Annotated in this window: 45 protein-coding genes and 1 riboswitch (1 of these 46 only partly in view); of the genes, 21 read left to right on the top strand and 24 right to left on the bottom strand. The window is 63.0% G+C overall.

Annotated features, from left to right (window positions below; translation table 11 throughout):
• Positions 1 to 171: 171 nt before the first annotated feature.
• Together PFU01S_RS12315 and putP are read right to left on the bottom strand one after the other, a co-directional pair.
• Positions 172 to 1008 carry a 23S rRNA (adenine(2030)-N(6))-methyltransferase RlmJ gene (locus tag PFU01S_RS12315; protein ID WP_027913993.1) on the bottom strand — a complete coding sequence of 279 codons (837 nt, stop codon included), beginning with the start codon at positions 1006 to 1008 and terminating at the stop codon, positions 172 to 174.
• 170 nt (positions 1009 to 1178) lie between these two features.
• Complete coding sequence (gene putP, locus PFU01S_RS12310; RefSeq protein WP_027913994.1) at positions 1179 to 2657, bottom strand: sodium/proline symporter PutP; 1479 nt, start codon at positions 2655 to 2657, stop codon at positions 1179 to 1181.
• Between the two features lie 359 nt (positions 2658 to 3016).
• On the opposite strand from putP, the gene putA reads away from it, so the two are divergent.
• Together putA and PFU01S_RS12300 are read left to right on the top strand one after the other, a co-directional pair.
• Positions 3017 to 6970 carry a trifunctional transcriptional regulator/proline dehydrogenase/L-glutamate gamma-semialdehyde dehydrogenase gene (gene putA, locus PFU01S_RS12305; protein ID WP_028687234.1) on the top strand — a complete coding sequence of 1318 codons (3954 nt, stop codon included), beginning with the start codon at positions 3017 to 3019 and terminating at the stop codon, positions 6968 to 6970.
• Positions 6971 to 7216: 246 nt separating this feature from the next.
• Positions 7217 to 9019, top strand: coding sequence for an acyl-CoA dehydrogenase (locus PFU01S_RS12300; RefSeq protein ID WP_028687235.1), 1803 nt, complete (start codon positions 7217 to 7219; stop codon positions 9017 to 9019).
• Between the two features lie 18 nt (positions 9020 to 9037).
• On the opposite strand, the gene PFU01S_RS12295 is transcribed toward PFU01S_RS12300, so the two are convergent.
• From PFU01S_RS12295 to PFU01S_RS12285, 3 genes are read right to left on the bottom strand one after another with little or no spacing between them, the layout of a single operon-like run.
• On the bottom strand, positions 9038 to 9961 hold the full coding sequence (locus PFU01S_RS12295; protein ID WP_028687236.1) for a DMT family transporter: 924 nt from the start codon (positions 9959 to 9961) through the stop codon (positions 9038 to 9040).
• 2 nt (positions 9962 to 9963) lie between these two features.
• Entirely contained in the window at positions 9964 to 10923 is a 960-nt protein-coding gene (locus PFU01S_RS12290; protein WP_027913998.1) for a hypothetical protein, read from the bottom strand.
• 24 nt (positions 10924 to 10947) lie between these two features.
• Positions 10948 to 11928 carry a hypothetical protein gene (locus tag PFU01S_RS12285; RefSeq protein ID WP_028687237.1) on the bottom strand — a complete coding sequence of 327 codons (981 nt, stop codon included), beginning with the start codon at positions 11926 to 11928 and terminating at the stop codon, positions 10948 to 10950.
• Positions 11929 to 12052: 124 nt separating this feature from the next.
• Here PFU01S_RS12285 and PFU01S_RS12280 point away from each other — a divergent pair, with 124 nt between their 5' ends.
• The 7 genes from PFU01S_RS12280 to yccS all read left to right on the top strand — a co-directional run bounded on the left by PFU01S_RS12280 (position 12053) and on the right by yccS (position 22452).
• Positions 12053 to 12907, top strand: a complete 855-nt coding sequence (locus PFU01S_RS12280) for a LysR family transcriptional regulator (RefSeq protein WP_028687238.1) — start codon at positions 12053 to 12055, stop codon at positions 12905 to 12907.
• Between the two features lie 154 nt (positions 12908 to 13061).
• Positions 13062 to 14504 carry a TldD/PmbA family protein gene (locus tag PFU01S_RS12275; protein WP_028687239.1) on the top strand — a complete coding sequence of 481 codons (1443 nt, stop codon included), beginning with the start codon at positions 13062 to 13064 and terminating at the stop codon, positions 14502 to 14504.
• Entirely contained in the window at positions 14504 to 15823 is a 1320-nt protein-coding gene (locus tag PFU01S_RS12270; RefSeq protein WP_028687240.1) for a TldD/PmbA family protein, read from the top strand. Before PFU01S_RS12275 ends, PFU01S_RS12270 begins: the two co-directional genes overlap by 1 nt.
• A gap of 100 nt (positions 15824 to 15923) precedes the next feature.
• Positions 15924 to 17351 carry a multidrug transporter subunit MdtD gene (gene mdtD / locus PFU01S_RS12265; protein ID WP_023533030.1) on the top strand — a complete coding sequence of 476 codons (1428 nt, stop codon included), beginning with the start codon at positions 15924 to 15926 and terminating at the stop codon, positions 17349 to 17351.
• A gap of 112 nt (positions 17352 to 17463) precedes the next feature.
• On the top strand, positions 17464 to 18801 hold the full coding sequence (gene dbpA / locus PFU01S_RS12260; RefSeq protein ID WP_248694599.1) for an ATP-dependent RNA helicase DbpA: 1338 nt from the start codon (positions 17464 to 17466) through the stop codon (positions 18799 to 18801).
• A 147-nt stretch (positions 18802 to 18948) separates the two neighbouring features.
• The gene (locus tag PFU01S_RS12255) at positions 18949 to 20130 is read left to right on the top strand and encodes a BaiN/RdsA family NAD(P)/FAD-dependent oxidoreductase (protein ID WP_027914004.1); all 1182 of its coding nucleotides are present in this window, start codon (positions 18949 to 18951) and stop codon (positions 20128 to 20130) included.
• Positions 20131 to 20253: 123 nt separating this feature from the next.
• On the top strand, positions 20254 to 22452 hold the full coding sequence (gene yccS / locus PFU01S_RS12250; protein ID WP_028687242.1) for a YccS family putative transporter: 2199 nt from the start codon (positions 20254 to 20256) through the stop codon (positions 22450 to 22452).
• Between the two features lie 139 nt (positions 22453 to 22591).
• Here yccS and PFU01S_RS12245 read toward each other — a convergent pair whose 3' ends face one another.
• The 10 genes from PFU01S_RS12245 to tkt all read right to left on the bottom strand — a co-directional run bounded on the left by PFU01S_RS12245 (position 22592) and on the right by tkt (position 32919).
• Positions 22592 to 23329: a substrate-binding periplasmic protein gene (locus PFU01S_RS12245; protein WP_027914006.1), complete on the bottom strand. Its 738-nt coding sequence runs from the start codon at positions 23327 to 23329 to the stop codon at positions 22592 to 22594.
• Positions 23330 to 23474: 145 nt separating this feature from the next.
• Positions 23475 to 23771 (bottom strand): winged helix-turn-helix domain-containing protein, encoded by a 297-nt coding sequence (locus PFU01S_RS12240; RefSeq protein WP_027914007.1) that lies wholly within the window; start codon positions 23769 to 23771, stop codon positions 23475 to 23477.
• Positions 23772 to 23783: 12 nt separating this feature from the next.
• Positions 23784 to 24284 carry a M48 family metallopeptidase gene (locus PFU01S_RS12235; protein WP_023532914.1) on the bottom strand — a complete coding sequence of 167 codons (501 nt, stop codon included), beginning with the start codon at positions 24282 to 24284 and terminating at the stop codon, positions 23784 to 23786.
• A 31-nt stretch (positions 24285 to 24315) separates the two neighbouring features.
• Positions 24316 to 26451, bottom strand: coding sequence for a putative bifunctional diguanylate cyclase/phosphodiesterase (locus PFU01S_RS12230; RefSeq protein ID WP_027914008.1), 2136 nt, complete (start codon positions 26449 to 26451; stop codon positions 24316 to 24318).
• Between the two features lie 232 nt (positions 26452 to 26683).
• A complete protein-coding gene (gene fba, locus PFU01S_RS12225; RefSeq protein WP_028687243.1) occupies positions 26684 to 27748 on the bottom strand; it encodes a class II fructose-bisphosphate aldolase in 1065 nt (354 codons plus the stop codon).
• 98 nt (positions 27749 to 27846) lie between these two features.
• Positions 27847 to 28176, bottom strand: coding sequence for an MliC family protein (locus PFU01S_RS12220; protein WP_027914010.1), 330 nt, complete (start codon positions 28174 to 28176; stop codon positions 27847 to 27849).
• Between the two features lie 74 nt (positions 28177 to 28250).
• The gene (locus tag PFU01S_RS12215; RefSeq protein WP_027914011.1) at positions 28251 to 28502 is read right to left on the bottom strand and encodes a hypothetical protein; all 252 of its coding nucleotides are present in this window, start codon (positions 28500 to 28502) and stop codon (positions 28251 to 28253) included.
• Entirely contained in the window at positions 28502 to 29665 is a 1164-nt protein-coding gene (locus PFU01S_RS12210; protein ID WP_028687244.1) for a phosphoglycerate kinase, read from the bottom strand. The genes PFU01S_RS12215 and PFU01S_RS12210 overlap by 1 nt, the downstream gene beginning before the upstream one ends.
• Positions 29666 to 29677: 12 nt before the next feature.
• Positions 29678 to 30739: an erythrose-4-phosphate dehydrogenase gene (gene epd / locus PFU01S_RS12205; protein WP_027914013.1), complete on the bottom strand. Its 1062-nt coding sequence runs from the start codon at positions 30737 to 30739 to the stop codon at positions 29678 to 29680.
• Positions 30740 to 30921: 182 nt separating this feature from the next.
• On the bottom strand, positions 30922 to 32919 hold the full coding sequence (tkt, locus tag PFU01S_RS12200; RefSeq protein ID WP_028687245.1) for a transketolase: 1998 nt from the start codon (positions 32917 to 32919) through the stop codon (positions 30922 to 30924).
• A gap of 228 nt (positions 32920 to 33147) precedes the next feature.
• Between tkt and PFU01S_RS12195 the strand changes: the two genes are divergently transcribed.
• The 4 genes from PFU01S_RS12195 to PFU01S_RS12180 all read left to right on the top strand — a co-directional run bounded on the left by PFU01S_RS12195 (position 33148) and on the right by PFU01S_RS12180 (position 37721).
• On the top strand, positions 33148 to 34140 hold the full coding sequence (locus PFU01S_RS12195) for an ArsR/SmtB family transcription factor (protein ID WP_027914015.1): 993 nt from the start codon (positions 33148 to 33150) through the stop codon (positions 34138 to 34140).
• Positions 34141 to 34158: 18 nt separating this feature from the next.
• A complete protein-coding gene (gene metK, locus PFU01S_RS12190) occupies positions 34159 to 35349 on the top strand; it encodes a methionine adenosyltransferase (RefSeq protein WP_023532964.1) in 1191 nt (396 codons plus the stop codon).
• A gap of 143 nt (positions 35350 to 35492) precedes the next feature.
• Complete coding sequence (gene ligB / locus PFU01S_RS12185; RefSeq protein WP_028687246.1) at positions 35493 to 37190, top strand: NAD-dependent DNA ligase LigB; 1698 nt, start codon at positions 35493 to 35495, stop codon at positions 37188 to 37190.
• A 138-nt stretch (positions 37191 to 37328) separates the two neighbouring features.
• Positions 37329 to 37721, top strand: coding sequence for a DUF1090 domain-containing protein (locus tag PFU01S_RS12180; protein ID WP_027914017.1), 393 nt, complete (start codon positions 37329 to 37331; stop codon positions 37719 to 37721).
• A 49-nt stretch (positions 37722 to 37770) separates the two neighbouring features.
• On the opposite strand, the gene PFU01S_RS12175 is transcribed toward PFU01S_RS12180, so the two are convergent.
• Positions 37771 to 38229, bottom strand: a complete 459-nt coding sequence (locus tag PFU01S_RS12175) for a c-type cytochrome (protein WP_027914018.1) — start codon at positions 38227 to 38229, stop codon at positions 37771 to 37773.
• A 118-nt stretch (positions 38230 to 38347) separates the two neighbouring features.
• Here PFU01S_RS12175 and mltA point away from each other — a divergent pair, with 118 nt between their 5' ends.
• Positions 38348 to 39499: a murein transglycosylase A gene (gene mltA / locus PFU01S_RS12170; protein WP_027914019.1), complete on the top strand. Its 1152-nt coding sequence runs from the start codon at positions 38348 to 38350 to the stop codon at positions 39497 to 39499.
• A 27-nt stretch (positions 39500 to 39526) separates the two neighbouring features.
• Here the strand turns inward: mltA and PFU01S_RS12165 are convergent, their stop codons facing one another.
• Positions 39527 to 39913, bottom strand: a complete 387-nt coding sequence (locus PFU01S_RS12165) for an MAPEG family protein (protein WP_023533046.1) — start codon at positions 39911 to 39913, stop codon at positions 39527 to 39529.
• A 27-nt stretch (positions 39914 to 39940) separates the two neighbouring features.
• Positions 39941 to 40774 carry an EamA family transporter gene (locus tag PFU01S_RS12160; protein WP_028687247.1) on the bottom strand — a complete coding sequence of 278 codons (834 nt, stop codon included), beginning with the start codon at positions 40772 to 40774 and terminating at the stop codon, positions 39941 to 39943.
• 242 nt (positions 40775 to 41016) lie between these two features.
• Between PFU01S_RS12160 and PFU01S_RS12155 the strand changes: the two genes are divergently transcribed.
• On the top strand, positions 41017 to 42252 hold the full coding sequence (locus PFU01S_RS12155; RefSeq protein ID WP_027914021.1) for a cation:proton antiporter: 1236 nt from the start codon (positions 41017 to 41019) through the stop codon (positions 42250 to 42252).
• A 35-nt stretch (positions 42253 to 42287) separates the two neighbouring features.
• Here the strand turns inward: PFU01S_RS12155 and PFU01S_RS12150 are convergent, their stop codons facing one another.
• Positions 42288 to 42689: an acyl-CoA thioesterase gene (locus PFU01S_RS12150; protein WP_023533000.1), complete on the bottom strand. Its 402-nt coding sequence runs from the start codon at positions 42687 to 42689 to the stop codon at positions 42288 to 42290.
• Between the two features lie 178 nt (positions 42690 to 42867).
• Positions 42868 to 42964: riboswitch (S-adenosyl-L-homocysteine riboswitch) on the top strand.
• A 20-nt stretch (positions 42965 to 42984) separates the two neighbouring features.
• Here PFU01S_RS12150 and ahcY point away from each other — a divergent pair.
• From ahcY to rhlE2, 4 genes are all read left to right on the top strand, one after another.
• Positions 42985 to 44394 carry an adenosylhomocysteinase gene (gene ahcY, locus PFU01S_RS12145; protein ID WP_027914022.1) on the top strand — a complete coding sequence of 470 codons (1410 nt, stop codon included), beginning with the start codon at positions 42985 to 42987 and terminating at the stop codon, positions 44392 to 44394.
• A gap of 159 nt (positions 44395 to 44553) precedes the next feature.
• Positions 44554 to 45399, top strand: a complete 846-nt coding sequence (gene metF / locus PFU01S_RS12140; RefSeq protein ID WP_027914023.1) for a methylenetetrahydrofolate reductase [NAD(P)H] — start codon at positions 44554 to 44556, stop codon at positions 45397 to 45399.
• Between the two features lie 133 nt (positions 45400 to 45532).
• Entirely contained in the window at positions 45533 to 46321 is a 789-nt protein-coding gene (locus PFU01S_RS12135; protein WP_027914024.1) for a substrate-binding periplasmic protein, read from the top strand.
• Positions 46322 to 46539: 218 nt separating this feature from the next.
• Positions 46540 to 48420 carry an RNA helicase RhlE2 gene (rhlE2, locus tag PFU01S_RS12130; protein WP_027914025.1) on the top strand — a complete coding sequence of 627 codons (1881 nt, stop codon included), beginning with the start codon at positions 46540 to 46542 and terminating at the stop codon, positions 48418 to 48420.
• Between the two features lie 49 nt (positions 48421 to 48469).
• Here rhlE2 and PFU01S_RS12125 read toward each other — a convergent pair whose 3' ends face one another.
• The 3 genes from PFU01S_RS12125 to PFU01S_RS12115 form a co-directional block, all read right to left on the bottom strand.
• On the bottom strand, positions 48470 to 49048 hold the full coding sequence (locus tag PFU01S_RS12125) for a YceI family protein (RefSeq protein WP_028687248.1): 579 nt from the start codon (positions 49046 to 49048) through the stop codon (positions 48470 to 48472).
• A gap of 34 nt (positions 49049 to 49082) precedes the next feature.
• On the bottom strand, positions 49083 to 49634 hold the full coding sequence (locus PFU01S_RS12120; protein WP_027914027.1) for a cytochrome b: 552 nt from the start codon (positions 49632 to 49634) through the stop codon (positions 49083 to 49085).
• A gap of 245 nt (positions 49635 to 49879) precedes the next feature.
• Positions 49880 to 51781, bottom strand: coding sequence for a flavin monoamine oxidase family protein (locus tag PFU01S_RS12115; RefSeq protein WP_028687249.1), 1902 nt, complete (start codon positions 51779 to 51781; stop codon positions 49880 to 49882).
• Positions 51782 to 51986: 205 nt separating this feature from the next.
• On the opposite strand from PFU01S_RS12115, the gene PFU01S_RS12110 reads away from it, so the two are divergent.
• Entirely contained in the window at positions 51987 to 53393 is a 1407-nt protein-coding gene (locus tag PFU01S_RS12110; protein WP_028687250.1) for an adenosylmethionine--8-amino-7-oxononanoate transaminase, read from the top strand.
• A 104-nt stretch (positions 53394 to 53497) separates the two neighbouring features.
• Positions 53498 to 54217, top strand: coding sequence for a 16S rRNA (uracil(1498)-N(3))-methyltransferase (locus tag PFU01S_RS12105; RefSeq protein ID WP_027914030.1), 720 nt, complete (start codon positions 53498 to 53500; stop codon positions 54215 to 54217).
• Between the two features lie 41 nt (positions 54218 to 54258).
• Here the strand turns inward: PFU01S_RS12105 and trhA are convergent, their stop codons facing one another.
• Positions 54259 to 54876, bottom strand: coding sequence for a PAQR family membrane homeostasis protein TrhA (trhA, locus tag PFU01S_RS12100; RefSeq protein WP_027914031.1), 618 nt, complete (start codon positions 54874 to 54876; stop codon positions 54259 to 54261).
• Between the two features lie 68 nt (positions 54877 to 54944).
• Positions 54945 to 55408: the 3' portion of a chemotaxis protein CheW gene (locus tag PFU01S_RS12095; protein WP_028687251.1), read on the bottom strand. It continues 19 nt past the right edge of the window; only the last 464 of its 483 coding nucleotides appear in the window; the start codon falls outside the window, past its right edge; it ends in the stop codon at positions 54945 to 54947.

The following is a 55408-nucleotide window of genomic DNA, read 5'->3' as shown; positions in this document are numbered from 1 at the left end:
AAGCGGCCTAGCGCCGCGATGGGCCGCAAAGCGGCCCCTGCACTACGCGCTGCGAAGCTGAAACCCTGGGGCCACTTTGCGGCCCATCGCTGACTAGGCCGCTCCACGCTCTGTGGGGCTACTCACTCAGGCGTCACGCGGCCTGTGTGGAGCAGCCTCGCCGGGGCGGCCTTATTCGGCGATCAGCCAGTCCATGCGATAGCTGCCTTCGGTCTGCGCCAACTCCCGGGCGAGCCAGGGCAGCAGCTCCTTGAGTTCATCTTCCAGCCCCCAAGGCGGGTTGGCGATGGCAAGCCCAGATCCATTGAGGCCTTGCGGGCTGTCCTGGTGATGCACATACAGCTCGACGCGCAGCAGCTTGGGCGCCCCAGTGCTGGTAAGGTCCTGGTAGAAACGGGTCAGCGAGCGCTGGTCCTTGATGGGGTACCAGATGGCCGCCACCGTCTGGCGCATCCGACCAATGGCTTCCTTCATCGCGGCTGTGCAACGCTTGAGTTCATCGGCCTGCTCGAACGGCGGATCGATGAGCATGACCGCGCGTTTTTCCTGCACGGGCAACAAGGCGCGCGGCACGTGCCAGCCCTCGCCCAGGTGCACGAACACGCGCGGATCCTTCTTCATGTTTTCCTTGAGCAGCGGCCCGTCCTCCGGGTGCTTCTCGTTGAGCAAGGCGCGGTCCTGCTGACGCATCAGGCGACGCGCCAATTCAGGTGAACCTGGGTAGTAGCGCAGCTCGCCGTCTGCGTTCAGACGCTTGATGACGCGCAGGTAATCGGCGGTCATGGCCGGCAGGTCGTCACGGTTCCACAGCCGCGCGACCCCCTCGAGGTACTCACCGGTCCGGCTCGCCTGGTCACCCTTGAGGTCGTACAGCCCCAGCCCGGCATGGGTGTCGAGGTAGGCGAACGGTTGCTCCTTGCGCGACATCAGGGCGATGAGGCGGGTCAGCACGATATGTTTGAGAACGTCGGCATGGTTGCCGGCATGGAAGGCGTGACGATAGTTCATGGCAACTCCTGCGCAGAGCGCAAGTTTACCCTGCCTGGCAAACGACGTCAGGCCTGACGGTCGTCAGAAAACAACGAACCCGCTACCGCAGTGCAGCACGAACCCTTGAAGGCCGTGCGGACACTGCAGGAGCGGGCCCGTCTTTCAGCTAGCAGCGCGCCTTGGCGCTGTCACTTGTCAGCGTGATACGCCGCATCAGCCGTCTCGAAGCGGCTCACCATCGCCTGCGAAGGACGGCCCAGCTTGCTCACCAGGACGATGGCGATGCTGGCGAACAGGAAGCCAGGGATGATTTCGTACAGCCCCATGGTGTCGAAGCTTTTCCACAGGATCACGGTCAGTGCACCCACCACGATACCGGCCAGCGCGCCATTGCGCGTCATGCCCTTCCACAGCACCGAGATCAGCACGACAGGGCCGAACGCAGCACCGAAGCCCGCCCAGGCGTAGGCCACCAGGCCCAGCACGCGGTTTTCAGGGTTGGCAGCCATGGCGATGGCGATCAGGGCCACGGCCAGTACCATCAGACGACCGACCCACACCAATTCTCGCTGGGAGGCATTCTTGCGCAGGAAGGCCTTGTAGAAGTCTTCGGTCAGCGCACTCGAGCACACCAGCAGCTGGCAGCTCAGGGTACTCATCACCGCCGCCAGGATGGCCGACAGCAGGACACCGGCGACCCAAGGGTTGAACAGGATCTTCGCCAGCTCGATGAACACGCGCTCGTGGTTTTCGTTCACCGGCCCGGCCACCTCAGGGTGGGCCGAGAAATAGGCGATGCCGAAGAACCCAACGGCGCAGGTACCGGCCAGGCACAGGATCATCCAGGTCATGGAAATACGGCGCGCCTTGGCGATGGACTTCACCGAATCGGCCGCCATGAAGCGCGCCAGGATATGTGGCTGACCGAAGTAGCCCAGCCCCCAGCCCATCAGCGAAATGATCCCGATGAAGCTGGCGCCCTTGAGCATGTCGAAGTGGGCCGGGTTGACGGCCTCGATCGCGGCGAAGGTCTGGTCTAAGCCGCCGGTGGAGATCAGCACGATCACCGGGGTCAGGATCAGCGCGAAGATCATCAGCGACGCCTGGACCGTGTCGGTCCAGCTCACGGCCAGGAAGCCTCCGACGAAGGTGTAGATGATGGTGGCGGCTGCCCCTGCCCACAGCGCTGTCTCATAAGACATGCCGAAGGTGCTCTCGAACAGGCGAGCACCGGCCACGATGCCAGAGGCGCAATAAATGGTGAAGAACACCAGGATGACGATGGCCGAGATGATCCGCAGCAGGCCGCTCTTGTCCTCGAAACGGCTGGAGAAGTAGTCCGGCAGGGTGAGCGCATCGCCGTTGTGCTCGGTCTGCACGCGCAGGCGCCCGGCGACGAACAGCCAGTTCAGGTAGGCGCCGACGGTAAGGCCGATGGCAATCCAGACTTCTGACAGACCCGCGAAGTAGATGGCGCCGGGCAGGCCCATCAGCAGCCAGCCACTCATGTCGGATGCACCGGCCGACAATGCGGTGACCACGCTGCCGAGGCTGCGGCCGCCGAGAATATAGTCGGAAAGGTTCTTGGTGGCGCGGTAGGCAGCGAAGCCGATCAGCACCATTGCTGCGATGTAGACCACGAATGTGATCGTTAAGGGATTACCCATGTGTTGGCCCTGGCGTTTGTTGTTATCTCATGCGCACCCACATCGTTGGTGGTTGCACCCAGGCGGCAGATGCTATCCAACAACGTAAATCCGGTGCAACCATTTTTCACTGTGAAGTTGCACCCAAGTATGCATTTTCAGACAAAGCCTCGTTTTTGCTCCCTAATGGGGCAGATGAGGCTCTTTTTTAGAACAAATCCTTCCTCGCCTGACGCTTTGACCCTCACTGAAAACGACAGCCTGACGAGTTGCACCTTATTCACGACATTTTAGGGTTGCACCTGGTTGCACCCGCGTTTTCCTGAAGATAATCTTGTCGCCAGCTTAAGCCACACTCGTGGCAATAATGAGGATAAGAAATGGCGACGACCACCCTTGGGGTCAAACTCGACGACCCTACCCGTGAACGACTCAAGGCCGCTGCGCTGTCCGTGGACCGCACGCCGCACTGGTTGATCAAGCAAGCGATCTTCAGCTACCTGGAGAAGCTCGAGGGTGGCGCGACCCTGACCGAAATCAATGGCCAGACCCTCGGCCTGAACGATGAAGCCGGCGACGTGCAGCCCGAGCAGGGTCACCAGAGCTTCATGGAGTTCGCCGAAAGCATCCTGCCGCAGTCGGTGCTGCGCTCGGCCATTACCGCCGCCTACCGTCGGCCCGAGCAGGAGATGGTGCCGATGCTGCTGGAGCAGGCGCGCCTGAGCGCTCCGCTTGCCGACGCGGCCAACAAGATGGCTGCCGGCATCGCCGAGAAGCTGCGCAACCAGAAGAGCACCGGGGGCCGGGCCGGCATCGTTCAAGGCCTGCTGCAGGAATTCTCGTTGTCGTCGCAGGAAGGCGTGGCGCTGATGTGCCTGGCCGAAGCGCTGCTGCGCATTCCCGACAAAGGCACCCGCGACGCCCTGATCCGCGACAAGATCAGCACCGGCAACTGGCAGCCGCACCTGGGCAACAGCCCGTCGCTGTTCGTCAATGCCGCCACCTGGGGCCTGTTGCTAACGGGCAGGCTGGTAAGCACCCACAACGAATCGGGCCTGACCTCCTCGCTGACCCGCATCATCGGCAAGAGCGGCGAGCCGATGATCCGCAAGGGCGTGGACATGGCCATGCGCCTGATGGGCGAGCAGTTCGTCACGGGCGAAACCATTGCCGAAGCACTGGCCAACGCCACGCGTTTCGAGTCCAAGGGCTTCCGTTATTCCTATGACATGCTCGGTGAAGCGGCACTCACCGAGCACGATGCCCAGAAGTACCTGGCATCCTATGAGCAAGCCATCCACTCGATCGGCAAGGCATCCAACGGCCGCGGCATCTATGAAGGCCCGGGCATCTCGATCAAGCTCTCGGCCCTGCACCCACGCTACAGCCGTGCCCAGTACGAGCGGGTGATGGAAGAGCTGTACCCGCGCCTGCTGTCCCTGACCCTGCTGGCCAAGCAATACGACATCGGCCTGAACATCGATGCCGAGGAAGCCGACCGCCTTGAGCTGTCCCTCGACCTGCTCGAGCGCCTGTGCTTCGAGCCCGCACTGGCCGGCTGGAACGGTATCGGTTTCGTCATCCAGGCGTACCAGAAGCGCTGCCCGTATGTGATCGACTACGTGATCGACCTGGCCAAGCGCAGCCGCCACCGCCTGATGATCCGCCTGGTAAAAGGCGCCTACTGGGACAGCGAGATCAAGCGTGCCCAAGTCGAAGGCCTGGAGGGCTACCCGGTCTACACGCGCAAGGTCTACACCGACGTGTCCTACGTCGCCTGCGCCCGCAAGCTGCTGGCCGTACCCGAGGCCATCTACCCGCAGTTCGCCACGCACAACGCCCATACCCTGTCGGCCATCTATCAGATCGCCGGGCAGAACTACTACCCCGGTCAGTACGAGTTCCAGTGCCTGCACGGCATGGGTGAGCCGCTGTACGAACAGGTGGTCGGCAAGATCGCCGATGGCAAGCTGAACCGCCCTTGCCGCGTATATGCACCGGTCGGCACCCATGAAACCCTGCTGGCCTACCTGGTTCGTCGCCTGCTGGAAAACGGCGCGAACACCTCGTTCGTCAACCGCATCGCCGACCAATCCATTTCCATCCAGGAACTGGTCGCCGACCCGGTCACCAGCATCGAGCGCATGGGTACCCAGGAAGGCCGCATCGGCTTGCCACACCCCCGCATTCCACTGCCGCGTGACCTGTACGGCACCGAGCGGGCCAACTCCGCCGGCATCGACATGGCCAACGAGCACCGCCTGGCTTCGCTGTCCTGCGCCATGCTGGCCACCGCCAACAACGACTGGAAAGCCGGCCCGCTGCTGGCCTGCACCGCCAGTGACAGTGCGGCAACGCCGGTTCTGAACCCTGCCGATCACCGCGATGTGGTCGGCCACGTTCAGGAAGCGACCGTTGCAGACGTCGACAATGCCATCCAGTGCGCACTCAACGCAGCGCCCATCTGGCAGGCCACCCCGCCAGCCGAGCGCGCCGCCATCCTGGAACGCACGGCCGACCTGATGGAAGCCGAGATCCAGCCCCTGATGGGTCTGTTGATCCGCGAAGCCGGCAAGACCTTCGCCAACGCCATCGCCGAAGTGCGCGAAGCCGTCGACTTCCTGCGCTACTACGCCGTCCAGGCGCGCAACGACCTGAGCAACGATGCCCACCGCCCATTGGGCCCTGTGGTGTGCATCAGCCCTTGGAACTTCCCGCTGGCGATCTTCACCGGCCAGGTAGCCGCAGCCTTGGCCGCCGGCAACCCGGTACTGGCCAAGCCTGCCGAGCAAACCCCGCTGATCGCCGCCCAGGCGGTGCGCCTGCTGCTCGAAGCCGGCATTCCGGAAGGTGTCCTGCAACTGCTGCCGGGCCGCGGCGAAACCGTCGGTGCTGGGCTGGTGGGTGACGAGCGCGTCAAAGGCGTGATGTTCACAGGTTCCACCGAAGTGGCGCGCCTGTTGCAACGCAACGTGGCGGGTCGCCTGGATAACCAGGGTCGCCCAGTGCCACTGATCGCCGAAACCGGCGGCCAGAACGCGATGATCGTCGACTCCTCGGCCCTGACCGAGCAGGTGGTGATCGATGTCGTGTCCTCGGCCTTCGACAGTGCCGGCCAGCGTTGCTCCGCCCTGCGCGTACTGTGCCTGCAGGAAGACTCCGCCGACCGCGTGATCGAGATGCTCAAGGGCGCCATGGCCGAAAGCCGGCTCGGTTGCCCGGACCGGCTGGCCGTGGACATCGGCCCGGTGATCGACGCTGAAGCCAAGGCTGGCATCGAGAAGCACATCCAGGGCATGCGCGAGAAAGGCCGCTCGGTCTATCAGGTGGCGATTGCCGACAGTGCCGAGATCAAGCGTGGCACCTTCGTGATGCCAACCCTGATCGAACTGGACAGCCTCGACGAGCTCAAGCGCGAGATCTTCGGCCCCGTCCTGCACGTGGTGCGCTACAACCGCCGCAACCTGGACCAGTTGATCGAGCAGATCAACAATTCGGGGTACGGCCTGACCCTGGGTGTGCACACGCGTATCGACGAAACCATCGCCAAGGTGGTCGAGTCGGCCCATGCCGGCAACATGTACGTCAACCGCAACATCGTCGGCGCCGTCGTAGGTGTACAGCCGTTCGGTGGCGAAGGCCTGTCGGGCACTGGCCCGAAAGCCGGCGGTCCGCTGTACCTGTACCGCCTGCTGTCGACCCACCCGGCGGACGCCATCGGCAGCCACTTCCAGCACCAGGACGGCGAAGCCAAGCCAGACCGCGCACTGCACGAGCAGTTGGTCAAGCCGCTCCACGCGCTGAAGGCGTGGGCCGAGAGCAATCAGCTGTCCGACCTTGCCGTGCTGTGCAGCCAGTTCGCCAGCCAGTCGCAGAGCGGTATCGCCCGTCTGCTGCCAGGCCCGACCGGCGAGCGCAACACCTACACCATCCTGCCGCGCGAACACGTGCTGTGCCTGGCTGACAACGAAGCCGACCTGCTGGCGCAGTTCGCTGCGGTGCTCGCGGTAGGCAGCTCGGCGGTGTGGGCCGACGGCGAACCGGGCAAGGCCCTGCGCGCCCGACTGCCCCGTGACTTGCAGGCCAAGGTGAAGCTGGTACCCGACTGGAACAAGGACGAAGTGGCGTTCGATGCCGTGATCCATCACGGCGATTCGGACCAGCTGCGCAGCGTCTGCCAGCAGGTGGCCAAGCGTGCCGGTGCCATCGTCGGGGTACACGGCTTGTCCAGCGGCGATCATCAGATTGCACTGGAGCGCTTGGTCATCGAGCGTGCGGTGAGTGTGAACACTGCGGCGGCTGGGGGTAACGCCAGCTTGATGACCATCGGCTAACGCTGAAGGTCGAAGAAAAGGGAGAGCTCGGGCTCTCCCTTTTTTATGGTCGCCATCTTGCCGCAGTGACAACCTGGCTAAGCAGCGGCGCCCGTCCAATAGCGGTGGTGTGACCCGTGGTATCGCAAGTGGCTTGCGGCACCACGGGCTTTACTTTTCTCACGCCATATCACCCAGACCTATTAACCTGTCCTCGCCATCCAACCCGCTTCTACACTCGCAGCATTGTGCCCCAGGACCGCCGTCATGCCCGAGACCTTGCTTAGCACCCGAAACCTGGCATTCGAACTCTATGAAGTCCTCGACGCCGAAAGCCTCATACAGCGCCCTCGCTTTGCCGAGCACAGCCGTGAAACCTTCGACGCTGCGCTGACCACTGCGCGCACCATCGCCGAAAAATACTTCGCGCCCCACAACCGCAAAGCTGACGAAAACGAGCCGCGCTATGTAGACGGCCGCGCTGAGCTGATCCCAGAGGTCAAGCCTGCCGTCGATGCCTTTCTTGAAGCCGGGTTCCTCAACGCCAACCGCGACTTCGAGGTCGGAGGCATGCAGTTGCCCAGCCTGGTGTCACAAGCCTGCTTTGCGCATTTCCAGGCTGCGAACGCCGGCACCACCGCCTACCCGTTCCTGACCATGGGCGCGGCCAACCTGATCGAGAGCTTCGGAAGCGAAGAACAAAAGCGCCTGTACCTGCAGCCGATGATCGAGGGCCGCTACTTCGGCACCATGGCGCTGACCGAACCCCACGCAGGGTCTTCGCTGGCCGATATCCGCACCCGCGCAGAACCTGCCGGTGACGGCAGCTACCGGCTCAGGGGCAACAAGATTTTTATTTCCGGCGGTGACCATGAGCTGTCGGAAAACATCGTGCACATGGTCCTGGCCAAACTGCCGGACGCCCCACCGGGGGTCAAAGGCATCTCGCTGTTCATCGTGCCCAAGTACCTGGTCGGACCCGACGGTAGCCGGGGCTCGCGCAACGACGTAGCGCTTGCGGGGCTGTTTCACAAGATGGGCTGGCGCGGCACCACGTCCACTGCGCTGAACTTCGGCGACAACGGCCAGTGCGTGGGCTATCTGATCGGCCAGCCACACCAGGGCCTGGCCTGCATGTTCCAAATGATGAACGAAGCACGCATCGGCGTCGGCATGGGCGCGGTGATGCTCGGTTACGCCGGTTACCTGTACTCGCTGGACTATGCGCGTCAGCGCCCACAGGGCCGATCAGCCGACAACAAGGACCCGCAAAGCCCGGCCATCCCGATCATCGAGCACACCGATGTCAAAAGGATGCTGCTTGCACAAAAGGCCTATGTGGAAGGCGCTTTCGACCTGGGCTTGTATGCGGCGCGGCTGTTCGACGACACCCACACCGCACCCGATGAAAACACTCGCCAGCAGGCCCAAGCGTTGCTCGACCTGTTGACGCCCATCGTCAAATCCTGGCCCTCGGCGTATTGCCTGAAAGCGAACGAACTGGCCATCCAGATTCTCGGTGGGCACGGCTATACCCGGGAGTACCCGGTCGAGCAGTATTACCGTGACAACCGCCTGAACCCCATCCACGAAGGGACCGAGGGCATCCAATCGCTCGATCTGCTGGGCCGCAAGTTGGCCCAGAACGGGGGGGCCGGGCTCAAACACTTGATGCGCCTGATCGCTGTCACTGGCGAGCGGGCCAGCCATCATCCCAACCTCGACCCGCTGCGCCATCCCCTGGAGCAGCTGGTCAACCGCTTGCAAGGTGTCACCCTGGCCCTGCTCGGCGACCTGGCCCAAGGCAAGGTTGCCGGCGCCCTGGCCAACTCGACCCTGTACCTCAAGGTCTTCGGCCATTGCGTGATTGGCTGGCGCTGGCTGCAACAGGCGATTCATGCCGAACTCGGTCTGCTTGAGTGCGGCGCCACTGACCGCGACTTCTACCTTGGCAAGCTGCAGGCAGCCCGGTATTTCCTTACCTGCGAAATACCGGGCTGCCATGCAGACCTGGCTTTGCTCGAGGCGCGCGATGACACCAGCTTGAACATGCAACCAGGGTGGTTCTAGAAGGTGGCCCAAACTCGCTCATCGTTGCGGGCACTCCCCTGACGACCGCACACGTCGAGCGGTGCGGGTGATGGCAATGCCTGTGGCGACTATCGCGATACCCAGATAGGTCGTCCAGTGAATGGCATCGCCGAACATCAACGCCGCCCAAATGAGCGTTACAGGGGGTTCCAGGTAAACCAACGCGGATACCCGTGTGGCAGACAGTTTGGTCAAAAGTATCCACAGGCTCAGGTAGGCGATGAAGGTCGAAAACAACGTCAACCACGCCACCGCCACCCAGACCTGAGCGCTGCCGGGCAGCTCAATCAGGCGCAACGGCACTCCCGTGACGCTGAGCAGTACCAGCGTCGCGCTCGATTGCAGGAAGAGCGGCATCAACAAGCCTTCTTTACTGTGATCCGTGCCCATGACCGACTGTCGCCGTTGGTAGACGGTGGCAATCGATAACGTGATCGCGGCAATCAGCGGCAGCGCATACAGCCAGGGTTCGAGCCGGGTGGAAGACAGGCGGTACTCACCAAGAATCACCACACTGACACCGGCAAACCCAAGTACCAGCCCAAGCCACTCCTGCCTGCCGCTTCGCTCCTGCTGATCCGCGCTGCCCATCGCCGCCGTGATCAGGGGCTGCAGCGCGCAAATGATTGCGGCTATCCCCGCCGGCAAGCCACCGCGTATGGCAATGTAGACACTTATCAAGTACGCGAACTGGGCCAGGAATCCGATGACCGCGTTGTAGCGAACTTGCGCCCAGGACAGGTTGCGTAATCGATGCCATACAAACGGCAACAGACAGCAACTGACCAACAGGAAGCGCCAGAGCAGCAAGTTCACCGCGCCTGCATCCTGCGTGCCGAGCCGTGCGCCAATGAAACCGGAACTCCAGGACAGGACAAAGACAACTTGCAAGACCAGCATGTAGAGCGCACTCGAAGGCATGGTCACGCCCCTGTCTGACGTAATTCTTCGAAGGTGATGGGTTCGATACCCAGCCTGGCGTAGTGACGGGCTGCCGATCGATGGAGCGCCCATCGCAAGGCTAACCAATTGGGGAGTGTTCGAGGGATGCCGTCATCCGACGCCAAGTGCCAGAAGCGGTTGGAATCGTCGTTGAAGTAAGGGCAATGAAAGGACAACACGAGCGACATTCGTCGCCCACTGAGTACCGGTCGCACACCGTGGAACAACCGACTGCCGAAGATGAACAGCGCATCGCCCGATGCGTTCAGATGCGCCGTTTCGAAGGTCCGGTAGTCCAAGGCGTCGAACGTATCGACTGTGCCATTGTGATACAGGAATTCGCCGCCGGTATAACTGGCCGGTCCCGTTAACACGATGTTCAACACATAGTTCGTGCCGTCGGTGTGCCACATGCCCCTTTGCTGCTGTTGCTCGGGCGGTTTCGGGTAGTAATAGTTGACCTGCGAGCGGGCATTGAGCATCGGATAAGGCACCAGTGGCACGCCCGCGATGCGCGAGACAGCCAACAGAAATGCACGGCTGCTCATCATGTCGTTGATAAACGGCGAGCGTGCCGTCACCCCCCGCGTGCGCCGGGAAATGATCCAGTCACTGTCACCTGCCACGTGCTCAAGGCGTGCGCAGATGTCTTGCAAAATGGTGACGCACTCAGGTGTGAACAGCCGATGAACCGCCGCAACCCCTGTGATCGTATCAACGGCCAAGCTCGCATGTGGGCTCTGGCTGTATCCCAGTTCGCCCAGCGTACGGATGTCTGCAATAGCAGGCCCCACTGGCTGCAGCAGATCGTCCCGCCAGCAAGCGTGACCGTCAGAACAGGCCGTTGATGGCCGAGGCGCGCCCTTGAAGGTCGACTTGAGCGCCAGCTTGATTCGGCCCAGGCCGCGTTCGAACAAGGGCAAGGTATTCGAATGGCTCATGACGTCTATCTCCGTTTGATCACGCTATTGGAGGTATTCAGCGATCTGATAGCGCACCGAACCATCACCGCTGGCAAATTCATCGACCACCCTGCAGTTGCAATGCCGAGCCCGGGTGCGGCGAAACTGCTCCGGGGTGAATTTCAGACAGATGTTGGTCAACAGGAACCCCTCTGTTTGCCCGTGTAGGACAGGCTGCAAGGTGACTGCCACATAAACGGTTTCGTCGAGTATGCGCAGGGGCACCAGCAAGGCTTCATGCTCAGCCATGGGGCAGAAACCTTGTTGCAGGGCAACCAAACGGGAGAACTGAACCATATTGGCATTGGCGTAGAAACCGAGAATGGTTTGCTCCAGGCCAGGCTCGTATACCTGCATTTCAGAAAGAACGTAGGTCCCTTTGCCGGCCAATGTACGAATCAGTCTGCCCGTACTGACCGGCCATTCATTGCCTTCCTGGAAGCCCAGCAAGGTAATCAGTGTGATGTCCTCATCAGGATGCAACGCTTCGCGGGTCACGGTGCGATAGTCGGCAGCGATATAGTTGAAGCTGCCCTGGGCGCTCAGGATCGGACCCAGGGCATCCCTCATGGCCGGTTCGGAAGTCTGATTGATGTCGATGGCGGTGTAGCGAACGGCCGTACAGGTGTCAGCCATATGCTTGAGCAAACAAGCACTCTTGACCGGTTCCGGCCCTAGTTCAACGTAGTGAGCACTGCGGTCGCGGCCTAGAGCAGCCAGTCGTTGTGCTACATCACCAATAACGCTGCGCAGTGGTCCCCTGCCTTGCGCATCGGCGCACAAGCCAGGTTCATTCAAGCCCTGCTCGTTGAGGGCGCGCATGAGCAAAAATATCTCTTGGTTGAAGCGGTAGGTGTCTTGAGTGCCCTGTTCAGGCGGCGCGAGGGTTGAGTATTTCTCGTGGTTTTCGACGGACCATAACCGTGCCCGTTGATAGGAAGGGGTATGCACAAGAGCGTCTACAACAAAGTCGTTCAGGCTCATCCGTATCATTCCTTTGCATTTCGGCAGTGGCGCACGCTTTGACCTCACGTTAAGAGGGGCTATAAAGCCTGTACAGTTGATTAAATCGAAGTGCTGATTCGATCCAGCCAAATCAGGTGGTTTCATGGGCAAAGGTCTAGATATCAATGTGTTGAGAACTTTCCAGGCCGTGGCTCGACTCGGTCGTTTCAACGCAGCGGCAGACTATGTCCATCGCAGCCCTTCAGCGGTGACCACGCAGATACAAAAGCTCGAAGAGCAGGTTGGCCAACAGCTGTTTGCGCGTAGCAACCAGGCAGTGGCGCTCACGCCCGCAGGCCGGCATCTGCTGGGCGAGGCGACACGCTTTCTGATCGCCCACGACAAGCTGCTGGCGACGCTGTCTCCCCGGCAGCTGACCGGCAAAGTCCGTCTAGGAGTACCGGACGGCTATGCCGCCACGCTCATGAGTGAGTGTCTGCCGGTGTTCGTTGCCAGTAATCCGAAGATGGAGCTGGAAGCTGTGGCGTGCTCCAGCGCGCAGTTGCTGGACTTGTTTGCCAGGCAGCAGCTGGACCTGGCCGTGGCGGTCAGCAGCGAGCAGATCCAGCAGGGTGACTGGCTGCGCTCCACAGAGCTCCGTTGGGCTGCCGCGAAGGGCTTCATCCGCGATGACAGCCGCCCGCTACCCCTGGCATTGCAATTAAAGGACTGTCCATACCGGGAGGCAGCGCTCCAGGCATTGAAAGCCAAAGGCATCGCGTACCGTATCCTGCTGGAAAGTGCCAACTGGCATGCGGTACTGGCCTGCGTCAAAAGTGGCCTGGCAGTTGGCATCATCGAGGCGCTCGAAGCCGACGACGCGCTCGTCTTTTTGCAAGACCAGGATCTGCCGGCGCTTCCCCCGCACGGCATCTACCTGTTGACGGACACCGCGCACCCTGTGGCAGTGCACTTGCACGCACTGCTCAAGGCTGCCATACAAAAAGAAGCCGACTAAGGGTTCGCAGCAACGCAAACGACCGTTAATGCCTGACCAGCACATCAGCAGGCTGCCATAATGACCCGGCATTGCCCGAGCCCGTAGCGCGGCCCGCCTTGGCATTGCCCAGCGCGTGGTTCCAGGGGGCCACCGTGTATCCGGAGGCTTGTCCATGTTCGATTCCAGCACCCTGCTGCGCCAGCGCTTCGCCGCCCTGCGCAGCACGGCCGATCTGTTTTCCTTGCGCCATGTCAGACAGTCGCACCAGGCCTTGTCCGTGCGCCGTAACGTTGCCGAACCGCCTGCCTTGAGCCAGGACGAGGGCGCCATGCTGACCGTGCGCATCAACGGGGTGGAGGCCTACGCTGCCACGGCCGATCTGTCCCAAAGCGGCCTTCAGCGCGCATTGGAGCAGGCTGAAAACCTCGCTCGACAGATTGCCCGCTACAGCCTGCTGGACCTGCGCGATCAGCCTGTGCCCACCGGGCGTCACGATTACCTCTCGCCTCATTTCGACCAGCCCATGCCGGGCCTTGCCGACTGCCTTGGCCTGCTCGCCGAAGAATCGGCCAGCGTGCCGTCGGACTCACGCCTGGTGGACTGGCAGGCGAGCCTTGGCATGAGCCTGGTGGAGCAGACGTACCTGAACTCGGCCGGTGCCGAACTGCGCCAGGCCCAGCGCTTTCTGTTCCCTGGCCTGGCGGTGACGGCCAGCGATGGCCAGGACAGCCAGAGCCGCAGCCTGGGCAGGGAGAACTTCGGTCAGCAGGGTGGCTTCGAAATCATCGAGCGCTGCGGCCTGAGGGGCGCTGCCCGGCAGGTTGCCGACCAGGCCCTGCAATTGCTGCAGGCGCCGAACACGCCCAGCGGCGTGCGCGACCTGTTGTTGATGCCTGACCAGATGATGCTGCAGATCCACGAGTCCATCGGCCACCCCTTGGAGATGGATCGCATCCTGGGCGACGAGCGCAACTACGCCGGGACCAGCTTCGTCAAAGCCGCCGACTTTGGCCGGTTGCAATATGGTTCCTCCCTGCTGAACGTAACCTTCGACCCGACCTTGAGCGAAGAGCTGGCCAGCTACAGCCACGACGACGATGGCACGCCGGCCAGCAAGCAATTTCTCATTCAGAACGGCGTGCTGCTGCGCCCGCTGGGCGGTGCCCTTTCCCAGTTCCGCTCTGGTCTGGGCGGCGTGGCCAACAGCCGCGCCTGCGGCTGGAACCGGGCGCCGATCGACCGCATGGCCAACCTGAACATCGAGCCGGGTGATCAGTCCCTGGATCAACTGATCGCAGGAATCGAGCATGGCATCCTGATGCGCACCAACCGGTCCTGGTCCATCGACGATGCGCGCAACAAGTTCCAGTTCGGCTGCGAATGGGGCCAACTGATCGAACATGGCGAACTCAAGGGCATCGTGAAGAACCCCAACTACCGCGGCATCTCCGCACGGTTCTGGCGCAACCTGGCCGCCGTCGGCGACCGCAGCACCTTCCAGGTCCTGGGTACCCCAAATTGCGGCAAGGGCGAGCCCAACCAGGTGATCCGGGTCGGCCACGCCTCGCCGGCTTGCGTGTTCAGCGCCATCGACGTGTTTGGAGGAGATGCATGATGAAACAGGCCTTCCAATCCCTCATCGACACCCTGGGCTCTGCCCTTCAGGCAGGCGAACACTACACCCTGGGGTTGAGCGCCGAACAGTCGCAGTTCGTGCGCTTGAACCACGCCAGGGTCCGTCAGGCGGGCGAGGTAAGCCAGGCCAGTGCTCACCTGCGTCTGATCCACGCCGGTCGTCAGGCCGAGCAACAGCTGACCCTTAGCGGTGATAGGCACCTGGACCGTCAGCGCTTGCTCGACGCCCTGTCGCAACTGCGCCAGATCCTGCCACTGCTGGCAGCAGACCCGTACCTGAGCCTGGATGACAGTGCCTGGCGCAGTGACAGCCAACAGACGCAGGCCCTGCCCGACCTGAATGAGGTGCTGGCCCTGCTGGAACAGGAAGCCGGTGACCTAGACCTGGTCGGCATTTATGCCGCAGGCCCGATCTGGCGCGGTTTCGCCAGCTCATTCGGCGCCTTTGGCTGGCACCAGGCTAATAGCTTCAACATCGACTGGAGCCTGTTCCACGAGAGCGGCCAGGCGGTCAAGGCCAACTATGCCGGGCAGGTATGGCGCGCCGACGACTTTACCGCTCGCCTGCGCCAGGCTCGGGCGCAGTTGGGCCACTTGGGGCGTGCGCCGGTGGTACTCCAACCCGGCAGCTACCGCGCCTATCTGGCGCCTGCGGCCATGGACGAAATCGCCGGCATGCTGTGCTGGGGCGGTTTCTCGGCGCAGGCCCTGGCGACCGGCAGCAGTGCCTTGCAGCGTTTGTACAGCGGTGATGCCACACTCAGCCCACTGATCAGCTTCACCGAGCAGGTCAGCGGCTCATTGAGCCCGGCGTTCTCCGACGAAGGTTCACCGCGCCTGGACGTGGCGCTGATCGAGCAGGGCAAACCAGCACAACGCCTGGCCTGCGCGCGCAGCGCAGCCGAATTCGGGGTGTTGGCCAATGGTGCCGACAGCTACGAGTCGCCCTGCGCACTCAGCCTCGCACCCGGCCAATTACCCCGGGAACAGGTCCTGGCGCGGCTCGGCACCGGTCTTTACATCAGTAACCTCTGGTACTTGAACTACTCCGACCTGCCCGCAGCGCGCATGACCGGCCTGACCCGCTTCGCCACGTTCTGGGTGCAGGACGGGCAGATCCAGGGGCCGGTCAACACGATGCGCTTCGATGACAGCCTGTACAACCTGCTGGGCGACCAACTGGAGGCGCTGACGTGCGAGCGGGAGCTGATCCTCTCCACCAGTACCTATGGGCAACGCAGTACCGGATCGAGTCATTTGCCGGGCGCGCTGGTCAAAGCGCTGACGCTGACATTGTGATTGGAATTTGCCGGCCCCTTCATGGCGGTCGCCACGCCTGCCTTGCCCCGTAGGCGCGGCGTTCGCCGTGAAGAGGCCAGTACAGACAGACGAGGACGTCATGCCCGAACGCACCCCGCTCGACCCCATCACCGCCCGCTGGCTGCCATGGGTGGTGGCGATCGCCTTCTTCATGCAGTCGCTGGACGGCACCATTCTCAACACCGCCCTGCCCGCCATGGCCCGCTCCCTGGCCGAAGACCCCCTGCGCATGCAGGGTGTGATCATTTCGTACATGCTCACCGTGGCCTTGCTGATCCCCGCCTCGGGCTGGATCGCCGACCGCTTCGGCACCAAGCGCATCTTTTTCAGTGCCATCTTGCTGTTCAGTTTCGGTTCGTTGCTGTGCGCGGTGGCCAACAGCCTGGGCTTTTTGATCTTCGCGCGGATCGTGCAGGGGCTCGGCGGGGCGCTGATGCTGCCGGTCGGCCGGCTGGTGGTGCTGCGTGCCTACCCTCGCACCGAACTGGTGCGCATCATGAGTTTCATCACCATCCCCGGTCTGCTCGGGCCATTGCTGGGCCCGACGGTAGGTGGCTGGCTGGTGGAGATCCTGAGCTGGCACTGGATCTTCCTGCTCAACTTGCCGGTCGGCCTGCTGGGCTGCTACGCCGTCTGGAAGTTCATACCCGACCTGCGCGGCGCCGAGCGCACTACGTTCGACGGGCCGGGCTTTTTGCTGTTCGGCGCCGCGATGGTGCTGATCACTATCGCCATGGAAGGCCTGGGCGAGCTGCACCTGCCGCACTTGCGCGTCATGTTGCTGCTGTTCGCCGGCATGGCCTGCCTGGCGGCCTACTGGCTGCGGGCCGGGCGCGACCCGGAGCCGTTGTTCTCTCCCAGCCTGTTCCGGGTACGTACCTTCGCCATCGGTATCTTGGGCAACCTGTTCGCCCGCCTGGGCAGCGGGGCACTGCCGTTCCTGGTACCGCTGCTGCTGCAGGTAGCGCTTGGCTATTCACCGGCACAGGCGGGCATGAGCATGATCCCCTTGGCGGCGGCGGCCATGGTCGCCAAGTCCGTGGCCAGGCCGCTGATCGAACGCCTTGGTTATCGCATCATCCTGACCGGCAATACGGTGCTGCTGGGCGTACTGCTGGCCGGCCTGGGCCTGGTGGACGAGCAGACCCCGTACTGGCTGCTGCTGGTGCAACTTGGCCTGCTGGGCGCCGTGAATTCCCTGCAGTTCACTGCCATGAACACGGTGACGCTGATCGACCTGGACGATGCCAGCGCCAGTAGCGGCAACAGCTTGTTGTCGGTGGTCGCCCAGCTGTCGCTGAGCCTCGGGGTGGCCTGTGCCGGTGCGCTGCTGGGCGGTTTCACGGCAGCAGGCAGCGCCGAAGGCGTGGAAACCACCCTGGGTGCGTTCCAGCTGACGTTCTTCACCATTGGCATCATGGCCATGCTGGCGGCGGCCATCTTCCTGCAACTGGCGCCGACGGACGGAAGGCGTGCCCGTCGTCCGGAAGAGCACGTGGAGTCTTAGGGCGAATGGCGTCGGGGCTGGTAGACTGTGCAGCATTTTTCGCTTCGCACCGTAGGCCCGCCTCGTGACCACCGATTCCACCGCCTTTGCCACCTTACCGTTGTCCGCCGCCATGCTGGCCAACCTGGACGCCCTCGGCTACACCTCGATGACGCCGATCCAGGCCCAGAGCCTGCCGGTCATTCTCAAGGGCCAGGACCTGATCGCCCAGGCCAAGACCGGGAGCGGCAAGACCGCCGCCTTTGGTATCAGCTTGCTCAACCCGATCAACCCTCGGTACTTCGGCTGCCAGGCGCTGGTGCTGTGCCCCACGCGCGAGCTCGCCGACCAGGTGGCCAAGGAACTGCGTCGCCTGGCCCGTGCCGAAGACAACATCAAGATCCTGACGCTGTGTGGCGGCGTGTCGCTGGGCCCTCAGATCGCCTCCCTGGAGCACGGTGCGCACATCATCGTCGGCACCCCGGGCCGCATCCAGCAGCACCTGGACAAGGGCACGCTGGTTTTGGGCGGCCTGAACACGCTGATCCTCGACGAAGCCGACCGCATGCTCGACATGGGTTTCTTCGATGCCATCGCCAGCATCATCGCCAAGACCCCAGCGCGCCGCCAGACCTTGCTGTTCTCCGCCACCTACCCCTCCAGCATCAAGCAGCTGGCGGCCGATTTCATGCGCGACCCGCAGCAGGTCAGGGTCGAGAGCCTGCATACCGACAACCAGATCGAGCAGCGCTTCATCGAAATCGCCCCCGAGCAGCGCCTTGAGGCGGTGACCCGTGTGCTGGCCCATTATCGTCCCCAGTCCTGCGTGGCGTTCTGCTTCACCAAGCAGCAGTGCGAGGACGTGGTGGCCCACCTCACGGCCAAGGGCATCGTGGCCCAGGCGCTGCACGGTGACCTGGAGCAGCGTGACCGCGACCAGGTGCTGACCATGTTCGCCAACCGCAGCAGCTCGGTGCTGGTGGCCACCGATGTGGCCGCCCGTGGCCTGGACATCGACGGCCTGGACATGGTCATCAACGTGGAACTGGCGCGTGATGCCGAAATCCACGTGCACCGGGTGGGCCGCACGGGCCGCGCTGGCGAGAAGGGTATCGCAGTCAGCCTGGTTGCGCCTGCCGAAGGCCATCGCGCCCAGGCCATCGAAGCCTTGCAGAAGAGCCCGCTGCGCTGGGACCTGTTGGACAGCCTCAAGAACAAAGGCGGCGAGCCACTGCTGCCGGTCATGAGCACACTGTGCATCGCAGCCGGGCGCAAGGACAAGCTGCGCCCGGGCGATATCCTCGGTGCGCTGACCGGTGATGCCGGCATCCCCGGCAAGCAGGTGGGCAAGATCGCGATCTTTGATTTCCAGGCATTTGTGGCAGTTGAGCGGGCACTGGCCAAGCAGGCCATGCAGCGCTTGAATAGCGGCAAGATCAAGGGCCGCTCCCTGAAAGTCCGCATCGTCTGACATTTATTTCGGGCCGCGTTGCAGCCTGTCGCAAACAAGCCAGCCCCCACAGGGTCATCACAGGCCTCAAGCCGGTGCCGTCCCTGTGGGGGCTGGCTTGCCTGCGATGGGCTGCAACACGGCCGCGGCTATTGATGAGGTAACACCGTGCACTCCACCGACGTGATCATCTTGGGCGCAGGCGCTGCCGGCCTGATGTGTGCCCAGCTCAGCGCCCGCCGGGGCCGCCGGGTCCTGCTGCTCGACCACGCCAACAAGCCAGGCAAGAAGATCCTGATGTCCGGCGGCGGGCGCTGCAATTTCACCAACCTGTACACCGAGCCGAGCAATTTCCTCTCGCACAACGCGCACTTCTGCAAGTCGGCCCTGGCGCGTTACACCCAGTGGGACTTCATCGAGCTGGTGTGCAAGCATGGCGTGCCCTACCACGAGAAAAAGCTGGGCCAGCTGTTCTGCGACAACAAGGCCAGTGACATCCTTGACATGCTCCTGGCCGAGTGCGACGAAGCCGGCGCCGAAATCCGCATGCACACCAGCATCGAGCAGATCGACAAGACCGACAGCGGCTACCTGCTGCGCACCAGCGCTGGCCCATTCGCTTGCCAGTCGTTGGTGATCGCGACGGGCGGCCTGTCCATCCCGACGTTGGGTGCGACCGGTTTCGGCTACCAGGTGGCCCGACAGTTTGGCCATACCTTGCTGCCAACCCGCGCGGGCCTGGTGCCGTTCACCATCACCGAGCCCCAGCTCAAGGCCATGTGCACCGAACTGTCCGGCACCTCGCTGGACTGCACCGCCAGTTGCAACGGCACCAGCTTCCGTGAAAATCTGCTGTTCACCCACCGGGGCCTGAGCGGCCCGGCGATCTTGCAGGTTTCTTCATTCTGGGAAGCTGGCGATACGCTTGAGATCAACCTGTTGCCTGACCGCGATGCGCTGGACTGGTTGCACACCCAGCAAACCGAGCGCGGCAATGCTGAACTCAAGACCGTACTGGGCGAGGTGTTCACGCGCAAGCTGGCCACTTTGCTGGCCGAGCAGTGGTTCGAATCCAAGCCGATGAAGCAGTACACACCGGCCGAGCTGGCCCTGATCGCCGACAAGCTGGCACGCTGGCAACTGGTGCCTGCCGGCACCGAAGGCTACCGCACCGCCGAAGTGACCCTGGGCGGCGTGGACACCCGTGAGGTCTCGTCCAAGACGATGGAGTCGCTCAAGAGCCCGGGGCTTTACTTCATCGGTGAAGTGCTGGACGTGACGGGGCACCTTGGTGGCTTCAACTTCCAGTGGGCCTGGGCATCGGCCAACGCCGCGGCGCAGTTCGTCTAGGGTAGAATCCAACGCGCAGCACGGAACGCTTCTTGCTGGCACGTGCTCAATAGCGGGTGGCGGGGCATCTGGCTGCCCGCTCATCGCTACGGTATTTCTACGATCACTGCCCGGCAGGCCATCATGTCATCGAGCTCGTTACGTCATTCATTGCGTCGCCTGTGGGGCCAGGACAAGTTCAGCTACAGCATCCGGGTGACCATTGCCCTTACCGGCAGCCTTGCCCTGTGCTGGCACCAGAACGAAATGGCCCTGTTGATCCCGCTGTTTCTGGGCATCATCGCCAGTGCCCTGGCTGAAACCGATGACAGCTGGCAAGGCCGCCTCAGCGCCCTGGCGGTCACCCTGGTGTGTTTTGCCATCGCGGCGCTCGCGGTCGAACTGCTGTTCCCCTACCCCCTGATCTTCGTCTGCGCCTTGGCCCTGGCAGCGTTTGCCTTGACCATGCTGGGCGCTTTGGGCGAGCGCTACGGCGCCATCGCATCGGCAACGCTGATCACAGCGGTGTACACGATGATCGGTGTGGACCAGCGCGGCGGGCAGGTGACGGACTTCTGGCACGAACCCATGCTGCTGGTGGCGGGTGCGGCCTGGTATGGGCTGCTCTCGGTGCTGTGGCAGGCATTGTTTTCCAACCAGCCGGTGCAGCAAAGCCTGGCGAAACTGTTCTTCGAACTGGGCAGCTACCTCAAGCTCAAGGCCAGCCTGTTCGAGCCTGTCCGCACCCTGGACGTCGAGGCACGTCGGCTTGAACTGGCCCAGCAAAATGGCAAGGTGGTGGCGGCCCTCAATGCGGCGAAGGAAATCATCCTGCACCGGGTGGGCAACAGCCAACCCAACTCCAAGGTCAGCCGCTACCTGAAACTCTACTTCCTGGCCCAGGATATCCATGAGCGGGTCAGCGCCTCCCACTACCCCTACAATGCACTGGCCGAAGCCTTCTTCCACAGCGATGTGATGTTCCGGTGCCAGCGCCTGCTGCGCAAGCAAGGCGCCTCGTGCCAGGAGCTGGCACGCTCGATTCGGCTGCGACAACCTTTCGTGCTGGCCAGCGGCTTTACCGAGGCACTCGAAGACCTCAACGCTTCGCTCGAACACCTGCGCGGCCAGAACAACCCGGCCTGGCGCGGGCTGCTGCGCTCATTGCGTGCACTGGCGGCCAACCTGGCCACGCTCGATCGCCTGCTCGGTGCTGCAAGCAATCCCGACAGCCTGGCCGATGCCAGCGACAGCAGCCTGCTGGACCGCTCGCCGCGCTCGCTCAGGGACATGGGCAAGCGCCTGCGCACGCAATTGACGCCCACCTCGCTGCTGTTCCGCCATGCTCTGCGCCTGCCGCTGGCCCTGTCCATCGGTTACGGCATGGTGCACCTGATCCACCCAACCCAGGGCTACTGGATCATCCTCACCACCCTGTTCGTGTGCCAACCCAACTACGGGGCGACCCGGCGTAAACTGGTGCAGCGCATCATCGGCACCGCCGTAGGCCTGACCGTTGGCTGGGCGCTGTTCGACCTGTTCCCCAACCCGGTCATCCAGTCGCTGTTCGCGGTCGTGGCGGGGGTGGTGTTCTTCGTCAACCGGACCACGCGCTACACCCTGGCCACGGCCGCGATCACACTGATGGTGCTGTTCTGTTTCAACCAGATCGGCGATGGCTACGGGCTGTTCCTGCCAAGGCTGTTCGATACCCTGATCGGGAGCCTGATCGCCATCCTTGCCGTGTTCCTGTTCCTGCCCGACTGGCAAGGCCGCCGCTTGAACAAGGCGCTGGCCAACACACTGATCTGCGCCAGCGAATACCTGCGCCAGATCATGCAGCAATATGCCTACGGCAAGCGCGACGACCTGGCCTATCGCCTGGCGCGGCGCAATGCCCACAATGCCGATGCAGCGCTGTCGACGACCCTGGCCAACATGCTCATGGAGCCTGGCCACTTTCGCAAGGAGGCCGATGTGGGCTTCCGCTTCCTGGTGCTGTCGCACACCCTGCTCAGCTACCTGTCGGGACTGGGCGCCCACCGCGACACGGCCCTGCCGGCCGAGGCACGGGAGCACTTGATCGAGGGTGCGGGCAGCCGCCTGGCGAACAGCCTTGAGGAGATAGCCAATGGCCTGGCGGCGCGTTCACCGGTAGCGATTCACAGTGATGCCGAAGAAGCGCTCGCCACCGCTCTTGAACAGATGCCCGAGGAGGTGGATGAACATCAGCGCCTGGTACAGACGCAACTGGCATTGATCTGCCGCCAGTTGGCCCCTTTGCGCACGTTGGCGGCGCATTTGATCAAGAAGGATGCTTCGGCAGGTGACGCCTCGCGTTAGGTCTGGCGCGAGGGTATATAGCCTGTTTTGCCTACGAAGACGGGCAAATCTCCAGGCGCTGCGGACCGGCCATGATCAGCTGCGAAGCTCAAATCCGAAGCCACTGCCAAGCCGGCGCCTGGGAACGCCACCCGCTCGCCTAGAACCCATACTGATGCAGTAACCGGTCATAACTGCCATCGGCCTTCATGGCGGCGATGGCCGCATCGAAGCGCGCGACGATCGACTGGTGGTCCGGATGCTTCAGGCTGACCAGGATGTGCAGCGGGTTCTCGCCCAGTACAGGCTCCATCAGCTCTACCTTGTCACGCACATTGTCCGGCTCGCGCTGCAGGTGATAGCGGGCCACGTACTCGTCCTCCACGGCCAAGCTTACACGCCCCGCCGCCAGCATGCGCACGGCGGACGAAAAGGTACTGACCGCAACCTTGTGCAAGCGGGTATTGCCGTCGAACGCGCTCGAGTAGGCGTAATCACGCACCACGGCGATGCTGTAGGGGTACAGGTCCGAGAGGTGCTCGTAATGCAGGCCCGCGTCCTTGCGCTGCAGCAGGCGGATGCGGTTGCTCAGGTAGGCGCTGGAAAACTGCCCGATGCGTGCGCGCGCGTCGTTGTGCCAGGCGTTGATCAGTATGTCGTAACGGCCGTCACCGACGCCTGCCAGGGCCCGCGCCCAGGGTGCCTCCTCGAAGCTGCTGCTGTAGCCCGCCCGCGTCAGCGCCGTGGTCACGATGCTGATGGCCAAACCGCCGCCAGGCATGCTGGCGTCAGTGAAGGGCGGCCAATGGTCCGATACCAGCCGCAGCTTGGCGGCGGCTGCGGCCGGGGGCACCATGACAGTGGCCAGTAACCCGAGAACACAAAGCATCAGCCGCATGCCCAAGCCCTTGTGCGGTGAAGAAACGTACACTGCGAATGAGCTTACACAAAGGCTCTGGCCGGGGCAGCGGCCAATAGTGTCATCTAGCCTCTATTCTGGCCGAACCTGCGATTTTTATTGCAGCGGCCTTAGCGGGTACAGGTCAGGGATAACCCAGTACCTGGCGTACCTGATTCAGGTGAAGCTCGATCCACTGCCGGTCGATGGCCCCCCAGTCCTGTATACGGTAGTGACCTGCGTGATTGCGCGCGCCTTCCTGCTGCTCGAAGGTGCAGACGATGTCCAGATCGGCCAGCGCCGCAAGGGTGTCCTGGGCCGTGCGCCGGGGCATGCCCGTAGCCTGCATCAGCGCAGGCACGCTGGTAGCGGTCTGGCTGTCGATCAGCCAGGCGACGTAAAGACGGCGGTAGAAACTGCTTTTTGTCTTGCTCACTTCCATGCTGCGGGGTCCTCAAGCGTTGCCCGGCAATTCCCGATAGGTCAGGTAGACGCGCAGGTCGAATTCCAGTTGATGGTAGTCCGGCTCCATGTGCTGACAGAGCTGGTAGAACGCCTTGTTGTGGTCACGCTCGCGCAAATGCGCCAACTCGTGCACCACGATCATGCGTAGAAATTGCGGCGCGGCCTCCTTGAACAGCGAGGCGATGCGGATCTCCTTCTTGGCCTTGAGTTTGCCGCCCTGCACGCGAGAGACAGCAGTGTTCAGGCCCAGCGCCCGGTGGGTCAGGTCCAGGCGGTTGTCGAACAGCACCTTGTCCAGCGGCGGTGCACTGCGCAGAAAACGCTGGCGCAGTTCCTGGGCGTAGCCGTACAGGGCCTTGTCGCTTTGTACCTCGTGGCGCTCTGGATAGCGCTTGTGCAGGTACTCGCCAAGGCGGTCGCTGTCGATCATCTGCCGCACTTGCTGTTGCAGGTGCGGTGGGTAGGCTTGCAGGTAGCGTAGGACGGTCATGGCAGTACGGTCGGCGTAACGAGCGCCAATTCTAACCCGCCAGCGGATCAGGCCAGGGGAAAATTGCCGGGAAGTTGCCGGCATCGGCAGCTGTCATGGGGTGCGCTACCAGAAAGCCCTGAACGTATTCGCAGCCTGCGGCTTTAAGCCATTGAGCCTGAGCCTGGGTTTCAACGCCCTCGGCAATCACGGTGATCCCGTAATCGGCACACAGCCCGATGACGCTGCGTGCCAGCGCCGCATCGGTCGACGCGTCCGGCAAGCGCGCCACCAGGTGGCGATCGAGTTTCAGGGTGTCGATGGGCAAATCGCGCAGCATGCGCAGCGAACAGTCACCGGCGCCGAAATCGTCCAACGCCACCCGCACACCCAGCGCACGCAACCGGTCGACCTGCTTGACCGCCGCATCGATGTTGTACATGAGCGAGGTTTCGGCCACTTCCACTTCCAGGTGCGCCGGCTGCAGGCCATAGCGCTGGATGACCCGTTGCAGCTCCTCGACCAGGCTTGGCGAGACGAACTGGGCCCGGCTCAGGCTGATGCCCAACACGATGTCGGTCGCAAAGCGTTGATACCAGGCCTGGCGCTGGGCAGCACTCTGACCGTAGATCCAGCCGGCCAGGCGGTTGATCAGCCGCGCCTCCTCAAGCAGGGGGATGAACAGGCCTGGCGGCACATCGCCAACGCTGGGGTGCTGCCAACGCAGCAGGGCTTCGAAGCCGCGCAGGCGACCATCGGCGAAGGCCACTTGCGGCTGGTACACCAGGGTGAAATCCTGCTGCTCGATGGCTGTACGCACGCCGTCTTCGAGCATCAGGCGGGAGCGGGCGCGGCCATTGAGCTCCTGGTCGTAGAAGCGATACTGCTGGCGCCCTGCCTGCTTGGCAGCGTACATGGCCGCATCGGCTGCGCGCAGCAAGCCTTCTACGTTGCCACCGCAGTCAGGGTACGTGGCGATACCGATGCTCACGCCCAGGCACACGTCCAGCCCATCGATCTGATGGCTGATGGCAATGCGCTCGAGCAGCCGCTCGGCGTAGCGCCCGGCTTGCTCGGCATAGGGCAAGCCGTCGAACAGCGCGGTGAATTCGTCCCCGCCCATGCGTGCCAACAGCGCTTCACTGCCCAGGCAATCCTTGAGTTGCTCGGCCACCCAGCGCAGGACCCGGTCACCGGCATCATGACCAAGGGAGTCGTTGATACGCTTGAAGCCATCGAGGTCCATGTACATCAAGGCCTGCGCCCGGTCCGAACGCTCATTGCGCAGCAACGCCCCTTCGGCCGCCTGGTAGAACCCACGGCGATTGAGCAGACCGGTGAGCGGGTCGGTAATGGCTTGGTATTCGAGCTGTTGGTGCAGGTTGTGCACCGCCGACATGTCCAGCACGGTTACCACCATCGCCTGTTGCTCGGCAGGCAGGGGCGCACATGACAAGGCCACCGGCAGCAGCTCGCCGCTCGGGCGACGCAACTGGGCGTCATGCATGCGGTGGATGCGCCTGGCCAGATAGCTTTGGTGGAACGTCGAATCCTGCCACGTACTCGGCGTGCTCAGCTGCAACAGCCCCAGCAGATCGACGTTCTGCAACTGTTCGATAGGCGTTGCCAGCAGGGAGCAGATAGCCGGGTTGGCGAAGCGGATGATGCCCCCGGCATCCACCACCAGAATACCCTCGGCCGCATTGTCCAGAATCGATGCATTGAAGGCGCGGGCCTCGTCGAGTTCACGGGTCAGCGCCTGCAGGCGCCGCCGATTGCGCTGCTGGTCGAGCAGGGCCTGCACCTTGGGCTTGAGAATCCGCGGGTCGAACGGCTTGAACATGTAGTCCACGGCGCCGTTGGCGTAGCCTTTCAACACGGCGGCCTGGGACTGCTCGTTGGCTGTCAGGAAGATGATGGGCGTGAGTTGGGTTCGCTGGCTGCCGCGCATCAGGCGAGCGACTTCGAAGCCGTCCATCTCAGGCATGTGCACATCCAGTAAAACCAGGTCGACATCGTTTTCCAGCAATGCGCTCAGGGCTTCTCGGCCCGAACTTGCCGTCAGCACCAGCCAATCCTGGCGCGACAACAAGGCTTGCATACTGATGAGGTTCTCTGGGTAATCGTCGACTACCAGAAGCACCGAGCTGCCATCCTGTGGCATGAGTTGAAGGTGAGCGCCATCCATGCTGCATCTCTGTTATATGACCGACTACAAACTGGCCGTTGGATCCAGTTTTACCCCAGGCATGAGCTGATAGCACGCATCACAAGCCAAAAACCATCAGCCACTGACTGAAGGTAGCCGACCGATCGCGGTTTCGCTGACATTCTGTGACATGCAATGGCAGAACGCTTTCGCAGCCACCGCCAGAAACGAAAAACCCGCATCGCTGCGGGTTTTCCGGGGGCCGGTTTGCTTAGTTGACTTTTGCGGCCAGCTCGCCTTTGGCGTAGCGCTGGAACATGCCTTCCAGGGAGATCGGCTTGATCTTCGAGGCATGGCCGGCAGTGCCGAATGCTTCGTAACGGGCGATGCACACGTCGCGCATGGCTTTTACGGTTTCAGCGAAGAACTTGCGCGGGTCGAACTCGCTCGGGTTCATGGCCATGTGACGACGGATGGCACCGGTGGACGCCAGACGCAGGTCGGTGTCGATGTTGACCTTGCGCACGCCGTACTTGATGCCTTCGACGATTTCCTCGACCGGCACACCGTAGGTTTCCTTGATGTCGCCGCCGTACTGGTTGATGATCGCCAGCCACTCCTGCGGTACAGAGGAGGAGCCGTGCATCACCAGGTGGGTGTCGGGAATGCGCTTGTGGATTTCCTTGATGCGGTCGATGGCCAGCACGTCACCGGTAGGCGGCTTGGTGAACTTGTAAGCACCGTGGCTGGTGCCGATGGCGATGGCCAGGGCATCGACCTGGGTCTTCTTGACGAAGTCGGCAGCTTCTTCAGGGTCGGTCAGCATCTGGCTGTGGTCGAGCATGCCTTCGGCACCGATACCGTCTTCCTCACCGGCCATGCCGGTTTCCAGCGAGCCCAGGCAGCCCAGTTCGCCTTCTACCGACACACCACAGGCATGGGCCATGGCAACGGTCTGCTGGGTGACGCGCACGTTGTATTCGTAATCGGTCGGGGTCTTGCCGTCTTCGCCGAGCGAGCCGTCCATCATGACCGAGCTGAAGCCCAGCTGGATGGAGCGCTGGCAGACATCCGGGCTGGTGCCGTGGTCCTGGTGCATGCACACCGGGATGTGCGGGAATTCTTCGATGGCCGCCAGGATCAGGTGACGCAGGAACGGCGCACCTGCGTACTTGCGCGCACCGGCCGAGGCCTGGACGATCACAGGGGAGTCGGTCTTGTCAGCCGCTTCCATGATGGCGCGCATCTGCTCAAGGTTGTTGACGTTGAAAGCCGGTACGCCATAACCGAACTCGGCGGCGTGGTCCAGCATCTGGCGCATGCTAATGAGTGCCATTGTGTATCTCTCTCCCGACAAGCGTCGTTGTTTCGTGCAAGCCTGCCGCAGGGGCAGTTGCTGTTCAAGTAGTGTGGGCCACCTAGCGGCCCGGCCAGTCACGGTGCCTTGCAGCCCCGCCCTATCAGATCGTTGGTCGCCACCCAGTACACCAGGCCCTCTTCGCCCTTGGTGTGAAACGCCAGCATGCCGTCGCTGTACAGCGCGCCGGAGGCGCCGGGCTCGGCCTTGAGCCGGTACACCTGGTCGCCGCCGCCAAGGCGTACGTCAACCTGGTCACGCTGGGGGTCGGCAAACCGCCACAGCACTTCGGCCTGGGTGTCGCAGACCCACCGGGTCCAGTTGTCCGCCGGCGCGGTCTGCGCCGGTTGCAGCAGTGAACATCCTGCCAGTGTCGCCAGGGCCATTACGGCCAAGAGCGCTTTCATTCAGTTACCTCGATGGGCAGCACACGGCCCTTCTCCAAGACCACAAACCGGCCTGCAGGTTGCCAGCGGCCCGATCAAGGGCAGCCGGGCGCCTTGCGCTGGTGCTCTTCGTCGTACTTTTCCAGCCCTTCCGGGCCTACGCGCTTGCTGATCACTGGCACGGTTTCGGCTTGCCATTCGGACTGATAGCAACCGCCCTTGGGCGGTTGCGCCGGGTCGTCCTGGGCATCCGGGCTGCCGGCGCAGGCGCTCAGCAGCCCGACCAGCAGCAACACAGGCAACTGCTTGGCCATCAGGCCACTCCTTTTGCCAGGCGCCGTGTTCATCAGGCTTTGGCCCGCTCTTCGAGCATGGCCACCGCTGGCAGAACCTTGCCTTCGACGAACTCGAGGAAGGCGCCGCCACCGGTAGAAATGTAGGAGATATCCTGGCTGACGCCATATTTGTCGATGGCTGCCAGGGTATCACCGCCACCGGCGATGGAGAACGCGGCGCTGTCGGCGATTGCCTTGGCCAGCACCTGGGTGCCATTGCCGAACTGATCGAACTCGAATACACCAACCGGGCCATTCCACAGGATGGTCTTGGAGGACTTGAGCAAGTCGGCGAACTGGGCGGCGGTCTGCGGACCGATGTCCAGGATCATGTCGTCGGCCGCAACATCGGCAATGGCCTTGACGGTCGCTTCGGCGTCTTCGGCGAAGGCCTTGGCAACCACCACATCGACAGGCAGCGGCACGCTGACCTTGGCGGCAATGGCCTTGGCCGTTTCGACCAGATCGGGCTCGTACAGCGACTTTCCGACCGTGTGCCCGGCAGCCGCCAGGAAGGTGTTGGCGATGCCGCCACCGACGATCAGCTGATCGCATACCGAGCTCAGGCTGTTGAGCACGTCCAGCTTGGTGGACACCTTGGAGCCGGCGACGATGGCGGCCATTGGCTTGGCCGGGGCCTTCAGCGCCTTGCCCAGGGCATCCAGCTCAGCTGCCAGCAACGGGCCAGCCGCCGCGACCTTGGCGAACTTGGCAACGCCGTGGGTGGAACCCTCGGCGCGGTGAGCCGTGCCGAAGGCGTCCATCACGAACACATCGCACAGCGCCGCGTACTGCTGGGCCAGCTCATCGGCGTTCTTCTTCTCGCCCTTGTTGAAGCGCACGTTCTCGAACAGCACCAGCTCGCCTGCCTTGACCTCGACGCCACCCAGGTAGTCACCCACCAGCGGCACGTCACGGCCCAGCGCCTTGCTCAGGTACTTGGCAACCGGTTCAAGGCTGTTCTCGGCAGAGAATTCACCTTCAGTGGGGCGGCCCAGGTGCGAGCAGACCATCACCGCCGCACCCTTCTCCAGGGCCAGCTTGATGGTCGGCAGCGCTGCCTGGATGCGCGCATCGCTGGTCACCACACCGTCCTTGACAGGCACGTTCAGGTCTTCGCGAATCAGTACGCGCTTACCTTGCAGGTCCAGGTCGGTCATCTTCAACACGGTCATGAATGCGGTCCTTCAGGGCTGTTTGTTGCGGGTTGGGTGGACGACGTGCAGAAAATGTCCGGCAACGTCGAGCATACGGTTTGCAAACCCCCATTCGTTGTCGAACCAGGCCAGCAGGTTGACCAGGCGCGGGCCTGATACACGGGTCTGGCTGGCATCGACGATGGCCGAATGCGGGTCGTGGTTGAAATCACAACTGGCGTGGGGCAGCTCGGTGTAGGCCAGCAGCCCCTTGAGCGGCCCGGTCAGCGCCGCCTCGCGCAGTACCCTGTTGACCTCGGCTGCGGTGGTGTCGCGAGCGGTCTGCAAGGTGATGTCCAGGCACGAGACGTTGACCGTCGGCACGCGTACCGCTTTGGCCTGGATTCGCCCGGCAAGTTCCGGGAGCAGACGCTCGATGCCGCGCGCAAGGCCGGTGGACACCGGAATCACCGACTGGAACGCCGAACGGGTACGGCGCAGATCTTCATGGTGATAGGCGTCGATCACTGGCTGGTCGTTCATGGCCGAGTGAATGGTGGTGATCTGTACATAGTCGATGCCAAATGCCTGATCCAGCACCCGCAGCAGCGGTACACCGCAGTTGGTGGTGCACGAAGCATTGGAGACCAGCCGCTCAGTGCCGGTCAGGCAGTGCTGGTTGATGCCGTACACCACCGTGGCATCGACGTCAGCCTCGCTGGCCATGGGCTGGGAGAACAGCACCCTTGGCGCACCGGCCTCGAGAAAGCGCTGGCCATCGGCACGGGTGTTGTAGGCGCCGGAACACTCCAGGACCAGGTCCACGTCCAGGGCCGCCCAGTCGATGCCTTCGGGCGTGGCGCTGCGCATCACCTTCACGCAATCGCCATTGATGTGCAGGCAATCGCCATCGACCTTGACCTCGCCGGGAAAGCGCCCATGGGTGGAGTCGAAGCGGGTGAGGTATTCCAGGCTGGCCTGGTCGGCCAAGTCGTTGAGTGCGACGATCTCGAAATCGGCCCTGCTGCCCCGCTCGAACAGCGCGCGCAGAACACAGCGGCCGATACGGCCATAACCGTTGAGTGCAACTTTATAGGGACGCAAGTGGGACATTCGTTGACTCGCTAAGCGTGATGGCTTCGAGGCCGCATGGCGGCCTATCGCGGCACAAGGCCGCTTCCACAGGTACTACGCCGTGGCTGGCGACAGTACCTGTGGAAGCGGCCTCATGGCGCGATGGAGGGCGACGCCCTCCCCTCGCACGACCAGGAGGGCATCCTGCCCTCCCTGATACATCAGTCTTCCAGCAGCTCTTCGGCGGTACCGAGGATGTTCTCCAGGGTGAAGCCGAATTCTTCGAACAGTGCCGAGGCCGGCGCCGACTCACCGTAGGTGGTCATGCCGATGACGCGGCCTTCGAGGCCGACGTACTTGTACCAGAAGTCGGCATGTGCCGCTTCGATGGCGATACGGGCACTGACTTCCAGTGGCAGCACCGACTGCTTGTAGGCAGCATCCTGGGCATCGAACACGCTGGTCGACGGCATGGACACCACGCGTACATTGCGGCCTTGCTCGGTCAGCTTGTCGTAGGCCTGAACGGCCAGGCCCACTTCGGAGCCGGTGGCGATCAGGATCAGCTCAGGCTCGCCAGCGCAATCCTTGAGCACGTAGCCGCCACGGCTGATGGCAGCGAGCTGCTGCGCATCGCGGGCCTGGTGCTGCAGGTTCTGGCGCGAGAAGATCAGCGCCGATGGACCATCCTTGCGCTCCAGAGCGTTCTTCCAGGCCACGGCCGACTCCACGGCATCCGCCGGGCGCCAGGTGTCCAGGTTCGGCGTGGTGCGCAGGCTGGTCAGCTGCTCGATCGGCTGGTGGGTCGGACCGTCTTCGCCCAGGCCAATGGAGTCGTGGGTGTAGACATGGATCACGCGCTGCTTCATCAGCGCCGACATGCGCACGGCGTTGCGGGCGTATTCCATGAACATCAGGAACGTCGCGCCGTAAGGCACCAGGCCGCCGTGCAGTGCCACGCCGTTCATGATGGCGGTCATGCCGAATTCACGCACGCCGTAGAACACGTAGTTGCCGCTGGCATCGCCAGCTTCCACGCCCTTGCAGCCCTTCCACAGGGTCAGGTTGGAACCGGCCAGGTCCGCCGAACCGCCGAGGAACTCGGGCAACATCGGGCCATAGGCGTTCAGGGCATTCTGGCTGGCCTTGCGGCTGGCGATGGTTTCGCCCTTGGCCGCCACTTCCTCGATGTAGGCCTGGGCCTTTTCGCTGAAATCGGCAGGCAGGTCACCGGCCATGCGGCGCTTGAACTCTGCGGCCAGCTCCGGGTGCGCCTGAGCGTAGGCGTCGAAACGCTGGTTCCACTCGGCTTCAGCCTTGGCACCGGCTTGCTTGGCGTCCCACTCGGCATAGATGTCGGCGGGGATTTCGAACGGACCGTGGTTCCAGCCCAGTGCCTGACGGGTCAGGGCAATTTCGTCGTTACCCAGCGGCGCGCCGTGGGACTCTTCCTTGCCCTGCTTGTTCGGCGAGCCGAAACCGATGGTGGTCTTGCAGCAGATCAGGGTCGGACGGTCGCTCTTGCGGGCGGTCTCGATGGCCGTCTTGATCTCTTCGGCGTCGTGGCCGTTGACGTTGCGGATCACCTGCCAGTTGTAGGCTTCGAAGCGCGCCGGGGTGTTGTCGGTGAACCAGCCATGCACTTCACCGTCGATGGAAATGCCGTTGTCGTCGTAGAAGGCAACCAGCTTGTTCAGCCCCAGGGTGCCGGCCAGCGAGGCCACTTCGTGAGAAATGCCTTCCATCATGCAGCCATCGCCCAGGAACACATAGGTGTTGTGGTCGACGATGGTGTGGCCGTCACGGTTGAACTGGGCCGCCATGACTTTTTCGGCCAGGGCGAAGCCCACGGCGTTGGCGATGCCTTGGCCGAGCGGGCCGGTAGTGGTCTCGACGCCAGGGGTGTAACCATGCTCCGGGTGGCCAGGGGTACGGCTGTGCAGTTGACGGAAGCCCTTGAGGTCGTCGATCGACAGGTCGTAGCCGGTCAGGTGAAGCAGCGAATAGATAAGCATCGAACCGTGGCCGTTGGACAGCACGAAGCGGTCGCGATCGGGAAATGTCGGGTTGCTCGGGTTGTGCTTGAGGTAGTCGCGCCAAAGAACCTCGGCGATATCCGCCATGCCCATGGGGGCACCGGGGTGGCCGCTGTTGGCCTTTTGCACGGCATCCATGCTAAGGGCACGAATGGCGTTGGCACGTTCACGACGGCTGGGCATCGCTGATCTCCTGGGGGCTTGAATAGGTGGTGATACGAAAAAGGCGTCCATTTTCGCCCACTGGGGCGCTTGGGGCAAACATTTAAGCAGCAAGCGGCGTGCATTGGTCCGATCATCGACCGCAATGGCAACACAAGGGTAATGGCTAATGGGCAACGGACCTGCAATATCAAAACTTTTTGATATAGGCCTTGCTAGGGCAACGATGCCTGTCTAGACTCCCGCACCATGAACCTTCGTGCGCAAGCAATACCGGAACAACGCGAGGCACTGGCCGCCCTGTGCAAGGCCAGTGGCGACGAGTTGCGCCTGAATGTGCTGCGCGCCCTGGCCAACGATTCCTTCGGCGTGCTGGAGCTGGCGCAGATCTTCGACATCGGCCAGTCGGGCATGAGCCACCACCTCAAGGTGCTGGCCCAGGCCGACCTGGTAGCCACCCGTCGGGAAGGCAACGCCATTTTCTATCGCCGCGCCCTGCCCGACAGCTTGCGCTTGGGCGGACGCTTGCACGCCGCGCTGCTCGACGAGGTCGATGACCTGGCCTTGCCCGCCGAGGTGCAAGGCCGCATCGCCCAGGTGCAGCAGCGCCGCGCGGCAACCAGCCAGGACTTCTTCCTGCGCGTGGAAGAGCGCTTTCGCGCCCAGCAGGACCTGATCGCAGGCTTGCCGCAATATCGCGAGAGCCTGCTGGCGCTGCTCGACAAGCTGCATTTCGACCCAAGCGCCAGCGCGCTTGAGGTCGGCCCCGGCGATGGGGGGTTCCTTCCGGACCTGGCTCGGCGTTTTGCGCAGGTTACCGCGCTTGACAACAGCCCGACCATGCTCGAACTCGCCCGCCAGGTCTGTCAGCGCGAAGGGCTGGACAACGTGAACCTGCAGTTGGCCGATGCACTGGGTGCAACGGATGTGGTCGCCGACTGCGTTGTGCTGAACATGGTCCTGCATCATTTCAGCGATCCGGCCCTGGCGTTGTGCCAGCTGGCCAAACGGGTGAAGGCAGGCGGCAGCCTGTTGATCACCGAATTGTGCAGCCATGACCAGGGGTGGGCGCGGGAAGCCTGCGGCGACCTGTGGCTCGGCTTCGAACAGGACGACTTGGCCCGCTGGGCCAACGCGGCAGGCCTGTCCCACGGGGATAGCCTGTACGTAGGCCTGCGTAACGGTTTCCAGATCCAGGTCCGCCATTTCCAGCGGACGGCTGGCGACATACACCATCGGTAAATTTCAGGAACCTTCGAGATGAGCGAATACTCCCTTTTCACCTCCGAGTCCGTGTCCGAAGGGCATCCGGACAAAATCGCCGACCAGATTTCGGACGCCGTGCTGGACGCGATCATCGCCCAGGACAAGTACGCCCGCGTCGCCTGTGAAACGCTGGTCAAGACCGGCGTGGCGATCATTGCCGGCGAGGTGAGCACCTCGGCCTGGGTCGACCTCGAGGACCTGGTACGCAAGGTCATCATCGACATCGGCTACAACAGCTCCGACGTCGGCTTTGACGGTGCCACCTGCGCCGTGATGAACATCATCGGCAAGCAGTCGGTGGACATTGCCCAAGGCGTCGACCGTTCCAAGCCAGAAGACCAAGGCGCCGGTGACCAGGGCCTGATGTTCGGCTACGCCAGCAACGAGACCGAAGTGCTGATGCCAGCGCCGATCTGCTTCTCGCATCGCCTGGTCGAGCGTCAGGCCGAAGCACGCAAGTCCGGCCTGCTGCCCTGGCTGCGCCCGGATGCCAAGTCGCAGGTCACCTGCCGTTACGAAGGTGGCAAGGTCGTGGGTATCGATGCGGTGGTGCTGTCCACCCAGCATAACCCCGAGGTGTCGCAGAAAGACCTGCAGGAAGCGGTCATGGAGCTGATCGTCAAGCACACGCTGCCTGCCGAACTGCTGCACAAAGGTACCCAGTACCACATCAACCCGACGGGCAACTTCATCATCGGCGGCCCGGTCGGTGACTGCGGCCTGACCGGTCGCAAAATCATCGTCGACTCCTACGGTGGCATGGCCCGCCACGGCGGCGGCGCGTTCTCGGGCAAGGACCCGTCCAAGGTCGACCGTTCCGCCGCCTATGCCGGCCGCTACGTGGCCAAGAACATCGTCGCCGCCGGCCTGGCCGAGCGCTGCGAGATCCAGGTCTCGTATGCCATCGGCGTGGCCCAACCGACCTCCATCTCGATCAATACCTTCGGCACTGGCAAGGTGTCGGACGAGAAGATCATCCAGCTGGTGCGCGAGTGCTTCGATCTGCGTCCATACGCCATTACGACCATGCTCGACCTGCTGCACCCGATGTACCAGGAAACCGCTGCTTACGGCCACTTCGGTCGCACCCCGCAGCAGAAAACCGTGGGTGACGACACCTTCACCACCTTCACTTGGGAACGCACTGACCGCGCTGAAGCGCTGCGTGACGCTGCCGGCCTGTAATTTCCTACAGCGCTGAGCGAAAGCCCCTGCCGAGCAATCGGCAGGGGCTTTTTTGTGACATATCGCCTGACAAACCGCCCGAGGCGAACACCGTGAAAACCCCATAGGCTCGGCACACTTCAAGCCACGCAAGGAAGCGGGCCATGCCAATCGTATTGCTGCTGATCATGGTGGTGTTGCACCTGCCGCCGACCTGGGCCAACCCGTGCCCGGACTGGACACCGGCACGCTCACACGCACAGATCGCCCAACTGAGCGCAACGCTCGCCCATTGGGACGAACGTTATCACCGTGACGGCGTGGCACTGGTGGCCGATGAGCTGTATGACCAGAGCCGCGATCACCTGGCCATGTTGCAGCGCTGCGTTGGCCTTGCGACCGAGGCCTCGCCGCTGGCCAGGGCGGGCGGTCCGGTCGTCCATCCCGTGCCGCACACCGGCGTGCAGAAGCTGGCCGACTTCCGGCGGGTTGCCGGCTGGATGACTGGCAAGACCGACCTGTGGGTACAGCCAAAGGTCGATGGCGTGGCGGTGTCACTGATCTACCGCCAGGGCCGGCTGACCCAGTTGATCAGCCGAGGCGACGGGGTCCGGGGGCACGATTGGAGCCGCCATATCCCACAACTCGAAGGGATTGTCCGGCAGCTGCCCCGCCCGCTCGATCTGTCGCTGCAAGGCGAGCTCTACTTGCGCCTTGAAGGCCACATACAGGCAAGCGCAGGGGGCCTCAATGCCCGTGGCACGGTCGCCGGCCTGCTCGCTCGCCACCAGATCGACGAGGAACAAGGCGCCCGCCTCGGTCTGTTCGTCTGGGAGTGGCCCAAGGGGCCTGAACAGCAAACCGAGCGCCTGTCGCAGCTGGCCCAACTGGGCTTTGCGGACAGTCAGCGCTACAGCGTTGCGATAAACACCCCCGAAGAAGCTGCGCGGTGGCGGGACCACTGGTTCGGCACGCCGCTACCCTTCGCCAGCGATGGGGTGATCCTGCGCCAGGGCGAACGCCCGCCTGCCCAACGCTGGCAGGCCAAGGCGCCGTACTGGATCGCAGCCTGGAAATACCCCTACACACAAAAATTGGCGCAGGTGCGCGAGGTGCGCTTCCAAATCGGACGCACAGGTAAGGTCACCCCCATCGTTCACGTCGAGCCGGTGACCCTCGATGACCGGCGCGTGACCCGTGTCAGCCTGGGCTCGCTGTCACGCTGGCAGGCATTGGACGTTCGTCCAGGCGACCAGATAGCCATCAGCCTGGCAGGGCTGACCATCCCCCGTTTCGACCAGATCGTGCATTACTCGGTCGAGCGCCAGCCAGTCACTGCACCGGCAGTCGACCAATACCATGCCCACAGCTGCTGGCGTGCCGGAGAAGGCTGTAATGAGCAGTTCATCGCTCGCCTCAGCTGGCTGGCCGGCAAACAAGGCCTGGCCCTGCCAGGAACGGGCCCAGGAACCTGGCGACGGCTGGTCGAGGCAGGCCTGGTTTCGACGATGACCGACTGGCTGGAGCTCGATGCCGGGCGCCTGCAAGAGGTGCCAGGCATCAGCACCCTGAGGGCAGCCCAGTTGCTGGCCGCCTTCGAACAGGCCCGCTTGCGTCCATTCACACAATGGGTTCGCGGTATCGGGACACCTATCGGCAAGGGGGTGGCGCTGCCCGGTGACTGGCCGACGGTGGTTGCCCAGACGCGTGGGCAGTGGCAAGCCCAGCCTGGCATCGGCTCGAAACGGGCGGACGAACTTGCGCGATTCTTCGCCAGCGCCGAGGTGCAAGCCATTGGGTCACATCTGGCCGGGCAAGGTGTAGACGGGTTCTCGGAGCAGCCGCTCAGGCCTGAGCAATGATTATTTACCAAAAAAACTGTAGGAAAAGCCGGAGATTTAGCGGCCCAGTCTTATCAAGGGTTCCTAAATGGCCAAAACCAAGGCAGGATTTCCATCCAGAATTTTTCTCGTTGCCCTGCCCCGTCCAGGAGGCTTTTCATGAAACGCTTTTCTTCCCTTTTTCTGCTCGCGGCCTTGGGCCTGGGCGCAGGCGCTGCACAGGCAGCCGCGCCCGATGCCGGCCTGACCGGTTGCGATGCCAAGCGCAGCGCGATCGAGAACCAGCTCAAGATCGCCCGTGAGCACGGCAATGCCGCGCAGGCGGCCGGGCTGGAGGAGGCCTTGCGTGGCGTGGCCAACTGCACCGAGGCCAGCCTGCGCAAAGAGCGTGAGCAGAAGGTGCTCGATGCGCGCCATGAGGTGGCCCAGCGGGAGAAGGACCTGAAAAAGGCCGAGAAGAAAGGCGACGCCGAAAAAATCAACAAGCGCAAGGACAAGCTCGCCGAGTCCCGCAAGGAACTGCAGGACGCGGTAGACGACCTTGACCGCTGAGGCCAGCGCCTGAGGCGGCGCACGGGCCAGCCGCCGCCTGCCGCGTCATTCAATGGTTACGAAATTCGCTGTGGCACGCCCGGCATGCGTTTTCGACCTTGTCCATGGGTGCCTTCAACTGCGCAGCGTCCAGCGACGGCTGGCGGGTCGCTTGCACCAGCGCTCCGGTAGCTGCCTCCAGCTGCCGGGCCAGGTCTTGAAAGCGCGCCTGCCGTTGCCACACCTCGGGTCGCGCCGCGCTGCCTTCGCCCTCGGGTACCTGCGCAAAGTGCTGCCAGGGTTGGTGAGACAGCGTATCCAGGGTGTCCGCCCCTTGGGCGAAGCGACCGGCGTCGAACGGCAGTCGACCACGCAACATGCCGCCCAGGTCCTCGCTTGTCTTGAGCATGTCCTTGAAGATGGCCTTGCGCTTGCCCAGTGGGGAGTTGGGGTCAACGCCCCCGCAACCTGTCAGGCCACTACCCAAGGTCAATGCTGCAAGCACCACAACGCCCAACCGCTTAAACATCTCGCCTACCCATGCCTGGAAAAAGGGCCGGCCAGTATCGCTGCCAATAGGCGAAAGACCAATAGCCACATAAAAAACAAGGGTGAACTGCGTGTTCGTCCATGACAGGAATACACCGATGAAACATGCCTTGCGCCACCTGGCCTGGACACTCCCGCTACTGGCCTTGCTGGCCGGCTGCGACAACGACCAGACGGCAAAGCCCGAGCCCCACGCCATCGCAACCTACGCGCCTGGTACCTGGAAAGACCTGCCAACGGTCAGCGACGAAGACCTGCTCGCCGGTTTCTATGCCTGGCGCAGCGGCTGCGAAAAGCTCAAGCGCGACCCGGTCTGGGCGGCCACCTGTGAAGCCGCTGGGAGCCAGCCGGCAAGCGCTGCACAGGTGCGCACCTTTCTCGAGCAGAACCTGGAGGTCTATGGCCTGCGTTCGGCTGACAACAGTGCCAACGGCTTGATCACCGGCTATTACGAACCTGTCTACCCTGGCAGCCTGACCCCCTCTGCCACCTATGATGTGGCGGTCTACGGCCCTCCCGAAGACATGATCACGGTGGACCTGGCCAGCGTGTACCCCGAACTCAAGGGCAAGCGCCTGCGTGGTCGCCTCGAAGGGCGCGTGCTCAAGCCCTACGACACTGCTGAGGTCATCAACCGCAACGGCGCCAAGGCCCCGGTACTGGCCTGGCTGACCGACCCGATGGACTTGCAGTTCCTGCAGATCCAGGGCTCTGGTCGCGTCCAATTGGAGGACGGGCGCCAGCTGCGCCTGGGTTACGCTGACCAGAACGGTCATCCGTATCGTCCGATTGGCCGCTGGCTGGTCGAGCAAGGGCAGCTGAAAAAAGAAGACGTGAGCATGGGCGCCATTCATGCGTGGGCCCAGTCCAACCCTTCACGGGTTCCCGAATTGCTGGCCAGCAACCCCAGCTACGTGTTCTTCAGCACGCGCCCCGACAGCAACGAAGGGCCACGTGGCTCGCTCAACGTTCCACTGACGGCAGGCTACAGCGTGGCTATCGACCGCAAGGTCATCCCGCTTGGCAGCCTGCTGTGGCTATCGACCACCCGACCGGACGGCAGCCCCGTTGTGCGCCCGGTCGCGGCCCAGGACACTGGGGGCGCTATCGCAGGCGAGGTTCGCGCCGACCTGTTCTGGGGGACCGGCCAGGCAGCCGGAGACCTGGCCGGGAACATGAAGCAGCAGGGCCAGATCTGGATGCTGTGGCCCAAGGGCCAACCGCTGCCTGAAGTGCCCAAGGTCCCGTGACGGGGGCCTCGGCACCGGGCGATGCGGTCAGGCCGAGACCACGAAGAACGCCACGATGATCGCAAGGCCAGCGAACCAGACCAGCGAGCGCAGTGCCGCCCAGTCGGCGAGGTAGCAGATGATGTAGAGCAGCCGACTGGTGATGTACATCACACCCAGCACATCCTGGGTCACCTGTTCGGCGTTGCCGACGATGTCTGCCACCAGCACAGCGGCGGCGAATGCCGGAAAGGCTTCGTAACCGTTCTGCTGGGCTGAGTGCGCGCGGCGCGGCAGCCCCGACAGGGTATCGAGGAAGGCGCGCGGGTCATGGTTGTGCTTCAAGCCGAACCGGCCGCTCGCCAGCTTGGCGATCAGCGCACAGAGCGGCGGCAGGATCAGCGCGATCAGGATGCACCACAGGGCAACGGTCATGGACAGGGTTCCTCATTTGTCATTCGGTCAGAGCTTCATTACCAGCATACCTGCCAGTACCAGCCCGCAAGCTAGGAGTCTTGGCCCGCCGAAAGGTTCTTTGAGGTAGCGCATCCCCAGCAACACCACAAGGATCACGCTCAGCTCGCGCAGCGCCGCTGCCTCGGCCACCGACCCCAGGTGCATCGCCCAGAGCACCAGGGCATAACTGAACAGCACGCACAGGCCGACGGCAAGGCCCAGCCGCCACTGGGTTTTCCAGAACAGCACAAACGGTGCCCGTCGCGCCACTGCGGCCAGCGCGGGGAATTGCCAGGCACTGAGCAGCGTCAGCCACACCAAGTAGTCCCAAGGCTTGCCCCATTCGCGCACGGCCTGACCGTCGAACCAGGTATAGCACCCGATGCACAGCCCGATCAGGGCCACCACCGGCAACATCGACCACGGCAGCCGGTCTCCGCCACCGCCCTGCCACAACAGGCAGGCCATGCCACAGGGAATCAGCAGAATGCCGATGATCTGCTGCTGGCTCAGGGGTTCTCCGGCAAACGCCAGGGTCAGCGCCAGTACGACCAGAGGCGACAGCCCACGCATCAGCGGGTAGACCAGGCCCAGGTCACCCACGCGATACGCCTTGATCAGCAGCCAGCGGTACAGCTGCTCGGCAAACGCCGAAGCCAGCAACCAGGGCCAGATACCGGCAGGCGGGATGTCCACGAAAGCCACCGCAGGCATCACCAGGGCCAGGGCCACCGTGTCCATGCTGGCAATGACCAGCAGGCGCTCGCCGCTGAATTTGATCAGGGTGTTCCAGGTCGCATGAAGCAAGGCAGCGATCAGCACCAGAGACGTGGCCAACACGCGGTGGGTCCTCAAGGGGTTACCGGACGCAGACTATAAGCCCTGGCCAGGTGAGCGCGTCAATCACGAAGCGGCCTCGCCACCCCCTGTTACAGCCCGCCCACCGCCTTTGGCAGGGCGCTAATGGGAACGATTAATGCAAAATCGGTCAAACCCTGTGCCCCGAACCCCTCGTCAGGTCATCAAAGAGCTGCCCGAGTCATTCGGGTGACGACTTGGAAGCCACTGTTACAGGAATCGGGATGCTTGAATTAGTTGCCGCGTTTATCTGCCTTACCACCCTTCTCACCTATGTGAACTACCGATTCATCGGCCTGCCACCTGCGATCGGCGTGATGGTCACGGCCTTGCTGTTCTCGCTCATGCTTCAGGCATTGAGCCTGATCGGCTTTCCTGGCCTGGAAGCCCGCGTCGAAGCGCTGATGAACCAGATCGACTTCAATGACCTGCTGATGCACTGGATGCTGGCGTTCCTGCTGTTCGCCGGTGCCTTGCACGTGAACTTGTCCGACCTGCGCAGCTACCGCTGGCCCATCGGCCTGCTGGCGACCGTGGGCGTGCTGATCGCCACCGTGGTCATCGGCTACCTGTCGCACTGGGTGTTCGCGATGTTCGGCTGGCAGGTGCCGCTGATCTACTGCCTGCTGTTCGGCGCGCTCATCTCGCCGACCGACCCGATTGCGGTGTTGGGCGCCCTGCGTACGGCCAATGCTCCTAAACCCCTGAAGACCACCATCGTCGGCGAGTCGCTGTTCAACGACGGTACTGCCGTTGTGGTCTTCACCGTGCTGCTGGGCATCATCCAGCTCGGTGAAACCCCGAGCATCGCCGACACGGCGCTGCTGTTCGTTCGCGAGGCCATCGGTGGCGTGCTGTTTGGCGGTGTGATCGGCTACGCCACCTACCGCATGATCAAGAGTGTGGAGCAATACCAGGTCGAGGTCATGCTGACCCTGGCGCTGGTGATCGGTGGCTCGGCGATGTGCTATGAGTTGCACGTCTCGGCCCCTATCGCGATGGTGGTGGCGGGCCTGATCATCGGCAACCTGGGGCGCAACCTGGCGATGAACGACATGACCCGTCGCTACATGGACGGTTTCTGGGAGTTGATCGACGATATGCTCAACGCGCTGCTGTTCGCGTTGATCGGCCTGGAGCTGCTGTTGCTGCCTTTCAACTGGCTGCACATGGCCGCCGGCAGTGTATTGGCGCTGGCCGTGCTGCTCTCGCGCCTGCTGACCGTGGCGCCGGCCATCGTGTTGCTGCGGCGTTGGCGCCCGGTGCCCAAGGGCACGGTGCGGGTGCTGACCTGGGGTGGCCTGCGTGGTGGAGTATCGGTAGCCCTGGCGCTGTCGTTGCCTTTGGGTGAAGAGCGTGACCTGCTGCTGTCGATCACCTACATCGTGGTGCTGTCCTCGATCCTGGTGCAGGGCCTGAGCATCGGCAAGGTGGTACGCAGGGTCAGCGTACAACCCTGAAAGAAGCGGGGCTGCACCCTGCAGCCCCCAGACCGTCACTCCACGGCGGAGTCGGGGAACTGGTCCTGCACGTACTTGATTTCGGTACGCCCGTGGGGCGCAGGCAGCCCGTCCTCGCCCAGGTTCACGAAGACCATGCGTTCGACGGTCAGGATGCTCTTGCGCGTGATCTTGTTGCGCACTTCGCAGCGCAGCGTGATCGAGGTGCGGCCAAACTCGGTGGCGGTGATGCCCAGTTCGATGATGTCGCCCTTGCGCGAGGCACTGACGAAATTGATTTCGGACATGTACTTGGTCACCACGCGCTGGTTGCCCAGCTGCACGATGGCATAGATGGCCGCTTCCTCGTCGATCCAGCGCAGCAGGCTGCCACCGAACAGCGTGCCGTTGGGGTTGAGGTCTTCGGGTTTAACCCATTTGCGGGTGTGGAAGTTCATCGGGACTCCTGAGCATCCTGGCTTGCGTAAAACGATGATGGCAGAGCGGCCAGCGCCGCTCCACCCAACATCGACTATCGTCTCGATTAATCGACAGAAAACCTTGGGGATGGTGCCGCACCCGGCTATAATCGTGGCCGTTTTACATGGCCGTCCACAGCGGCGCCATGCCCGCCACCTGTCCGAGGGGCGCTGCAGCAGGCTCGACCTGTCAGGCTCGGATGGGGCGTTGTCCGCTCCCGCGGACGCTCAACGCACAACGGCGCCCATTCGCACACTACGAATGGAGGCTCTGATGAGCGCTGCAAACATGCCTGCTGGTTTTACCGATTTCAAAGTTGCCGACATCTCCCTGGCCGCCTGGGGCCGTCGCGAAACCATCATCGCCGAATCGGAAATGCCTGCGCTGATGGGCCTGCGCCGCAAGTACCAAGCCGAGCAACCGCTCAAGGGTGCCAAGATCCTGGGCTGCATCCACATGACCATCCAGACTGCCGTGCTGATCGAAACCCTGGTCGCCCTGGGTGCCGAAGTGCGCTGGTCGTCGTGCAACATCTTCTCCACCCAGGACCAGGCCGCCGCCTCCATCGCAGCCGCCGGTATCCCGGTCTTCGCCTGGAAGGGTGAAACCGAGCAGGAATACGAATGGTGCCTGGAGCAGACCATCCTCAAGGACGGCCAGCCCTGGGACGCCAACATGGTCCTGGACGACGGTGGCGACCTGACCGAACTGCTGCACAAGAAGTACCCACAGGTGCTCGAGCGCGTCCACGGCGTGACCGAAGAAACCACCACCGGCGTGCACCGCCTGCTGGACATGCTGGCCAAAGGCGAGCTGAAGGTTCCGGCCATCAACGTCAACGACTCGGTCACCAAGAGCAAGAACGACAACAAGTACGGCTGCCGTCACAGCCTGAACGATGCCATCAAGCGCGGTACCGACCACCTGCTGTCGGGCAAGCAGGCCCTGGTGATCGGCTACGGTGACGTGGGCAAGGGCTCGGCTCAGTCGCTGCGTCAGGAAGGCATGATCGTCAAGGTCACCGAAGTCGACCCCATCTGCGCGATGCAGGCGTGCATGGACGGTTTCGAAGTGGTATCGCCCTTCCTCGATGGCCTGAACGATGGCACCGAAGCCAGTGTCGACAAGGCGCTGCTGGGCAAGATCGACCTGATCGTCACCACCACCGGTAACGTGAACGTCTGCGACGCCAACATGCTCAAGGCCCTGAAAAAGCGTGCCGTTGTCTGCAACATCGGTCACTTCGACAACGAAATCGACACGGCCTTCATGCGCAAGAACTGGGCATGGGAAGAGGTCAAGCCGCAGGTCCACAAGATCCACCGTACCGGCGCCGGCAGCTTCGATCCTCAGAACGACGACTACCTGATCCTGCTGGCCGAAGGCCGCCTGGTCAACCTGGGCAATGCCACTGGCCACCCAAGCCGCATCATGGATGGCTCCTTCGCCAACCAGGTCCTGGCACAGATCTTCCTGTTCGAGCAGAAGTACGCCGACCTGTCGGCCGAGAAGAAAGCCGAGCGCCTGACGGTCGAAGTGCTGCCCAAGAAGCTCGACGAAGAAGTGGCCCTGGAAATGGTCCGCGGTTTCGGCGGCGTGGTCACCCAGTTGACCAAGCAGCAGGCCGACTACATCGGCGTAACCGTTGAAGGCCCGTTCAAGCCAGACGCCTACCGTTACTGATCGGTACGCTTCAAGCGCCAGGCAGTGCCAGACCGTGGCATTGCCGCTTGAAGTGCACGCCTGAAAGAAACGTGAACGATGCCAGGCCAGGTCGGCCATCACCGACCTGGCTTCTACTTGCAGCTTGCAGCTTTGGGCTTGCTGTTAGAGGAACGAGTGATGTCACAAGAACGCCGTTACAGTTTCGAGTTCTTCCCGACCAAAACCGACGCAGGTCATGAAAAGCTGATGGGCGTGGCGCGCCAGTTGGCCGCCTGCAACCCTGACTTCTTCTCCTGCACCTACGGCGCCGGCGGTTCCACCCGCGACCGCACGCTCAACACGGTATTGCAGCTGGAAAGCCAAGTGCAGGTGCCGGCTGCGCCCCACCTCTCGTGCGTAGGCGATACCAAGGCCGAGTTGCGCGCGCTGCTGGCCGAGTACAAGCAAGTCGGCATCAAGCGTATCGTCGCACTGCGCGGTGACCTGCCTTCGGGCATGGGCATGGCCAGTGGCGAGCTGCGTTATGCCAGTGACCTGGTCGAGTTCATCCGTCAGGAAACGGGTGACCATTTCCACCTCGAAGTCGCCGCCTACCCCGAGATGCATCCACAGGCACGCAACTTCGAAGCCGATCTGGCCAATTTCGCGCACAAGGTCAAGGCCGGTGCCGACAGCGCCATCACCCAGTACTTCTTCAACGCCGACAGCTACTTCTACTTCGTCGAGCGAGCCCAGAAGCTGGGCGTGGACATCCCCGTGGTGCCCGGCATCATGCCGATCACCAACTACAGCAAGCTGGCGCGTTTCTCCGACGCTTGCGGCGCCGAAATTCCACGCTGGATTCGCAAACAGCTCGAAGCCTATGCGGACGATACGGCCAGCATCCAGGCCTTCGGTGAAGAAGTCATCACCCGCATGTGCGAGGAGCTGCTGCAAGGCGGTGCACCGAGCCTGCACTTCTACACCTTGAACCAGGCAGAACCGAGCATGGCGATCTGGAACAACCTCCAGCCGTCTCGTTGAAGCCCGATGGACCACGTGCTGGTAGCTGACCGGCGCCTGGTTCATACGCACGTGTCGCAGGCCCCACCTGCGGCGCCCTGCCTCGCCCAATCCGGCACTGGTCTTGACCTGGCCGAGCGCGTAATCTCCGGGCATGCCAATCTCCGCCCGTCTGATCTGGATCCTGCTGCTTTTTTGCCTCAGCCCGTTCGCGCTGGGCGAGCGCTTGCGCCTGGTAAGCGATGACTGGGCACCCTATGTCTACCAGCAAAACGGCCAGCCGCGTGGCATCGACTACGAGGTCACGACCGAGGTATTGCGTCGTCTTGGGTACGAGGTCCAATGGCAGTTCATGCCCTTCAAGCGGTGCCTGGCAATGATCGAGCAGGGCCAGGCCGACGGCATCATGGATGTCTTCCAGGTCGAGTCCCGCCACCCTTATTTGCTGTATGTCCCGGAACCCATGTCCACGGCCGAGTTGATCCTGTTCCAGACCAAGGCTCGCCGCCATGAGGTATCGAGCCTGGATGCGCTGGCCGGCCTGACCGTGGGCACCTCGCCAGGCTACAACTACAGTGCGGCGTTCAATGAGGCTACCTTCTTCAAGCGCGAAGCGGCGCCGACCCATGAAGCGAACTTTGGCAAGCTGGCGCTGGGGCGCATAGACCTTGCGATTACCGACCGCAGGGTCGGCCTGCATGTCATCCGGCTCATGGGTCTGGAGCAGCAGATCGAAGCCTTGCCGCTTGTCGTCAGTCGCCAGCCCCAGTACCTGGGCCTGGCCCGCAAGCCTGGGCGTGAGGTACTGGCCCAGGCCTTTGCCGAGGAACTGCGGCGATTCAAGCAGGAACCGGCCTACGCGGCCATCATGGACCACTACACACACGACCCTGAGAACCTTGCGAACGCCGTTGAGCAGCAGGAAAGCAGCACAGCGCGCTAGCTCTGTTATACTCGGGCCTTCCCGCCCGGCTCACGCCCGGACGCTCGGCCTCGCAACAGGCATCCCGATCGGCATCGACGCACTCTGGCGTCAGCCCTCCGTTTCCCGGATGTGCAGTGAAAGCCCAGCTGGACCGGACGCGATCGCATCATGCCGATGCCCGTCGCGCCAGGCAGAACATCCCTACGGGCCCAGCCCACACGAGAACAGGATTGCCCATGTCCTTTGCTTCCCTCGGTCTCTCCGAGGCTCTTGTCCGCGCCATTGAAGCCGCGGGCTATACCCAGCCGACCCCCGTGCAACAGCGGGCAGTTCCCGCCGTGTTGCAAGGCCGCGACCTGATGGTCGCCGCACAGACCGGTACCGGTAAGACCGGCGGTTTCGCCCTGCCGATTCTCGAACGTCTGTTCCCGGCAGGTCACCCGGACAAATCCCAGCGCCATGGCCCCCGTCAGCCACGGGTCCTGGTACTGACCCCTACCCGCGAACTGGCGGCCCAGGTGCACGACAGCTTCAAGCTGTATGCCCGCGACCTGCCGCTGGTCAGTGCGTGCGTCTTCGGCGGCGTCGGCATGAACCCGCAGGTGCAGGCCATTGCCAAGGGCGTCGACGTCCTGGTTGCCTGCCCTGGTCGCCTGCTCGATCTGGCCGGTCAAGGCAAGGTCGACCTGGCCCATGTAGAAATTCTGGTATTGGATGAAGCTGACCGCATGCTCGACATGGGCTTCATCCACGACGTCAAGAAAGTGCTGGCCCGCCTGCCTGCCAAACGCCAGAACCTGTTGTTCTCGGCCACGTTCTCCAAGGACATCACTGACCTTGCCGACAAGCTCCTGCACAACCCGGAGCGCATCGAGGTCACCCCGCCAAACACCACCGTCGAGCGCATCGAGCAGCGTGTCTACCGCCTGCCGGCTAGCCACAAGCGTGCCCTGCTGGCGCACTTGATCACCCTGGGTGCGTGGGAGCAGGTACTGGTCTTCACCCGTACCAAGCATGGCGCCAACCGCCTGGCCGAGTACCTGGAAAAGCACGGCCTGACTGCCGCAGCCATCCATGGCAACAAGAGCCAGAACGCACGCACCAAGGCCTTGGCTGACTTCAAGGCCAACAACATTCGCGTGCTGGTCGCCACCGACATCGCCGCCCGTGGCCTGGACATCGACCAACTGCCCCACGTCGTCAACTTCGAGCTGCCCAACGTCGAAGAAGATTACGTGCACCGCATTGGCCGTACTGGCCGCGCCGGTCGCTCTGGCGAGGCCATTTCCCTGGTGGCACCTGACGAGGAGAAACTGCTCAAGAGTATCGAGCGCGTGACCCGTCAGAAGATTGCTGACGGCGACCTGATGGGCTTCGATGCCAGCCAGGTCGAGGCCGAGAAGCCTGAAGTCCGCGAACGCCAGCAGCCCAATGGCCGTGGCGGTCGTGGTCAGCAGGCCCGCGGCGAGGGCAGCAAGGACGCCAACGGTGGCCGCAAGGATAAGGGCAAGGACAAGGGCAAAACCCGCCAGCAGGCTGCGGACAAACCCGCTGACAAGGAAAAGTCCGGCGACAGGCAGCAACAGCCGCGCAAGCCACGTGACAAGAAGCCTCGTCAGCAACAGGCCAGCAACGCGACCCCTCCGGCCATGCAGCCCAACCGCGATCCGGAAGAGTTTCTGGATGACGATGTGGATAACTTCGGTAACCGGGCTGACTACGTGAGCCCGTACCAGAATGGCAAGGGCCAAGGCCGCAACCGTCGCCCAGCCGGTAATGGTAGTCAACCGCAAGGAGGTACGCCGCGTACCAATGCCGGTGGTCAAGGCCGCAACAACGGTCAACCCCGTACTGGCGGTGGTGAGAAACGCCCGCCTCGTGCCAATAATGGCGGCACTGCTCGTCGTGACGGCGGCGCGCGTGGTGGTCGCCCACCGCGTGACGCAGCTGCCCGCCAGGAACCGGCCGTAGGCAACACGCGCCAGCCACAGCATCAGCCTGTGATCATCCGCAAGGAATCCAAGCTGGACCGTTATCCGACCCCCGAGCAGTTGGACGATCTGCCAAGCCGTCCGCGGGGCGAACGTCCGGCACTGCTGACCCGCAAGGGGTCGTAAACGAAAACGGGGCCGCAAGCGGCCCCGTTTTTCATTCGGCTGACACGTATTACTTCTGCTTTACGCCTTCGACACTGATATCCAGATCCAGCGTCTGCGAGGTTGGGCCTGGGCCTTTGATGCCGAAGTCATTCAGGTTCAAGGTGGTGGTGGCATTGAAGCCAGCGCGCTCACCGCCCCATGGGTCCTTACCTTCACCGTTGAAGGTGGCCTTGAAAGTCACCGGCTTGGTCACGCCGTGCAGGGTCAGGTCACCCATGACGTCAGCGGTCTTGTCACCGGTGGACTTGACGCTGGTGGACACGAACTTGGCATCCGGATACTTCTTAACGTTCAGGAAGTCGGCGCTGGCAATGTGCTTGTCACGCTCGGCGTGGTTCGACCACAGGCTGGCGGTTTTCAGGTCGACACTGATCTTGCTGGCTTCAGGCTTGGCACTGTCCCACGTGAAGTTACCGTCGAAATCCTTGAACGTACCGTGAATGAAGCTGTAGCCCAGGTGGCTGATCTTCCAGTCCACGAAAGCGTGCTGGCCTTCCTTGTCGATCTTGTACTCGGCTGCCATGGCCTGGCCAGCGGAGAACAGAGCAGTACCGAGCGCCAGAGCGGCAAAAGTCTTTTTCAACATCGTTACTTCCTTCCTTTGCGATTGAGGTTGAGCGTCAAGCTTTGCGGCCCAGCATACGCATGAGGGTCGCGTCACGGTCGATGAAATGGTGCTTGAGTGCGGCCAGGGCATGCAACCCCGCAAAAACCACCACCCCCCACGCCAGCCACAGGTGGATGACACCGGCCAGATCCGCCTGGTCTGGCAGATTGCTGACCAGGGCAGGCACCTCGAACAGGCCAAACACCGGGATCCCCACGCCGTCGGCGGTGGAAATCAGGTAACCGGCAATCATCACGGCGAACAACCCCAGGTACAGGGCCAGATGCCCCAGCTTGGCACCCAATCGGGTGAGCGGGCCATAACTGGCAAGTGCCGGCGGCGGCGGGCTCACAAAACGCCACAGCACGCGCAACAGCATCACCGCCAGCAGCATCAGACCAATGCTTTTATGCAGGTCTGGGCCGGCCTTGCGCCATGGGTCATAGTAGTCGAGCCCGACCATCCACAACCCGAGGCCGAAAAGACTGAAGACGGTCAGCGCCACGCCCCAGTGCATGAGAATGCTGACAGCGCCGTAACGTGAAGATGAATTGCGCACTTGCATGTTGGCGTTCTTCCCCGTGAAAGCTATGCAAAGACTAGCGTCAAACGTATCGAATAAAAGCGGAAAAACTTGCTTTGGATTATCGACAAATCCGATAGCAATTTTCATAGAAGGCTATTAAGGAAACGTTAACGCCGATATCAGGCAGCGAGCGCTTCGATCAATGCGCATGGCACAGGGCTCAGTCAAGTGGCTGAGCCCTGCGGTTAGGCGCTGCCGGGGCGGTGCCGGCCAGGCCGGCGGTATCAGCTCGCTTTGGCCTGGCTATCGGTCAAAGGCTTCTTGGCTGGCGCCGGCTTGGTAGCCGCTTTTTTGCTGTCGGCAGGCTTGTGAGCTGGCTTGTGGGCCGATTTGGCCGCTGGCTTGTGGGCCGGCGCCTGCTTGACCGGGGCGGCCTTGGTGGCTGCCGCCTTGGTGGGTGCTGCCTTGACGGCGGGCGCCGGGCTGGCCGGTGCCTGCTGTGGCGCTTGCGCTGCAGGCTGCGCGACGGGGGGTGCTACAGGGGCTGCGTCAATTGCCTTTGCCGCCGGTTGAGGCTCTGGCGCTGGGGTTTCCTTGGCACCGAACAGGCGAGCGAAGAAGCCTGGCTTCTTCTGACCCGTCGCGTCGGCCGATTGGGCCTCAGGCTTGGCCGGCGCTTGGTCGCCTGCCTTGTCTTTGTTGGACGCGCCGCCGAAGAGGTTGGTGAAGAAATTGCCCTTGCTCTTGGCCGCTGCCGCACCTGCTGCGGCTGTCGCGGCAGCCGGCACGGCCTTGACTGGGTCGAACGACTTGCCGGCCAGCAGGTCCTGCACTTGGCCGGCAGCCCGTTGACCGCTACGCAGTGCGCCTTCAAGCGTGCCTGGGTACAGGGCATCGGTGTGCTCACCGGCAAACGCGATGCGTTGCACCGGGCGCTCCCAAAGACGCCAGTACTTGCTGATCTGGCCAGGTCCATAGGCCAGGTAGGCACCCCCGGTGCCGGCATCGGCGCTGTAGCGCTTGACTTCATAGCCGGTGAAGGCGCCGCGGGCCTGAGGATAGAAGGTGTGCAGGCGAATGAGCACCTGGTCGACCATTTGCTTGTCGCCAAAGGCCTGCAGCAGGCGGGCGTTGTCGCCGGAAAGGTTGATCACCACATTGGCACCGCCCTTGAGGGCCGGCTCGATCCACAACATGCCCAGGCCGGTATTGCTGAAGATCTCGCCCGACATGCGCGCCCGGCTTTCCCACACCGGTTTCTTGAACTTGAGCATGACCTGGTCGCGCCAGCCGTAGTTGGTGCCCTTGAGCGCCGCCACATGCTGGTTATCCAGGCCAGGTGTCATCTGGATCTTGGCCAGTGCGCGCAGGGGCACGGCCATCACCACGTAATCGGCGCGATAACCCACGCTGCCGACTTTCACGGTGACGCCATCCTTGTCCTGAACGATTGCACTTACCGGCGAGTCGGTCTTGATGGTCTTCAGTTGCTTGACGAATGCCTGCGCCAACACCGGGCTGCCGCCAGGAAGCCGCGCTGCACGCAGGTCACGGTCGCTCACGTCACGGTAGACGCGGTTCTGCTGGGCGAAATACAACAGCGACAAGCGCGATGGCTCGTCGTAGCGGCTGCGGATCTGCTGGTTGACCAGCTGACGGGCGGTGGCAGGCAGCTGCAACTTGTCCAGCCAAGAGGACACGTTGATCTGGTCCAGGGCGAACAGGGTGCTGGTCGCCTGGGGGTTGAGCGGATCGTCGATCGAACGGGCCAGGTCGTCCAGGGTTTTCTCGTAGCGCTTGAGGGCTTCGGCCGTGGCCGGCTGCTTGAGGGCCAGGTCTGCGGCGCTGAAATACTCGCCATCGATCAGGTAGCCAGGGGTGCGCACGAATTCCGGCGCTGGCAGCGTGTCGAGCTTGAAGCGATCAACGTACTGGTTGAGTACAGGCTGCGCCTTGGTATTGCCGATCCATTCGCTGGTGGCCAGGCCCGAGCGGCCGCCCATGCCTGCCTTGGCTTCGAGCAAGGTCACCTGCCAGCCCTTGTTCTGCAGCTCATAAGCAGCGGTCAGGCCTGCCATGCCGCCACCCACGACGATTGCCGTGGGCATCTTGTCACTCGCCAGCGCGGCACCGCTGGAAACACCAATCAATACCAACGCGCACAGGCGCACCCAAGCAGCAGCCATGTTGGCGAACTCCGAGTCAAAGGTTGCAGAAAACAGAGAGAGGCGGGATGCCCCGAGAGAGGCGCTAGAATACGTCACCGCTGCCAGGGCTGCCAGCGTAGTGACATCAAGTGGTCTGGCTAAATGACATTTTCTGGCGGGTTGTTCTCACCCGTGCCATTGCTTAGGCTTACGCCCCCACGCCGCCAAGCCAGGAGAAATGCTCATGGGCCTCAATGATCAGTGGATGCAGCGCGACCTCAAGGTCCTCTGGCACCCCTGCACCCAGATGAAAGACCACGAGCAACTGCCGCTGATACCGATCAAGCGCGGGGAAGGCGTGTGGCTCGAGGATTTCGAGGGCCGGCGCTACCTGGATGCCGTGAGCAGCTGGTGGGTCAACGTGTTCGGCCATGCCAACCCGCGTATCAATCAGCGCATCAAGGAGCAGGTCGACCAGCTTGAGCACGTGATTCTGGCAGGCTTTAGCCACCAGCCTGTGATCGAACTGTCCGAACGCCTGGTGGCCATGACACCGGCTGGGCTCGACCGGGTGTTCTACGCCGACAATGGCTCCTCGTGCATCGAAGTGGCGCTGAAGATGAGCTTCCACTACTGGCAGAACGTCGGCAAGCCGGACAAGAAGCGGTTCGTCACCCTGACCAACAGCTATCACGGTGAAACCATCGCGGCCATGTCCGTCGGTGATGTCCCGCTGTTCACCGAAACCTACAAGGCGTTGCTGCTCGACACCCTGAAAGTCCCAAGCCCCGATTGCTACCTGCGTCCGGAGGGCGTCAGTTGGGAGGCGCATTCGCGCACCTTGTTCCAAGTCATGGAGCAGACCTTGGCCGAGCATCATGCCTCGATCAGCGCGGTCATCATCGAGCCGTTGATCCAGGGCGCCGGCGGCATGCGCATGTACCATCCGGTCTATCTCAAGCTTTTGCGCGAAGCCTGCGATCGCTACGACGTGCACCTGATCCATGACGAGATCGCGGTTGGCTTCGGTCGTACGGGCACGATGTTCGCCTGCGAGCAGGCAGGTATTCGCCCGGACTTCCTGTGCCTGTCCAAGGCCCTGACCGGGGGGTATCTGCCCCTGGCCGCCTGCCTGACCACCGACAAGGTGTACCAGGCGTTCTATGACGACTACCGCACCTTGCGCGCGTTCCTGCATTCGCACAGCTACACGGGTAACCCACTGGCGTGCGCGGCCGCATTGGCCACCCTCGACATCTTCGAGCAGGATAACGTGATCGAGGCCAACAAGGCGCTGGCCACGCGCATGGCCACCGCCACCGCGCATCTGGCCGACCATGCCCACGTGGCCGAGATTCGCCAGACCGGCATGGTCCTGGCCATCGAAATGGTCCAGGACAAAGCCGGCAAAGTGCCCTACCCCTGGCAGGCGCGACGCGGCCTTAAAGTGTTCGAGCATGCCCTGACCCGTGGCGCGCTGCTGCGTCCGCTGGGCAGTGTGGTGTATTTCCTGCCACCGTATATCATCACGCCCGAACAGATCGACTTCCTGGCCGAAGTGGCCAGCGAAGGCATCGACATCGCCACCCGCGACAGCACCTGCGTGACGGTGCCCAGCACCTTCCACCCGGATTTTCGCGATCCGGGCTGATTACGGGGCGAAGGTCAGGCCTTCGACCGCGCCGGAACCTGCGCTGCGCATGCGTCATGCCAGCGCGGGCCTTCCGGTTGTCCTTACCTTTTCAGAGCTTACCCATGAGACTGTCCCGCTTTTTCATCGACGCTACCCTGAGCCTTGGGGAACACGACCTGCCCGAGGCACAGGCCCACTACATCGGCCGCGTATTGCGCATGGCGGCGGGTGACCCCGTGCAGCTGTTCGACGGCAGCGGCCAGGAATACCGTGGGCAGTTGCTGGAGGTGGGCAAGAAGGCCGTGCGTGTGAGCCTGGACCAGGCATTCGCTGGCCAGGCCGATTCCCCCCTGCAGGTGCACCTGGGTCAAGGGCTGTCGCGGGGCGAGCGTATGGACTGGGCCATCCAGAAAGCCACTGAGCTGGGCGCCAATGAAATCACCCCGATCGTCAGCGAGCGGTGCGAGGTGCGCCTGAAGGACGAGCGTGCCGACAAACGCCTGGCCCACTGGCGGCAAGTGGCGATCAGCGCCTGCGAACAGTGTGGCCGCTCCAGCCTGCCGATCATCCACCCACCCATCACCTTGACTGAGTGGCTGGCCGCAACCCAGGCGCAGCTCAAGCTGGTGTTGCACCCGGTGGCCGAACCGCTGGTCAGCCATGCCAGACCGGCAAGCCTGGCTTTTCTGATCGGTCCCGAAGGCGGCTTGAGCGAACCCGAGGTCGAGCAGGCCAAGGCAGCGGGCTTTCATGCAGCGCGCCTTGGCCCGCGGGTATTGCGCACTGAAACTGCGCCGGTGGTAGCCCTTTCGGTGGCGCAACAGCTCTGGGGCGATTTCTAAGCCTTCTCAGGGGAGCAGAGGCTGCTCACAGGCTGGGTTCATCAGCGCACGTAGTGCGACACTGCCACGAAATGCATCAGGCTGCCGGCAATCACGAACAGGTGCCAGATGCCATGCCAGTGGCGAAAGCGCCGGTCGAATGCGAAAAATATGATGCCCACGGTGTAGAACACGCCCCCTGCGGCCAACCAGGCAAAACCGGCCGTACCCAGCGCCTCCAGCAACGGGTTGACCGCGACCAGCACGATCCAGCCCATCACGGCGTAGATCACGATGGACAAGACGCGTGCTTCGGAGCGGGGCTTGATTTCCTGCAACATGCCCAGTACGGCCAGCCCCCAGACGATGCCGAACAGGCTCCAGCCCCAGGGCCCGCGCAGGCTGATCAGGCAGAAGGGCGTGTAGCTCCCGGCTATCAGCAGGTAGATGGAGAGGTGATCGAGCTTGCGCATGATCACCTTCGCCCGCCCTCGCGTGCTGTGATACAGCGTGGAAATGCTGTACAGCAACAGCAGCGTGCCACCGTAGATGGAGAAACTGACGATCTTCCAGGGGTCCCCCTGCAAGATGGCGCCGATGATCAGCCAGAGGGCACCGAGGCCTGCCAGCAACGCACCCACCAAGTGGGTCCAGGCATTGAAGCGTTCACCGTAATACATGCACTTAAAGACCTTTCGAAACCCAGCTAGTTTCAGCCACGACACTCGACGCGTACCGGCGGCACGCTCTAACCCGGCGTTTGCAGCCTGCCGCTGCGCTGTGCGTCCCTGACCAGGCGCTCGAGCCCGACCAGGTCAGGCACGCGCGCCACCTGATCCCCTACCTGGACAGCGGCCAACTCAAGGGGTGCCAACGTCACGTCAACGTAGTTGAGCTGGCTGTCGAGCTTGCACGAGCGCGGTATGTCTTGCAGCAACAAGGCCAGGTAACGCAACCCCGTGTCGCCCAGTGCGTTGAGCACCACCACACGGGCCCGTTCTCCACAGGGCGTATGGCTGTCACAGGCCGCTTCGAAACCGATCAGGGGCAAGCGCTGCTGGCGCCAGTCGACCCAGCCCAGGTGCCAGGGCAGGTCACCGCGCTGACACGCTACATTGCGCAGCCCACTGAGTTCGGCTACGGCCACATTGGGCAGCACCAACGTACGGTCGCCCAATGGCAGCAACAGCCCGGTAAGGCTGCTGCGCTGCC

Source organism: Pseudomonas fulva NBRC 16637 = DSM 17717, assembly GCF_000730565.1.
GTDB lineage: Bacteria > Pseudomonadota > Gammaproteobacteria > Pseudomonadales > Pseudomonadaceae > Aquipseudomonas > Aquipseudomonas fulva.
This window is presented reverse-complemented; position numbering and strand designations above follow the sequence as displayed.

Bases quoted from the DNA above. Each gene is read 5' to 3' on its own strand.
- PFU01S_RS12285 (WP_028687237.1), bottom strand. From the start codon at position 11,928: ATGAGCCTGAACGACTTTGTTGTAGACGCTCTTGTGCATACCCCTTCC.
- ligB (WP_028687246.1), top strand. From the start codon at position 35,493: ATGCCAATCGTATTGCTGCTGATCATGGTGGTGTTGCACCTGCCGCCG.
- tkt (WP_028687245.1), bottom strand. From the start codon at position 32,919: ATGCCCAGCCGTCGTGAACGTGCCAACGCCATTCGTGCCCTTAGCATG.
- trhA (WP_027914031.1), bottom strand. From the start codon at position 54,876: ATGTATTACGGTGAACGCTTCAATGCCTGGACCCACTTGGTGGGTGCG.
- PFU01S_RS12240 (WP_027914007.1), bottom strand. From the start codon at position 23,771: ATGGAAGTGAGCAAGACAAAAAGCAGTTTCTACCGCCGTCTTTACGTC.
- yccS (WP_028687242.1), top strand. From the start codon at position 20,254: ATGTCATCGAGCTCGTTACGTCATTCATTGCGTCGCCTGTGGGGCCAG.
- ahcY (WP_027914022.1), top strand. From the start codon at position 42,985: ATGAGCGCTGCAAACATGCCTGCTGGTTTTACCGATTTCAAAGTTGCC.
- metF (WP_027914023.1), top strand. From the start codon at position 44,554: ATGTCACAAGAACGCCGTTACAGTTTCGAGTTCTTCCCGACCAAAACC.
- epd (WP_027914013.1), bottom strand. From the start codon at position 30,739: ATGTCCCACTTGCGTCCCTATAAAGTTGCACTCAACGGTTATGGCCGT.
- putP (WP_027913994.1), bottom strand. From the start codon at position 2,657: ATGGGTAATCCCTTAACGATCACATTCGTGGTCTACATCGCAGCAATG.
- PFU01S_RS12300 (WP_028687235.1), top strand. From the start codon at position 7,217: ATGCCCGAGACCTTGCTTAGCACCCGAAACCTGGCATTCGAACTCTAT.
- PFU01S_RS12110 (WP_028687250.1), top strand. From the start codon at position 51,987: ATGGGCCTCAATGATCAGTGGATGCAGCGCGACCTCAAGGTCCTCTGG.
- dbpA (WP_248694599.1), top strand. From the start codon at position 17,464: ATGCTGGCCAACCTGGACGCCCTCGGCTACACCTCGATGACGCCGATC.
- PFU01S_RS12115 (WP_028687249.1), bottom strand. From the start codon at position 51,781: ATGGCTGCTGCTTGGGTGCGCCTGTGCGCGTTGGTATTGATTGGTGTT.
- PFU01S_RS12120 (WP_027914027.1), bottom strand. From the start codon at position 49,634: ATGCAAGTGCGCAATTCATCTTCACGTTACGGCGCTGTCAGCATTCTC.
- PFU01S_RS12155 (WP_027914021.1), top strand. From the start codon at position 41,017: ATGCTTGAATTAGTTGCCGCGTTTATCTGCCTTACCACCCTTCTCACC.
- PFU01S_RS12165 (WP_023533046.1), bottom strand. From the start codon at position 39,913: ATGACCGTTGCCCTGTGGTGCATCCTGATCGCGCTGATCCTGCCGCCG.
- mdtD (WP_023533030.1), top strand. From the start codon at position 15,924: ATGCCCGAACGCACCCCGCTCGACCCCATCACCGCCCGCTGGCTGCCA.
- PFU01S_RS12290 (WP_027913998.1), bottom strand. From the start codon at position 10,923: ATGAGCCATTCGAATACCTTGCCCTTGTTCGAACGCGGCCTGGGCCGA.
- metK (WP_023532964.1), top strand. From the start codon at position 34,159: ATGAGCGAATACTCCCTTTTCACCTCCGAGTCCGTGTCCGAAGGGCAT.
- PFU01S_RS12180 (WP_027914017.1), top strand. From the start codon at position 37,329: ATGAAACGCTTTTCTTCCCTTTTTCTGCTCGCGGCCTTGGGCCTGGGC.
- PFU01S_RS12210 (WP_028687244.1), bottom strand. From the start codon at position 29,665: ATGACCGTGTTGAAGATGACCGACCTGGACCTGCAAGGTAAGCGCGTA.
- fba (WP_028687243.1), bottom strand. From the start codon at position 27,748: ATGGCACTCATTAGCATGCGCCAGATGCTGGACCACGCCGCCGAGTTC.
- PFU01S_RS12215 (WP_027914011.1), bottom strand. From the start codon at position 28,502: ATGAACACGGCGCCTGGCAAAAGGAGTGGCCTGATGGCCAAGCAGTTG.
- PFU01S_RS12270 (WP_028687240.1), top strand. From the start codon at position 14,504: ATGAAACAGGCCTTCCAATCCCTCATCGACACCCTGGGCTCTGCCCTT.
- PFU01S_RS12105 (WP_027914030.1), top strand. From the start codon at position 53,498: ATGAGACTGTCCCGCTTTTTCATCGACGCTACCCTGAGCCTTGGGGAA.
- PFU01S_RS12295 (WP_028687236.1), bottom strand. From the start codon at position 9,961: ATGCCTTCGAGTGCGCTCTACATGCTGGTCTTGCAAGTTGTCTTTGTC.
- mltA (WP_027914019.1), top strand. From the start codon at position 38,348: ATGAAACATGCCTTGCGCCACCTGGCCTGGACACTCCCGCTACTGGCC.
- PFU01S_RS12125 (WP_028687248.1), bottom strand. From the start codon at position 49,048: ATGTTGAAAAAGACTTTTGCCGCTCTGGCGCTCGGTACTGCTCTGTTC.
- PFU01S_RS12150 (WP_023533000.1), bottom strand. From the start codon at position 42,689: ATGAACTTCCACACCCGCAAATGGGTTAAACCCGAAGACCTCAACCCC.
- rhlE2 (WP_027914025.1), top strand. From the start codon at position 46,540: ATGTCCTTTGCTTCCCTCGGTCTCTCCGAGGCTCTTGTCCGCGCCATT.
- PFU01S_RS12135 (WP_027914024.1), top strand. From the start codon at position 45,533: ATGCCAATCTCCGCCCGTCTGATCTGGATCCTGCTGCTTTTTTGCCTC.
- PFU01S_RS12315 (WP_027913993.1), bottom strand. From the start codon at position 1,008: ATGAACTATCGTCACGCCTTCCATGCCGGCAACCATGCCGACGTTCTC.
- PFU01S_RS12195 (WP_027914015.1), top strand. From the start codon at position 33,148: ATGAACCTTCGTGCGCAAGCAATACCGGAACAACGCGAGGCACTGGCC.
- PFU01S_RS12245 (WP_027914006.1), bottom strand. From the start codon at position 23,329: ATGCGGCTGATGCTTTGTGTTCTCGGGTTACTGGCCACTGTCATGGTG.
- putA (WP_028687234.1), top strand. From the start codon at position 3,017: ATGGCGACGACCACCCTTGGGGTCAAACTCGACGACCCTACCCGTGAA.
- PFU01S_RS12235 (WP_023532914.1), bottom strand. From the start codon at position 24,284: ATGACCGTCCTACGCTACCTGCAAGCCTACCCACCGCACCTGCAACAG.
- PFU01S_RS12280 (WP_028687238.1), top strand. From the start codon at position 12,053: ATGGGCAAAGGTCTAGATATCAATGTGTTGAGAACTTTCCAGGCCGTG.
- PFU01S_RS12175 (WP_027914018.1), bottom strand. From the start codon at position 38,229: ATGTTTAAGCGGTTGGGCGTTGTGGTGCTTGCAGCATTGACCTTGGGT.
- PFU01S_RS12230 (WP_027914008.1), bottom strand. From the start codon at position 26,451: ATGGATGGCGCTCACCTTCAACTCATGCCACAGGATGGCAGCTCGGTG.
- PFU01S_RS12275 (WP_028687239.1), top strand. From the start codon at position 13,062: ATGTTCGATTCCAGCACCCTGCTGCGCCAGCGCTTCGCCGCCCTGCGC.
- PFU01S_RS12220 (WP_027914010.1), bottom strand. From the start codon at position 28,176: ATGAAAGCGCTCTTGGCCGTAATGGCCCTGGCGACACTGGCAGGATGT.